The following is a 54,608-nucleotide window of genomic DNA, read 5'->3' on the forward strand; positions in this document are numbered from 1 at the left end:
GGTCTGGGCGGTTGCCGTATCGGTCGAGCCGGTGGTTACGGGCGCCGGAGCGGACTCGCCGGCCAACCTGGCGATGCTGCTCGGCTCGTTGCTGGCGTCGGTCGACGGCTTGGCATCGGCGGTCTCGGTCTTGGCCTTCGACTCGCTCTTAGCCTCTTGCGAATTCGACTTCGATTTCTTGCTGGTGACTTTCTTTTCCGAGCTGCTCTCGCGGCGAGAAGAGCGCTCCTTCTTGCGCTGGCGGTATTCACGTGCCTCGTAGCTGCCGCGGCCGCTGTTGGACATGGCGCCTATGGCTCCGAGGCCAACGCCGATTCCGATGCCGATTCCGACGCCGCGCATGCCCGCTTGCGCCGTCGACAGCGTGGTGGTGAAGGCGAGTAGGAGGGCGGCGGCAAGGGTGAGCAGCTTATTCATGACATTCTCCGTCGGTTTCAGCGTGGCGCCCGGTTGGGCTTCCATGACGCTGAGAGTGACGCAGACACCAATATGCCGCTGTTCCAGCCGGAACAGGACAGAAATTTTCACCTTCCGCGCCGCCGGTGAGACCGGCGGTCGGGCGTAGGTTTAGTAAACATCGACATATCATACGATTGCGCAGTTGAGATCAGATAGCGAATGAACTCCTCTTCTTGTGGGCGCGCGGGCAGGCGATCCGCCAACGCTCGGCTGACCCAATGCAGTCTTCCGACGGCATAGGGCCCTTTCGCGAGGGATGCTGTTCCGCCGGTGACAAGGCGCGCCATCCGTATCGGGGAGGCTCGCAAGGCCCTGCGATGTAAGCTTTTCTAATGCGAGGTGGCGAGCTTGCCTGTTAAGGTGCGTTCCGGGCACGGAGGGGGCAATTCTCCGGCTCGAGCGGCAAGGGGCGGTTGCCAAGCTTGCCCGATATGCCGTAACGCTGATTGACCCTCGCCAGAGATATCGGAATCGCATGCGCCTCAATAAATCCACGAGCCACGCTGTCCGCATCCTGATCGACTGTGCCAAAGCCGAGTCCCGGTTGGTCAAGGTGGCCGATATCGCCGAGCGGCTCGACATCACCCAGCAGAACGCTTTCAAGATCGTGCATCTGCTGTCCAAGGCCGGTTTCCTGACCTCGGTGCGCGGTCGCCACGGCGGCGTGCGTCTCGCCCGCCCGGCGGTGCAGATCCGCGTTGGCGACGTCGTCCGGTCGATCGAGACCCTTGGCCAGGAGGAGAAGCCGGCCGGCACTGGCGGCAACCTCCACCGCATCGTCGATGACGCCCTCGACGCCTTCATCAGCGTGCTGGACCAGCACACGCTGGAGGACATGGCGGGGGCATCCCAGTCTACCGGGACGCGAGAATCCGGCGGGCGCTCGGGCAAGTCGCGTTCGGGCGGGGGCTCCGGCCGCTCCCGGCGCGGGCCGCAGCAGTCCGCGCCGCGGACTCTTGGTTAACGCCGGCCAGCTAATCCTCGACACGAGCGCTCACGAGTAGATCGCCGAATTGTGCGGCGTAAGAGCGCTTGACACGAGCCTTCCGGCCTTCAAATGTGGAAACGTCATTTCCATATTTAAAGCACGCGCAGCCTTAGAGAAAATGCGCGCAGGGAAGCCCGGCGATGATCGTCTGTTCTTGTACTGAGATTTCTGATCGCGACATCGAAAGCGCGTTGCTCGAGATCCTGCGTGCACCCGATGCACCGATCCCGACGCCCGGCATCGTCTATCGTCATCTCGCCAAGCGCATGAACTGCTGCAGCTGCGCGCCGCTCGCCGTCGAGACGATCTACAACAAGGTCGATGCGCTGGAGAAGAAGGGCCTGATCTCTCCGACGCTCAGTGCGACGACGCGCTCGAAGCTGCTCGAGTTCACGTCACTCCGTTCGAGCCCTCGCATCTTGTCGCGCAATTCTGACCCCGAGACTCAGACTTCCGACGACAACGTCGTTCGCAAGATCGCCTGAACGACGGTCCATGAGTGCGCCGAAGCGCTCGCACTCCCCACATTCACGGCACTTCCTCGACAAGCGCACGAAGCAGCGGAATTCTGAGTCCGAGACTCAGGCTTCGCAGGAATGCGTTCGCAAAATCGCTTGAGCGAATTTTACACTAGAATCATTCTCATTAACGAACCAATATCGCACCGCGTCCTCCGATCGAGGATCGCGTTCCTGAGCGACGTCGCCGTGCGCGCCAACGTCAGACTCAGTACCCAAGCATATCGTTGAGGCACAGAGGGCGGCCATGAAAGGCAACAAGGAAGTTATCGACGCGCTGAACTTCGCGCTCAAGTTGGAGCTCGGCGCGGTCAATCAATATTGGCTGCATTATCGTCGGCTCGACGACTGGGGCTACACGAAGATCGCCAAGAAGGAGCGCGAGGAATCGATCGAGGAGATGCATCACGCCGACAAGCTGATCACGCGCATCATCTTCCTTGAGGGCTTCCCCAAGATGCAGGAGATCGCGCCGATGATGATCGGCGAGAACCTGAAAGAGGTGCTCGAGTGCGATCTGAAGGGCGAGTACATCGCGCAGGAGTTCTATTCCAAGGCGCGTGAGCTGTGCCGTCAGCACAAGGACTACGTGTCGATGGATCTCTTCGAGGAACTCCTGAAGGACGAAGAAGGCCACATCGACTTCATCGAGACGCAGCTCGACCTGTTGAAGAGCATCGGCATCCAGAACTACGGGCAGCTGCAGGCGGATTCGGCCGACAAGGTCGAAGGCCACGCTGACTGATCAGGCTACGTACGCTTCCCAGCGGCGGGTGTCCCAAGCGGATCGCCCGCCGCTGTGCGTTTAGCCGCCGTTGCGCTGGGTCTCGAGGGCGCGGAAGTGTCCGCGCCGCTGCAGCCACACCATCAGCATTAGCGCCGGCACCGCCGTCAGCGATGTGCCGACAAAGAACGCCGGCCAGCCGAGCGTCTCTGCCGCAAATCCTGCACCCGACGAGAACAGCGTGCGCCCCGTCGAGGCGAGCGCGGTCAACAGCGCGTACTGCGTAGCCGTGTGCAGCGGGTTGTTGCACAACGCCGACAGGTAGGCGACGAAGATCACCGTGCCGATGGCGCCGGCGAAATTCTCGACCACGATGGCGACGGTAAGCGCTTCGGCGCTCACCGGCTGATAGCCGAGCCACACGAACACCAGGTTGGAGAACATCTGCAGGAACGCGGCGATCCATAACGCCTTGTGCAGCGGCAGGGTTCGCGCCACTGCGCCACCGGCGAACCCGCCGACGAGCAGCGCGGCGAGACCCACGCCCTTGACGATTGCCGCGTACATTCCCTTCGTGTAACCGAGCGATAGGACGAACGGCGCCGTCATGGTGCCGGCGAGCGCATCGCACAGCTTGAAGAGAATGACGAACAGCAGAATGGCGATCGCCGCGTCGCGGACGAGAAACTCCGAAAAGGAATCCCTCGCCGTGGCGTAGAGCCGCTCCAGCGGACTGCCCTCCTGCGGGGCAAGGTCGCGGTCGGACTTCGGCTCGCGCGCGACGACCGCGGCAAAGAGGCCGACGAGCACGAGCAGTGCGGCGGCAGCGTAAGCAATCGGCCAGACGGCCTCCCTGCTCAGCCCCTCGGCTTCGAGCCAGGCGCTGAAGCCGATGACGCCGGCGCCCGACGCCAGCATGCCGATGCGATAAGCGGCGACGTAACCGGCCATGCCCGCGGCCTGCTCGTCGGTCGGCAGCGATTGGACGCGATATGCATCGACGACGATGTCCTGCGTCGCCGAGGCGAAGGCGACGATGAGCGCGCCGAGCCCGATCATCCACGGCGCATTGATCGGGTCGCGCGTGCCGAGAAAGACGATCGCCGCCATCAGCACGAGCTGCGAGGCGATGAGCCACGCGCGGCGGCGCCCGAACCGCCGCGACAGCCCCGGCACTTCCCAGGCGTCGACCACGGGCGCCCAGATGAATTTCAACGTGTAGGGCAATCCGGCGAGCGACAGCAGCCCGATGGTGCCGAGGTCGACGCCGCTGTCGGCCATCCACACGCGCAGGGTCTCGCCCGACAGCGCCAGCGGCAGACCGGAGGAAAACCCCAGAAGCATGATGACGAGCACGCTCGGCCGGAGATAGACGGTGAGCGCCTCGAGGTAGGACGACTTCTGCGGCTCGCTCTGCGTCGGGGCGCTCATTCGTATCAGCCTCCGGTGGGATTGGTGGGCAGGGCTTGCTACTAAGGCGCGGGCCGTCTGTCGATTGATGTCGGCGAATAGAGTGACCGCAGTGCGGCAATAAGAACTGGGGGAGGGCGGCATGGCACGCTACGTGCTGGCGATCGACCAGGGGACCACGTCGTCACGGGCGTTGCTGTTCGATAGGGAGGCGCGCGTCGCCGCTGTCGCGCAGCAGGAATTCACGCAGCACTTTCCACGCTCTGGCTGGGTGGAGCACGATCCGGAGGAGATCTGGACGGGCGCGGTGGCGACAGCCCGCGAGGCGATTGCGAAGGCGGGCGGTGCCGTCAACATCGTCGGCGTCGGCATTTCCAATCAGCGCGAGACCTCCGTCATCTGGGAGCGGGCCAGCGGCCGACCGATCCACAACGCCATCGTCTGGCAAGACCGGCGCACGGCGGAAGCGTGCGAGGCGCTGCGCGCGGCGGGACACGAGGCGACAGTGACGGCCAAGACCGGGTTGCTGCTCGATCCCTATTTCTCGGCGACCAAGATCGCCTGGATGCTCGATCAGGTGCCGGGTTCCCGGGCGCGGGCGGAGCGTGGCGAGCTCGCCTTCGGCACCATCGACTGTTTCCTGTTGTGGCGGCTGACCGGCGGGCGCGTACACGCCACCGACGTGACCAACGCCGCGCGCACCTGTCTGCTCGATATCCACACCGGGCAATGGGACTCGAAGCTGCTCGACATCTTCGGCGTTCCTCGCGCGCTGCTACCGGAGGTGCGCGACAACGCGGCGGAGTTCGGCGACACGGACGCTGACTTGTTTGGAGGTGCCATTCCCATCCGCGGCATGGCAGGCGACCAGCAGGCGGCGACGATCGGTCAGGCCTGCTTCGAAGCCGGCATGCTGAAATCCACGTACGGAACTGGTTGCTTCGCGGTGCTGAACACGGGCGCGGAGTGCATCGCTTCGAAGAACCGGCTGTTGACGACCATCGCCTATCAGCTCGGAGGCGAGCGAACGTACGCGCTCGAAGGCTCCATCTTCATCGCCGGGGCAGCGGTGCAGTGGCTGCGCGACGGGTTGAAGATCGTGCCGCACGCGTCGAAGACGGGCGCAATGGCGCGGGGCGCCGATCCTGAGCAGAACGTGGTGCTGGTGCCGGCGTTCGTCGGCCTTGGCGCGCCGTACTGGGACCCCGACTGCCGCGGCGCTCTCTATGGGCTCACCCGCAACACCGGCCCGGACGAGCTGGCGCGCGCGGCGTTGCAATCGGTCTGCTTCCAAACCTACGATCTTTTGCAGGCGATGCGCGGCGACTGGCCGGCGGCTGGGGAAAGCACGGTGCTGCGTGCCGACGGCGGCATGGCGGCTTGCGACTGGACCATGCAGCGCCTCGCCGACATCCTCGACGTGCCCGTCGACCGGCCGACAGTGGTGGAGACGACGGCGCTCGGGGCCGCTTATCTCGCGGGGCTACAGTCGGGGTTTTATCCCGAGCCCAAGCAGTTCGCCGAGCGGTGGGCGCTGGATCGGCGCTTCACGCCAAGTATGGGCGCGGAGGAGCGCTCGCGCTTGCTTTCCTCCTGGCACGATGCCGTCCGCCGCACGCTCACACCGCGCTGAAGCGATGAATTCGCCAGAGCGCCCCAAAAAATTTCTGATCTATCTCGATCAGAACTTTATCAGCGAAATGGCGAAGCTGGGAATAAACGACAGAGTGCGCCCGGACTTCCGTCGGCTTTTCGATCTCTTGCACACGGGCTTTCGAGCGGAAAAGCTTGTCGTGCTGCGATCAACAATACATGAGGTCGAGACGAGTCTTGCTGGGCACCTTCGCGATGCCATACGGGGACGTCAGTCTATGTTGGGCCATGTCCATCTGGAAACACCGTACGCGGTGAAACGCCGCCAGATAGGGCGCGCTCTTTGCCGCTATACAGCGGGTACGGGAAACATCCTGTGCCACGATGATGTACTAGAAGATGATCCCGATAAGCGGGTGGGGCAATTCGATATTGATGTGGATATGGACTGGCGCTTCGCGCAGGCCAAAGAACAGCGCGCCGAGCTGGCTGCGCGACTTGAGACCCTTCGTAAGCGCGTAGCTGAGAGCCGTATCTCTTATGAAGAACAGCGGCGGATAGAACTGGCCACGGAGCGGGAGGCGATGTTGACGAGAGCCAGCATTGCTGAATTTACGACCGTCTACGAGGTAACGGTAGAGACTTGGCGTCAGTTCGTTGCGTCGGCTGCATTCGCGAGCATACCCATAGTCGATCTCGAAGTGTCCCTTATTGCACGCGTGCTGACGGGCAACCCCAATCGAACTATCAAGCCGGGCGATTCAGCGGACCTTGATGCCGTGGCTGCATATCTGCCTTATAGCGACACGTACGCTACGGACGCTTTTGCCGCGACGTTGGTGCGATCGCTGGCTTATCACTCGAAATACAAGTGTCCTGTATTCGATGCCAAGTCGGCCGGCGTCAATAAATTGATCGAACACTTATGCAGCACTTTGGAGAGTATGAAACCCGTCAACTTGCCGGCTCTGACAATTTTTGTGGCGGCCGACGGTTCAGTGAAAGAGCAATCGTGGGAGCTCTACCGTCAGTTGGGATCGCAGGCCAGGGCCACTGGCGAGTGGATCGAAATCTACGGCTTCGATGACGGTTCGATGCCACGGTATCAGATGCGTCAAATGCCTCACATCCCGGCACCATTTTACGGGCTCCAGGAGGTAACAACACTTAGTTGTTCTGCTGACGCGTCAATCGATCGATTACTAGAAGAGTGTCGTCGCCAGTGCCGGTCTACACACTTTGTGTTCATAGACAGTGCAAAGCCGCTTTCGCCTCATTTCGTCGTGGGAGCCCTGATGGCTTGCGAAGTTGGGATGACGCAGATTGAGGGTTACGGTCTCCACCGCGCTGCCCTGACCGCTTGAAGCCGACCCTGCGAGCGAACTATGTGATGGCGATGACTATTTGCTCCTGGTTAGAACCGAACTTATTCCCACCACCTCCCGCACCCGCATACTGCCCGCGTCTTGCCCGATAGAGGGACGCGTCAAGCTTGAGCGTCTTACGTGGGGCAGGCCGGTGACCCGGACGAGGCCGCGTGAATGTTTCCGTTCGCACGCGTGTCGCGAGGACTAGCTCGTCCTCTCAAATCCGGGGTCGCGGACCGAGGCTGTGCAGGCGTGGCAACACTCTGCACGGACGCCCTCCGGCAGCGGCGCTCAGCATCCTAGAGCGCAGTCGCCTTACGATCCCGAACGCAACAGCCCGGCGTTGAACGCCACAGGGTGGGATCGGACGGTCGCTGACGATGTGCTTGCACCCTCGGCACGGCAGCACACCGACGCGGGCGCCGAAAGGCTGCCGGACTTGAAACCAGGATGGCGGTCGTTTGGCGCCCGCGCTCCCTCGTTTGTTGCGCCCACCGACTCGCACTCCGGCGAGCCGGCCGGTGGGCGCGTGGGCGATCGCCGGTTGGCGCGGGCGCCAGGGCGCATCTGCTCTTTGACATCATCGACGGTCGAGGCCGACGAGGCCGCATGTGGTTCGCAACTGGACTCTTGGCCGCGAAGCGGCAAGGCGCCAAGGGCGCCCGGCGCGAGCGCCGGCCATCAGCTCGCGTGACATATGCCGAACGCCAAGCTTTCTTCAGCTTGTGTCGCGCAACCTTACCTGATCACGGCGACGACGCGGGCCGGGGCCGCCGAGGCGCCGACGATCTTCAGCGGGAACACCATCACCTCGAAGCCCTTGGGCGGCAGCGCGCCGAGGTTGGTCAGCTGTTCCATGTGCCAGAAGGGGCGGCGCTGCCCGACGCGGTGTGCCTCCCAGAACAGCGTGTCGTCGTTGTCCGCCTTCGAGCGCGCGATCTGCGTGCGGAACGGCAGATCCCAGCCCCATTGGTCGATGCCCATGACGGTCGGACCGCGATCGAGGAGCCATTCGGTGGCGGCGGCGCTCATGCCGGTGCCGCGCGAAAAGAACTCCTTCGTGCCCATCAGCTTGTCGCGGCCGGTGCGAATGAGAACGATGGTCTTGGCGTCGAGGGTCGCGCCGGTCTTGGCGAGCGCCGCCTCGAGGTCGGCGGGTGTAATCGCGTCGTCGTCGTCCTTGTGCGTCAGGTCGAGGACGACGCCGGGGCCGATGCACTTTTCCAGCGGCATCTCGTCGATCGTTTGCGCACGCGTGCCGCCCGACGTCGGCCCGTAGTGCCAAGGCGCATCGATGTGCGTCGTCGCGTGGACCCCCATCTTGGTGATGGTGTCGTCGGCCCAGCCGGTGAAATCCTTCGGAAACAGCCGCGTCGGGAGTCCGAGCAGCCAGACGAGGGCCTTGGCGGCACGATGCCGTTTGTGGCGAATGCGCACCTGCATGAAGCGCGGGTCGCCTGGATTGAACTGAATTGGCTTCGACAGGTCGATGATCTGCATGCGCAGTCTCCTACACAATCCGGTTCGACAGCTCGCCGATGCCGTCGATGGCCAGCGCGATGGTGTCGCCCCGCGCCAGGAGGCGGCCGTGCTCGATGCCGCTGCCTCCGGGAAGCGTACCGGAGCCAAACAGCTCGCCTGGGTGGAGCTGCTCGCCCGCGCTGGCGTGCGCCAGGACCTCGCCCAGCGACCAGCGTGCATCGCGCGGCGCACACGTCGCCACCAGCCGGCCGTTTAACCGTACGCTGGCTTGAAGCTCGCGCCACTGCGGCAGGATGGCGTCGGCGCTGACGACGACGCCCGACATGGCGCTGCGAAAATGCTTGGCCTTCTGCGGGCCGAAGCCGGAACGCATCTCGGCGAGTTGCACATCGCGCGCCGAGAAGTCGTTGAGCACGACGAAGCCGCCGATCGCGCGCTCGGCTTCCGCGGGGGAGGCGTCGCGCAGCGCGTGTGCCAGTACGAAGCCCAGCTCCAGCTCATAGTCGAGCGCGCTGGTGTAAGCCGGCATGGCAATGTCGTCGCCGTCGGCGGCGAAGGTGAGATGGTTGCCCATGTAGTAGATCGGCTGGCGGTGCCACAACGCGTGCGGCCGCAAGCCGGGGAATGTCGCCCGCGTGATCGCCTCGTAGGCGCCGACGACGCGCGCCGCCCCCGGCATGAAGCGGCGCACGAAGCCGCGTGCGGCGTCGATCGCGTGTGCCTCATACAACATGAAGTCGCGAAACGAGCGCGGCTCGAAGGGAAGGATCGGGCGGGCTCCGTCGTCCACCGGCGGCACGTTGTCCGCGGCCACAACGAGGGCGCGCCGCGCCGCTTCCGGCAACGCGAGAAGGCCGATGATATCTTCGCCAACGCTTTGATCGCACGAGGGCAATTGCGCGAGCGCGGCTGCTGCCGGCACCCATCCCGTTGGTGCGAGGACCTCCGCGCGCACCTTGCCGCCGGCTGTCACGCGACGCAGCTGCATAGTCACCGCTTCGAATCTCCCGTTGATTGCGGCCGTCGCCTTTAGGGTTTCGGAACCGGGCGATTGGTAGGACGTTATACTCGGTTCGGCGTTTTTCCCTTTGAGGAGAGGAAACACCAATGGCAACCAACAAAACAATGTCGATGGGCGTGATTGCCGCGATGGCGCTGGCGCTCAGCACCGGCGCAGCGTTCGCCGATCATTTCGTCGGCACGTGGAAAGTGAAGGACTCGGGCGGCAAGGACTTCCAGATCGTCGTCGCCAAGGACGGATCCGCCACCGCCGACCGCAGCGGCGAAGGCTTGAAGGGCAACTGGGCCGAGGAAGGTGACGCCATCACCATCACCTGGGATACGGGATGGAAGACGACGATCGCCAAGGACGGCGCCGGCTACAAGAAGACCGCATATGAGGGCGACGCCGAGAAGAGCTCGTCGGCCGCCGAGAAGGTGAAGTAGGTCGAAACGAACGGGGCGCCCGACGGGCGTCCCGTTTTCGCGTTCGGGATGGAGAGCGGGCAATGGTTGTTACTTGGGCGCAGATCGTCGTGTGGCTCATCGTCGGACTGATCGGCGGGACCCTCGCCGGCGTCGTCGTGCGCTGGCAGCGCGAGGGCTTCGGCTGGTGGACCAATCTCGGCATCGGCCTCGTCGGAGCGCTGGTGGGCGGCCTCATCTTCCGGCTGTTCAACATTCTGCCGGGCTTGGACGCCATCTCGATATCGATGCGCGACTTGGCATCGGCCGTGATTGGATCGTTTCTGTTCCTGATCGCGCTGTGGGCCTGGCACAAGTACAGCGGCGGCGCGCTGTAACCGCTCAAGCCGTGCCTGCCTGTGGGCGGATGGTCATGGCGCCATTGGTGTCGATATAGACCATCAGCCGCTCCTCCCGCGCGGGAGCGTCCCGTGCCTCGGCAAAGACGCGCAGCATCCCTGATCCTGCCGGCAGGATCGAGAATGTCTGCGCTTCGCGTGCTTCTGCCGTCGCCGTCTCCGCGCCGTTCACGTCGACGCCGCACAGCTCGAAGGCTACACGGGCGCCGGGGTTGAGGTCGATCTGCTCGGCCTCCGAGTTGGCTATCTTCAGCCGCGCGCGGATGTCCACGGCGCGTCCGTCTCCGGCTTTCTGATAATCGACGAGCGTCACCGCAACATGTCGCGCCGTGCGGAAGCGCGAGGTGTTGACGACCTCGAGGTGGTAGAGCCGCAGCATGCGGTTGCCGAGGCCAACCAACGTGGCGTAGCGCTCGCCCGGGTCCAGCATGCGCAACTCGAGGCTCGGGCGGGAGACGACCTCCAAGATGATGACATGGCGCAAGAGGCGCCAATAGAGATAGGCGCCGGCGACGAGCACGGCGGGCATGGTGCCGTCGACGACGGGCCAACCGGCGATGCCACGCTGGCTCAGGTAGGCCTGGGCCTGCGGATGGAAGACCAAGGGCAAGAGCAGGATGAGGATGACGAGGAGCTCGCGCTTGAAGCCCAAGCTCGCGTGCATAATGCGGGCGCCGTTCCAGACCCACCCGAATAGTCGCATCGCCGCCGCCACCTACGCCTGACCACACCCGAGCGCGTCGCATCCCGGGTAGAGACTACAACCACTCGGGCGCCAATGCGGCGGCAAGCGCAAATTGGCGCGGCGAATGTTACTTGGATCGATATTCTCGTGACGGTGCAGCCATTTGGCCTCGGGGACCTGTCCGAGGGCTCAGCCATGCCGGTGCGTTAGCGAGCATTACCGGGCGCACTCGTCTGATGCATCACGGTCCGGACGATCTCCGACGCAAGCTCGTTCAGACCGCTCACGCCATCTGCATTGGTCAGGAGCGAAACGCTGATCCACGTGCCGTCAGGGGAGTGGCGCGCGATCATGTTCGAGGACGTAAATCCAGGGACGTAGCCCGAGTGGCTGTACCAGTCCCAGCCAGGGGAGTGCTCTATGAACCAGCCCATTCCGTAGTAGGTAGAAGCGCCCACTCGCGCCGCATCCGAGAACATGAGGTGGCGGCTCTGCGCGCTCAGCAGGTCGTTCCCCATCAGCGCCTTGTTCCAAGTGAACAGATCGAAGGCGCTGCTGGCCATATCGGCCGAGCCCTTTAGCCAGTCGGCCTGCACGAATGCCGGGCGCCGTCGGTAAGCCGGCGTTCTGCCCCACGAGGGCATCGCGGTGCGCATCGCGCTGTAGGAGCCGTAGTCGCCAACAAAGCTTGTGTCAGACAGGCCAAGTCTGGAAATGATGTTGCCTTTTACAAAGTCGGCAAAGCTGGATGTGCCCCGGCCATCGCCGGCGACGACTGTCTCCACAATCTCGGCCAACAAGAAATAGGCCGAGTTGTTATACACGAAGCCAGTCGACGTCCCGGGCACGGCGAGCTTCCGTAACTCTTCGAGCATGCGCGTGGAGGTGATGGTGCCCCACGGATCCGCTTGGGCAGGCGGGTGCGCGATGAGGCTCGGCAGCCCGGATGTCATGGTGAGTAACCCGCGCAGGGTGACGGGCCCGTGGCCGCTGCCTTCCCAGTTGTCGACGTCCGCAAAAAAGTCCCGTGCCGACGATGCGAGAGTCATGGCGTTGTTCGATCGGGGCGCCAATGCCCCGCGGTCCACCAAACCTAGGACTGCTGCCGCGGTGAATTGCTTTGAAAGAGATCCGATGTGATAGACGGTGTGTTCCGTTGCCGGAAGTCCCGGTCGCGCCTCGCCGTAGCCCCGCGCAAAGACCAGTTGCCCGTTGACCCCGACCGCCACGCTCAAGGCAGGAGCGCGGCGATAGCCGCCGCTGCTCAACCAGCGCTCGACGGCGGCATTGAGTTGCGTCGAGCCATAAGCGGTCAAGCCGACGGTGTCCGCCGATCCTGGTCGGCTAAGCGCGCAGGCGACGCCGAGCAACAGTCCCAGCCAGGTCATTCGTGGCACCCTCGCGTGCATGGCGGGCGCAACTTGCGCGCGGAAGGCATCCAGACATCCCAGTGATCGCCGATCGCGGTCCGCACCACATTCAACATGCTTTCGCGGTGCGTGTCGTTGGCCTCGGCCATCCACACGACATTCGAAAACGCGAATAGGACGTTACGGCGGTCCGGAACGGAACTGTTAGCAACATGCACCGGGAAATCTGCGTAAGCGGACGACTTTTCAATTTGAAACGTTGGTGGTGGACATCTCCCAAAGTGATCGGTATCGGCGGATCATGGTCGCCAACGACGCATATCCGCCAGAGCTCATTGAGCTAATGTCTGCGTCCTTCGACGGGCCTTCGACCAACTCGACGCCGAACCTAGCCAAGCGCTGCAGCTTCAATTGGCTACCCGCATCATGGCTGCGGTGAACGTAGGCGAACGCGACCTTGAACGGTCAATCGCCATCGCGCTGGGGAAGCTACACACCAGCTCGACGACGATCTCGATGCGCCGTCCGCTCCCCTTTCGGCCGAAACATCCTCAGCAGCCTGAAGTTCGAGAGAAAATCTCTTTGGCACTCTGAGCCAGCGCCATTGCCACGCTGTCTTTGCTAGTCTGCATTTACCCGCCCCAGGTGCGATGCTAACGGACCGACACACCGTCCTGTCCGTCCCCCAGACCTAGCGGGAGCGGGTCCCCCTCGGGCTCGTTGTGGTGTATAGGCGTCCTGATCATGCGTGATCACGACGCCTTTTTTTCTGGAACTTGAGCTACGCCGGGATGGCCGGTGATTGCCACGCGCGTCAGCTCTCCCAGCGAGCCGGCGCCGAGTTTGCGTTTCAAGCTGGAAACGATGTTGACGACGGTCTTGTAGCTCACGTGCAACTGCTCAGCGATGGCTTCATAGCGGCCCCCACTGCCGATCAGCTTGAGTGTGTCGAGCTCCCGCAGCGTCAAGTCGCCAAAGACGTCGAACTGATCGCGGTCGAATGCCATGCCTATCGCAAGTTCGGGGCTGACATAAATCTCCCCGGCTTTCACCTTTCGGATGGCTGTGAGCAAGTCGTCGCAATTGCCGTCCTTGCAAACGAAGGCGCTGGCACCTCCCTCGATCGCCCGACGGGCTATTCCCGGCTCGGTGTGCATCGTCAAGACGATGACAGCGGCAGTGCTGTCATGCACGCGGAGCCATTGCAGGAAATTGAGCCCGCTGAGGGTGTCAGAACCAAGCGACAGATCCAGAATGATCAAGTCGGGCTTGTGCCGACGATAGAGATTGACGCCCTCTGTCAAATCCGAGGCCAGGAAGACTGGGTCGACCGCCACGAGCCGGAGAAGGTCAAGGCATCCCTGAAGCACGACGGGATGGTCGTCGATTACGAGCGCTTTCATACAACTGCATGCAATTCGGAGGAGGGCCACGAGGGCCCGGGCCGCTCAATTCACGTAGGGACACTGCCGACCGATTTCATCGTCAATTGACGATTTGTAACTTCAGGCGTCGCGCTGCTGCTGAAGGCTCAGCCGCATCAGTCCTTGGTTCGCAACTTGCCGGTGCCCTTTCGCCAGCGTCGCGCGTCGGGTCGGGGATGGAGACGACATAGCCCACCCTCTTTGAAAGCATAGGCGACGCGGTGATCGGTGCAGACATCGCCGGTGGTCGCCGCGATGTTCAAGACGGTCCTTCGTGCTTGCCGGCGAAACGCTAGGTGTGCGGGGGCTGCGCGCGGCTGCCGAAGACGGGCGGCGGGTTGGGCTCCTCCGGGTCCGGCCACGCGGCCTGATCGACGAAGCGCACCCCCAAGGCCTCGGGCGACCGCCAGATGACCTTCGATTTGCGCTTTGTTCCCGAGAAGACGTCGACCAGATCGAAGCCCTGCGGTACCCAGCTGGAGCCCCAGATGTAAACGCGGGCGCCGCTCTTCGATAGGTTGAGTATGCGGCCCGAGATACCGTCGCTGCCGCCGAACAGCAGTTTGGCGGCGCGGTTGACCGATAGGCGAAAAGCTCTTGGTGTCATGACACAACCCCAATGGCGTTAAGCAGTATTGCCACTGGAGGTCTGCAAGCGAAGGGCCAAGTCGCCGTTCGGTTGTGCCGCTGCTGGATGATTGACCGCTGAAGGTAAATCCTGGCCCGCGCGGCGGAGATGGAAGATTGATGGTAGCGGGACCCGGACTTGAACCGGGGACCTACGGATTATGATTCCGCCGCTCTAACCAACTGAGCTATCCCGCCACTGGCCGCGTCTATAGGGACGCGCACGCGGCACTGTCAAGAATAGGGGCGCCTCCACGGCGTCCAGCGCAAGATTTATTCGGCGGCAACCTGGCGGCGGACGCCGTCGCTCTTGGCGAAGCGCAGCATCGTGAACAGGCCGAGCGGGCGTAGTGCCTTTCGCTCTACGAGCTCGAGGTCGTCGCATACCTGCACGCGCGAGATATCGAACACCGAGCGCCAGCCGATCTTGTCGGCGAAGGGCGCCATACGGCGCTCCACCCAGCCGCGCACGCCTTCACGCTGGCTGAAGTGATTGACGAGCATCACCTCGCCGCCCGGCTTGGTGACGCGCGACAGCTCGCGCATGACGACCTCCGGCTCGGGGACGACAGTCATCACGAACATGGCGACAACCGTATCGAACGAGCCGTCGGGAAACTTGAGGTCGCCCGCATCCATCTCGTGCAAGCCGGTAACGTGATCGAGACGCTCGCCGGCGACGCGCTCGCGCGCCTTCTCGAGCATCTCGGGCGACAGATCGATGCCGACGACTTCCAATTGCTTCTTGTAGTCGGGAAGCGAGAGACCCGTGCCGACACCGACCTCGAGGACGCGGCCGCGGCTCTGATTGATCACTTCGACGGAGTGGCGGCGGCCCTGGCGGGCGACAAGCCCGAATGTGTAGTCGTATACGGGTGCCCAGCGGCGGTAGGCGTCGAGCACAGCGCTCTCATCGATACGGCCGATGCCGACGATGCGGCCCTGGGCGCGCTCGAGAAGGGCAGGCTGACGGCGATAATCGGTCTGCGACATCATTTTCATTGGGGACGCTCCTCAACGTCGCGGCCCAAGCCTCTCCAATCCGCTCAACTGTTCAAGTCCGCGCGGCTCAGCTCCGTCGCCGGCGCCGCGCCGGCCTGCTTCGCGATCGTTCGGGCGATGAAACCGCCGCCCAAGAGGCGAGCGTCAAGATCGTCGCTGGCGTAAAACACGCAAGCCTGCCCCACCGCGACCCCATCCTCGCCGTCTTCTAGCACAACCGACGTCGTTCCGTCCGCCTCGGCAAAAAGTGTTGCCGCCTGCGGGGCTTGCGAGGAGCGAACTCGCGCGAAGATGCGCAACCCGTCTCCGGCCGCGCTCACAAGCGGCTCATCGCCCAGCCAATTAGTGTTTCTAAGGAGAAGCCCCTGGGTGCGCAAGCAGTCACGCGGTCCCACTACGACCTCGTTGCGTGCCGCATCGAGGCGGACCACGTAGAGTGGCTCCGGTCCGGGAATGCGCAACCCTTTGCGTTGCCCGATCGTGTAGTTGACGATGCCCTCGTGCCTTCCCAGGTGGCGGCCGTCCACATGCACGATGTCGCCGGGCTTCAAAGCGTCGGGCTTTAGCCGCTCGATGATGCCGGTATAGCGGCCCGTCGGAACGAAGCAGATGTCCTGGCTGTCGGCCTTCTCGGCGACGGGCAGAGCGAAGTCGCGGGCGAGCGCGCGCACTTGCGCCTTCGGCATGCCGCCGAGCGGAAACCACAGATAGCGGAGCTGCTCGGGCGTCGTGGCGAACAGGAAGTAGCTCTGGTCGCGGTCGGCATCGACAGCGCGGGAGAGCTGCGGGCCGCCCGGACCCTCGCGGCGCTGGATGTAGTGGCCCGTCGCCAGCACGTCGGCGCCGAGCTCCTTGGCGGTGTCGAGCAGGTCGCGGAACTTGATCTGCTGGTTGCAGGTGACGCACGGGATCGGCGTCTCGCCGGCCACGTAGCTTGCCGCGAAGCTGTCGATCACGGCGGCTGAGAAGCGGCTCTCGTAGTTCAGGACGTAGTGCGGAATGCCGAGCGCATCTGCAACCCGGCGCGCGTCATGGATGTCCTGCCCGGCACAGCAGCTTCCCTTCCGGCCGGAAGCGGCGCCGTGATCATAGAGCTGCAGGGTTATTCCGATAACGTCGTGTCCGGCCTGGTGCATCAGCGCGGCGACGACCGAGGAATCAACGCCCCCCGACATGGCAACGACCACGCGGCGCCGCCCCTCGGAAGCAGGATTGGAGGCGGAAGCGCTCGAGGCTCCGGGAGGCTCGTTTTCAAGCACGTGAGGGCACACCAACGTTGTGACGGTCAGGGGCTTTGCCAGCCAAAATGGGCGGAAATTCTGCCTTGTTGCAGCGCCACGGATGGCGGGACCTTAGGGCCGGAGCGGCCGGAAGTGCAAGCCGCCACGGTGCCTCGGCCGGGGTCCGTTCATTGCGTAAACCTTAACGACGCACAAGGGAACGCGGACCGATTGGTTTATGTTACGTTTACTCAAAGACTTAGGCCAGTCTTAATCGTGTTGGGTTACAACTGACGGCTGGTCAGCGAGTGTGTAATGAGTATCATGACCGAGCAACAGATGAGAGCGCGGGTGCGCTACGTTATCGGGCCCGATGGGAGTCCGCTGACGATTGCGGATCTACCTCCTCGAGATACGAAGCGCTGGGTGATCCGCCGCAAGGCGGAAGTGGTTGCCGCTGTTCGCGGTGGCCTGCTCAGCATCGAGGAGGCTTGCGACCGCTACAAGCTGACCGTCGACGAGTTTCTGTCCTGGCAGCGGTCGATCGACAAGCACGGGCTTCCGGGCCTGCGGGCAACGCGCGTCCAAGAGTATCGCGACTAGTCATCCTTGGGGGCTGAGCGGGTTCTGCCTGCTAGTCCTTTTTCGGAGGATGCTTCTTTGCGCCGGTGGCTTGGGCCGCGGGCGGAGCGGACTTGTTTTCCGACCAGCCGCCCGTTTCGACCTCGGCGCAGCCGAACGCCCCCGAGCCCCAGCGGCGCGCATCTCCTTCCATCGACTTGGCCGTCGCCTCCGGGAACTTGAAGTTCTCGAAGACGAGCGTCGTCGCGTCGTTCTCAGGCGTGATTGCGATGCGGTAGGCGCGCAGACCCTTGGGGTTGTCCGAGGTGCGGTCGCGCTCGTGGATGACGATTTCAGCTTTGCCGCCCTTGGCCGGCGGCTCGGCTTCCGCGTGGTAGACGTAGTCCTTCTTGAGGGGACCGTTCGCGCCGAACCAGCAGCCGAGCACGCCGCGCGCGACGCGCTCATACACCTCGGTGGGCGAGCCGACGATTGGCGCTTCGGTGATCGTGCCTGGTGCTTGGAGGCTCGGAAGCGAAGGCAAGTTCACGCCGGAGCATCCGCCGATTAGGACGGCCGGGAGGACGGCAAGGCTTATGAGCGCCGGTTTCAGCATGCGTCCGTGGCGTGCCCGGTCAGTGGTAATGGCATCTCACCCGGGCAGCGCGGCCGATCCGCAGCCCCTGCGCTCGTTCGCATGGGCTTGGATCGAAAACAAGGCTGCAATGACGGCCCCTTGCTGAGGGCCGCCGATCATCTTGCAGCGTAAGACTTAGCGCAGAACGGACGCCGGCGTGCGTTCGGCCCGGCGGCGGTTGCGCAGCTGATCGTGACCGGCCGGCGAATCGGCACGGGCGACCTGCTCCAGCGCATCGTCCCGCTCCTTCAGGGCCGCCTCGAGCTTGGCCTTGAGACCGTCGGCGGAGGCCCGCAGGTTGTCGCGACGCTGGCTCGCCGACTTGGCGAAGGTGGAATAGGAGAAATGCGCTGGATCGCGGACGCCGGTGCGCTCTTCCTCGGCCTTGATCTGCCGATCGAGGTCACTGGCCATACCGTCGAATTCGCGGATCATATGTTCCAGATCGGCGACTTTGCGTGCTTTCTCGTCGGCGGCGAAGCGCTTCAGTCTCAGCGCCGATTCACGTGCTTTCATCGTTCGATACCCCGGACTAACTCGAACTACACGGCACAAGGCTAACAAGAAGCGTGCCAGCACCGCCTTCTGACACCCGCACTCGCCGTCCGCCGACCTCGGAAAGGGCCGGATTCAGTGGCTACTCGCGGTCGCGCGCAATGTTCGCACCAAATCTGACACGCTGCCATTAAGTTGCGGTAAAGCAACGCGAAGATCAATCCCTTCGGTATTCGCCGCAATGGGGCCAAAAAATGGCGCCGGCGCTATAGGGGCGCTCTGCGAATTCTGTTACCTCTTGATTCGTAAGCGCATTGGGCTCGAACGGCGCCCCTTTGGCCAAGGGCATCCCACATCGGGAATTGGTCAGGGACGGCAGACGGGACTCGCGGGTTCAGCGGCATACCAGCACAAATTAGCGAGTAGGGACGCGGCCTTAGCGGCTGCGAACGGGCAGATTGCGCGGCTTTTTGCGTGTTCAGCACGGTCACGCGGCGGAGTCGTCGTAACCAAGTTCGTTAGAGTGTTGGGTCGGAGCGCAAGACTTAATTAGGGTTTGTTAACTTTCGGCGGGTAAATTCCTAACGATGGCTTAGCTTGAAGAGAAGCGGGCGCTCTCTTCGGCTTAATGGGGCAGCGGCGCGGACTAAGAGGAACGACCATGAGAGTCCTTTTGATCGAGGACGACAGTGCAACGGCGCAAAGCATCGAGCTGATGCTGCAGTCCGAAGGTTTCAACGTCTATACGACGGACCTCGGCGAAGAAGGCGTCGACCTCGGTAAACTCTACGACTACGACATCATCCTTCTCGATCTGAACCTTCCAGACATGAGCGGCTACGAGGTCCTGAAGACCCTTCGTGTCGCCAAGGTCGGGACACCGATCCTTATCCTTTCCGGCCTCGCCGGCATCGAGGACAAGGTTCGCGGCCTCGGCTTCGGTGCCGACGACTACATGACCAAGCCGTTCCACAAGGACGAGCTCGTCGCGCGCATCCACGCGATCGTGCGGCGCTCGAAGGGTCACGCGCAGTCCGTCATCGAGACGGGCGACCTGCGCGTCAACCTCGACACCAAGACCGTCGACGTCAACGGCGCGCGCGTGCATCTGACGGGCAAGGAATACCAGATGCTCGAGCTGCTCTCGCTCCGCAAGGGCACCACGCTCACCAAGGAGATGTTTCTCAATCATCTCTACGGCGGCATGGACGAGCCGGAGCTGAAGATCATCGACGTGTTCATCTGCAAGCTGCGCAAGAAGCTGCAGGCGGCCACCGGCGGTCAGCACTACATCGAAACCGTATGGGGACGCGGCTACGTGCTGCGCGACCCGAGCGACGACAACAGCGCAGTTACGGCCGCCTAAGGGCGATCGGATCCGTTGTTGCGTGGCAGCGTCTCGGGAGCCTTCGGGCTCCCGATTGCGTTTGGGCGGCCGTCGTTGGGCTTCTTGCCAATCCCCCTCACCCGCGCTTATCGCGTCTGCGCGATGGCGCGCGACCTCTCCCCGCCGGGGAGAGGTTAGTTTGGTCGGCGCAGCCCACACCACTTAGCCTCTCTCCGGTGGGGAGAGGCCGACGCGGCATGCACAAGCATGCGCGGCGGGTGAGGGGGCACTTGCGTTTGGGTGGCCGCCGTCAGTTGCTCAAGAGCAGCTTGCCCTCGATCTGCAGGATGCAGGCGTCGATGTTGTGCAAGACCTCATCGGTCATCTGCAACTCGCGCTCGATGGCGTCGAGGTCGTAGAGCGGCGTCTCCTTGCGAAACAGCGAGGTCACGCGTGACATGGTGGCGATGACCCCGCGCCGTTGCGCCCGCGCGGCACTCGCCCGCTCGCTGCGCACCTGCTCCTTCTGCGCCGCCTTCTGCTGCCGCTGCAGCGCGCGCCGGTGCAGGCCGACCTCCTTCTTGCGGTGCCGCAACTCCTTGATGGCGCGCTTGGCATCGGCGGACGAGGTCACCTGCACGGTGACATCGGTCCCCTCGATGGTGGTGAAGCGCATCGGTGTCAGCTTCATTGTCCCGTCCCTGTCGCCATGCCCGGCGCCCATGATCCCTGCGTTCGATTATACGCGGTGCGGCGGCGGCGTCAGCATGAGGCGGGATGGCGACTTGACCCAACGGCGGCGCCGGCCACCATTGGCGAGGTGCATAGGGAGGTAAGCATGGAAGGACACGATTCGATGGCGACGCTGATCGGCTTCACGGGGGTCGGTCTGCTGCTGCTCGCCTTTGTGCTCAACCTCGCCAAGCTGTTGAAGGCGGAGAGCGTCCCCTACCTGCTCTTGAACCTCGTCGGCGCCGGGCTGGCGTGCCTCTCATCCTGGATGATCGACTTCATGCCCTTCGTCATCCTCGAGGGCACCTGGGCGGCGGCGACGCTCGTGGCGTTGATCCGGACGTTGGCGGGCGGGCCGCGTCCGGAACCGGGCTGACGGGGTGGTATGGGCGCCGGGTAACCTACTGGCCAGGCTCTCGGGTTCCGCCGCCGCTCGACCTGTACTATAGCCGACGGACGATTGAGGCCGCTGGCGCTGCGGCCCGGGGGTTACGCGATGGCCATAGGTGCAAACGGCAACGCCGCTGGCGACCGGCAGGTGGCGTTCCTGACGCGCCACGGGTGGCCGTGGCAGCGGCAGATCGACGACGGGGCCCGCCATCACCAGGGTGTAACTTTCAACTTCGCCGCCGGTCCGGACGACGAGTGGCTGGTCGTCTACGACGACATCCGCGCCCCCGTCGCAACCCGCGTGCCCGCGAGCCGCCGCGTCCTCTTCGTCACCGAGCCGCCGGGGCAGAAGCGCTACGCGCCGCAATTCGCCAACCAGTTCGGCATCCTCGTCTCGCCGTATGCGCTCAAGGGCTATCGCGGCGAGTGGATCGCGCAGCAGCCGGCCATCAACTGGTTCTATGGTGTCGACTTCGATAGCGGAAAGCCCGTGAGCCGCATCGGTCTCGATGGCCTACGCAACCTGCCGGTGCCGCCCGACAAGCAGAAGCGCATCTCCGTCGTCTGCTCGTCGAAGTCGCATCTGCCCGGGCACCGCGCGCGCCTCGCGCTGCTGGAGCGGCTGCGCGCTTCGTTCGGTGCATCGATCGACGTCTACGGCCGCGGGTTCCGGCCGATCGGCGACAAGGCTGACGCGATTGCGCCCTACCGCTATCACCTCGTGCTCGAGAACAACTGCTGCCCGCACTTCTGGACCGAGAAGATCGCCGATCCTTACCTCGGCTACAGCCTGCCGATCTTCGCCGGCTGCGCCAACATCACCGACTATTTCCCCGAGCGCTCGCTGGTGCGCATTCCCGACGTGCACGATCTCGATGCCGCGGTGCGCGCGGTTGGCGACGTGCTTGCGCAGGATCCGTGGGCCGATCGGCTCGATGCCATTCGCGCTGCCCGCGGCGCGCTGATCGAGCGCCACAACCTCTTCTCGGTTCTGACCCGGCTGACGGCGGCGGATGCGCGGCCGAGGCGACTCGCGCAGGACGAGGTGATACTGCCCGGCTCGGATTGCGGTCCGCTGCGCAGTCTCCTCCGCCCGGTTCGCCGGCTCTTCGCCGGCGCGAGGTAGGGTCAGAGCGCTAATAGCTTGATTTTCCAAGAGTTGTGCGGTAAATATCTGAGACGCGAAATTACCGCACAACCTAATATATTCCAATGGCTTACTATGGATTTAGAGGAATTTACTAACGAGCAGCGCCGGCAGCTAGTCGATGTGCAGCAGGTCTTCAAAGGGTGGCACCATAACTCTACCGCCCTGCGGGACCTTGGCACCATGCGCTGGCAGACCTCGAAAGGACGACGCTACCTCTATGAGGTGCACGATGAGGTCCGAAAATCTCTAGGCCGAGAGACCCCAGAACTAGCGGCGCGCAAAGCCAAACACGACGATGAACGGCAGAAGCGCAAGACCCTGGTGAAAGGATTAGGTGCGCGCCTCGACAAGATGGCCCCGGTGAACCGCGCGCTAGGTCTTGGCCGCATACCGGCGATAGCAGCCAACATACTCCGCGAGCTTGATCGAGAAAAACTCCTAGGCACCCACATCATCGTGGCGGGGACCAACGCGCTCTATGCATATGAGGCGGCCACCGGAACCGTTCTGGAGAGCCAGCACGTCGCCACTACGGACGCCGACTTACTTTGGGATACTAGGCAGTCGCTTCTCCTCGCCGCCACCGGCGTCAAGCGACAAGGCATCATGGGTCTTCTTCGCCGCGTCGATTCTACTTTCGAGGCTGACTACGGCCTTAACGCCACCAACCGCGACGGCTACATCGTTGATCTCTTGTGTCCAGAGACCGATGACATCCAGACCATGAAACCGGCGGCTGACCTCGAAGCTGTTCAGATGGCCGGAGCGGAATGGCTTCTGGCCGCACCGCAGCTTACCGAGACTATTGTCGGTGCCGACGGCTGGCCACTTCGAATCGTGGTGCCGGAGCCGCGAACCTTTGCCTTGCATAAATTGTGGGTCTCGCGGCGCCCAGATAGGCAACCACTTAAGAGGCCCCGCGACGTAGCACACGCGAGACTCGTGGCCGACCTAGCCCGCACCTATCTGCAGCAGCCTATGACCGCGAAGGCTATGCCCTGGCTGCCGAAGGAGTTGAAGGCCTTGATGAAGGAACTCAAATGAGGATGGATCGATGCCCAAGCGCAATGAGCCCGAGCTAACGCCAGCACGCTGAAGAACAAGCTCGACGTTGGACGAACGCAAGGATTGCGGTCTTACGTGTCGCCTTCGGCCTTCTGCATGAGCGCCGCGGTCTGTCCGTCGGGCAGGCGATCGCGCACGGCAATGCAGAAGACGGCGAGCGAAAACGTGCTGACGATGATGAGGTCGCCGTACTTGGGCAATAGTCCGAGGCCGCCGCCGTAGTTGCCGACGAACGAGATGAGCCCGAGGCCGTCGATGAACAGCCAGAACCACAGCGATTGGCGCAGGTTGAGCCTGGCCGTGTCGTCGCCGCTCCAGTAGGTGAGGCCCATCAGCACGGCGCCCCCGGCGATGGCCAGCGCGAAGACCTTCCAGTTGGTGCTCCAGCCGGCCCAGTAGACGATGCAGCCGACGAGCATGAAGGCGATCGCCGAGACGACGATGCCGTTGTTCAGACGGAACGGGCGTGCGTGGCGCGGGAGCTGGTAGCGCAGCGCGGCGAGCGACACTGGACCGAAGGCGAGCGACAAGATGGCGGCCGAGGAGATGAAGCCGATGAGCGCCGACCAGCCGGGGAGCGGCAGCAGGAGCAGCAAGCCGACGGCGAAGTTGATGGCGATCGACCACACCGGCACCTGCGCCTGGTTGAGCTGCATGAAGATGCGCGGCAGCTGCCCGTTCTCGGCGAGCGCGTAGTTGATGCGCGCCGTGGCGCCCGTGTAGGCGATGCCGGTGCCGGTGGGGGAGACGATGGCGTCGACGTAAAGGGCTGCGGCCAGGCCTTGCAGGCCGAGGATGGTTGCGAAGGCGGCGAAGGGTCCGTCGGCGACGTTCTCGGCGAGCCGCGTCCAGCCGCCGGAGAGATGCGCCTCCGGCACGGCGCCGATGAAGGCGATCTGCAAGAGCACGTAGATGGCGAGGCTGATGACCACGGCGCCGATCATCGCCAGCGGCACGTTGCGTTGCGGGTTCGAGGCCTCGCCCGCCATGTCGATGACGGTGCGGAAGCCGAACAGCGAGAAGATCACGCCGCCGCCGGCGACCGCGGCGAAGATGCCGTCGACGCCCGTGGGCATGAAGCCGCCGTGATCGGTGAAGTTGGAGCTGTCGAACCCGAAGACGATGAGGCCCGCGGCGGCGAGCAGCGGAATGACGAGCTTCCAGGAGGTAATGGCGACGTTGGCGCGCGCCAGCCAGCGCACCCCAGCGAGGTTGATGACGACGAAGAGCAGCAGCAGCGCGGCGGCGACGAGGAGGCCGTGCGTGGTGAGCACGCGGCTGCCGTCGACGATGGTGGTGAGCCAAGGGAGGTAGTTGGAGGCGTACTGCAGCACCGCCGTCACCTCGATCGGTGCGGTGGCAACGTAGGCGATCCAGCACAGCCAGCCGGCCATGAAGCCGCTCATTGCCCCATGGGAAAAGTAGGGGATGCGGGCAATGGCGCCGGCGAGCGGAAGCATCCCGCCGACCTCGGCGTAGATCAGTGCCAGCAGGAGCGCCACGCCACCGCCGATAATCCAGGAGATGATCGCCGCCGGACCGGCGATCTGCGCGGCGTAAAGCGAGGCGAACAGCCAGCCCGAGCCGATGATTCCCGTGATGCCGGTGAACAGCAGCGCGACCGGGCCGATTTGCCGTTGTAAGGCGCCGTCGTGCGTTGGAGCCTTTTTGAGCATGAGCCCCTCAACCCGGCTTAGATTCAGTACCTGCCGCTATAGGCGATTCGCCGAGACAACAGGCTGACCGAGGGACTATTATTGCGCGAGCGAAGGTAGCGGCGACCGTGGATGTATTGCGTCTCTCCCGGCGATAATTGTGCGCTGTTCCCTAGGGAACAGCCGCATGACCTTCGGTGACACCAGGTATGAGATCGAATTTTCGATCCTTGGAGGCATTGATGACCAGGACGTTTCTCGCCATTGCCGCTGCATCCGCTGCGGCGATGAGCCTGTCCGCCCCGGCGGTAGCCTGCATCTCGTGCGAGTACGTGCCGGAGGTCGTGCGCAACCACACGACCTCGAGCCCGCCCAGCCATGCGCGCTCGCGTGCGTACGAGGCGGTGGAAGAGCGGCGCGCGCGCAAGAGCCGCGTGACCAAATCCGATGACGGCGGCTCGAAGGCGAAGAAGCACATCGAGCGCGCCGAGAAGACCGACAAGCCGAGCAAGTCCGAGAGCGCCGAGAAGTCTGAGCCGGCCAAGAAGGTGGATACGGCGAAGGCTACGCCCGCCGAGACCGAGAATTCGACATTCGCCGCGGCAGGCGGGTCCGACAATAAGCAGGCCGAGGCGACGACCACGACACCCGCCAAGAGCGGGCCGCAGACCGAGCATTCGACCATTTCGGGCGCATCGACGGACAAGCCGGCCGGCAGCAAGACGGCTGAGGCCAGCCCAGTGCCCGCGAAGGACGAGGAGAAGGTCAGCAACGTCGGCTGCAAGAAGTTCTTCCCGACGGTCGGCCTGACGCTAACGGTGCCCTGCGAATAAAAGCAGGCGTACGCGAAGATCCGAGTTTTCCGAGCTGGCCGCCGCGCATCCCGCGGCGGCTAGTTTCGTTTCAGCACCTAGCCGCGCGGCGGACGCCGGCGCTCGTTGAACCAGGCGCGGTACTCCGACATCTTGGTGCGCTGCGAGCCGGACGCGCGGCGCTTGCACGTCGCCGCCTCCTCGCTGTTGTCGGCCGCGCCCCACCTCAGCTCCACGCAGTCGTTGACGTTGTAGGCCATCTCGAGCGCGGCGGTGCGGTCGACGACGTCCTTGAGCGTCAACTCCCACGGCGTGCCGTCGGTGCGCGTGTAGGTGACTTTGCGCGCCGCGAGCTCGCTGGCGAGCGTGCGGTCGAGCTCGACCTTGACGTCGGCGGCGCTCTTGTCCTTCGGCATGGCGTAGCGTTCGGGCCGGCGCGCGACGCGCTCCGGGTAGCCGCGCACGACGTCGATGGCGATGAGCAGGCGCAGGTCGCGCGAGGGCGTGGCGAAGTCCTCCCAGGCGCCGGTGGTCTCGAAGATCGAGGCGCCGTCCGGCATGGCGACCTCGCCGCCGCCGCCGGTCTGGTACTTGCGCCCGTTCTCGACCGAGGTGACGCGCGTGCGCACCTGCTCGTCGAGCGAGACGATCGCCTCCTTCATCGCCGCCATCGGATCGAGCGGGGCGGGCGACAGCACGTCGTCCATGCGGTCGTAGAAGGCTTCGATGTCGAGCTTCGACTGGTCGAGCGAGAAGTCGGCATATTCGGGGTTCTTGGCGATCTCCTCGTTGCTCGCGCGGCGCAGCCCGCCCTTCGTCGCGACGACGGGACGGAAGCGCTTGAAGCCCGGGCCGCCGAGGGCGGGATCCTGCGCGAACAGGAAGTTGCCGCGCCAGAACCGCTTGCGGGCGACGGTGCCGTCCGGCTGTCCGTCGACGGCGAGCAGCACGCCGGCGTTGGCGCCCGACTGCGGCAGGCGCTTCACCAGCACCAGGATGTGGCCGTAGGGATCGGCGTAGATGGTGCCGGGCCGCAGCGTCTCCTGCTTCAGGGAGACGGGATAGTAGTCGGTGTCGTCGTCGTCGTTGGCGGTGCGGCCCGAGCCCGAGTGCACGCCGTTGGCGACCGTGTTGCGCAGGTAGAACCCGAAGCCCGGCACCAGGCCCGGCGGACGTTGCTGCACTCTGACGACCTGGCGCGCCGCCGCAGGAGGCGGGCCGCCGAAGATGCCGAAGAATCCGTCGGGCGGTCCGCCGCCGACGCTTTGCATGGGCGGTGCCGGCGGCGGCTCCTCTTTCTGGATGTTCCACCACGCCGGGCATTGCGGGGCCTTGCCGCCGCCGCCGCGATTGCACTTCGCGTAGCCGAACGGCAGTCCCATCTTGAAGGCGAAGTAGGCGCGCAGGAAATAGGGAAGGTCGGCGCAGTCGGGCTGGATGACGAGGCCCTTCTCGTCCTCGCGGGCGCTCAGATGATTGAACAGCGCGTTGCGCTGCTTGTCGCGCAGCACCTCGTGCAGCGCCTTCCACGACAGCTGCTCCTCGACGGGCGCGTCGAACAGCTTCTCGATCCAGGCGGAGTAGAGGTTCTCGGTGCCGCGGTTCCAGGTGTCGCGCACCGGCCAGACGCTCGCCTTCGACGAGCTCGGCGCCGCGCCGGGGGCGCGTCGCACCTCGATGGCGCGGATGACGGTGGCGCATTCGGGCGAGGCGCCGGCCCGCACGAGCTTTGCCTCCCACTTGCCGACGGCGGGGGCGGGAACTTCCGCGTACCAGAAATAAGGTGGCCCGCCGCGCTTGTCTTTCGCGGTGACGGCGACCTTGCCGTCGGGGGCGGTCAGCGTCAGCTCACCGTCGTGCGCGTCCTCGCTCGTCATGACGACGCGCAGCGGTGCGCCCTTCCACGGTGTGAGCGGCGAGGCGAGCATGGCGAGCCCGGCGTCGGCGCAAGCGCCGGCTGCGGCTTTCTCCTGCGCGTGTGCGGCGGATGGAATAAATGCGATGGCGCTCAGCAGCGATGCTGACGCGACGGCAATCTGGCGTGCTGAAATCACTCGAGCCCCCCGGGGGTCAGCCTCGACCACAGTCATGCAGTATCGCCATAGCTCGGACTGAATCAAAGCTCTGACGGAAAAATGGCAAAATTTGTCGTCTGACGATTGTGCGCCCGTGCCGGCAGGGCCGGATTTTCGCGGTTTTGCGGCCTGTTGCCGGGCAATCGCCCGGTGGGGGTCCGATTATCCCCGCAATATGCGCAGGACGCAGTCGGCGACGCCGTCCTGCCAGGAGGGCATGCGCATGCGGAAGGTCCGCTCGAGCTTGGAGCAGTCGAGCTGCGAGTTGGCGGGGCGCGCTGCGGGCGTCGGGTAGTCCTTGCTGGAGATCGGGTCGACCTCGGCCACCGGGCCGCCGAGCGCCGCCGACCGCTTGAACACCTCCTCGGCGAAGCCCCGCCACGTCGTCGTGCCGGAGTTGGCGGCGTGGTAGATGCCCCACGGCGCGACCGCATTGGGCTTCGACAGTCGCCGCGCGAGTTCGAGGATGACCGTGACGAGATGCGGGGCGTAGGTCGGGCTGCCGCGCTGATCGTCGACGACGCGCACGCGCGCACTCTCGGAAGCCTGCGCCAGCATCGTCTTCACGAAGTTGCGGCCGCCCGGGCTGAACACCCAGGAGGTGCGCAGGATGATGTGCCTGGGGTTGGCGGCGCGCACCGCCTCTTCGCCTTCGAGCTTCGAGCGGCCGAAGACGGTCGTGGGCGACGTCGCATCCTCCTCGACATAAGGATCGTACTTGCGCCCGTCGAACACGTAGTCGGACGAGATATGGATCATCGGGATGCCGCGCTTGGCGGCGGCCTCGGCAAGCAGGCGCGCGCCGTCGCGATTGAGGGCAAAGGCGCGCTCGACGTCGGTCTCGGCCTTGTCGACGGCGGTGTAGGCGGCCGAGTTGATCACGACGGTCGGAGAAATTCCGGCGAGGGCCCGCTCGATCGATTTGGCTTCGCAGATGTCGAGCGCCGCGCGGCCGACGGCGCAGGCCGTCACGTCAGGGCACCCCGGCGCCGCCTCGACGAGCGCGCGGGCGACCTGGCCTTGCCAGCCGGCGATCAGCAGACGCATGGTTCGCTCTCGACTACGCGGCAACAGCCGGCGAATTTCTCGATCATCACTCTAGTCCCGCTCGGTGGCGAGGGTCGTCTCGCCGGCGCCGCGACCGCGGCGATTGATCTGCCAGATGAGCGATCCGTCCTCAAGTGTGAGGGCGAACACGTGACCCATGCAGGCGGCGACAACCGTGTCGGCGACGAGGCGCACGGCGACCGGCTGGCCCTCGCACGGCGAGCCGGCGGGCAGGTCGGTGAGCGCCCGCTCCCACAAGATGCGCCCCGAGGCGACCTCGAGCAGCAATACCGATCCGGCATGTCCTACGGCGACGACCGCGCCCGATCGCTCCGAAGATGAGTGGCGCTCAGGCAAGCTCGTCGTCCTTCTGCGCGAGGAATAGGAGCACAAGCCCGATGCAGCCGATGAAGCGGAAGGCGGCCTCCTGCCCGTTCCAGGTTTGCGACTGCCACATCTGGAACCATTCGCCGCCGACGACCATGAAGCCGAAGAACCACAGCGCGAAGCCGAGGACGAGACCGGCGACGGCGACGTCCTTCGCCGCGTTGAACGCCGGCGCGGGGAGGGCGCGCACCTGCCACAAGCGCCAGGCGCCGAGCACGCAAAGGATGCCGGTCAGGAGCTCTGCCGCAATGATCGCGGCATACGCCGCGTGATGCAGTGCCGGACTGGTGATGGCGCGCCAGGTCAGCGTCGAGTTGGGGAATACCGTGTCCATCGACATGACATGCTGCACGAAGGCGTAGTTGGTGCCGTAGTCGACGATGTTGTCGCCGCCGACGAGCAGCGAGAACAGCCCGACCAGCAGCACGAGCAGGACCTTCGCAGCGCGCACGAGCATATCGGGTGCCCCCTCACGAATCGTCGCCTGGATTATGGGGCCCTGGCTAGCCGGCGCCAACTCCGCTACTCAAAGGCGCCAGAACACGACATTAACTGCGCGAGGATAGACCCGCGACATGGCGAATACAGAGAAATCCCCCGCGAAAGGCCTCAAGGCGGCCATCGTCCCGGTGACGCCCTTCCAGCAGAACTGCACGCTGCTGTGGGACCCGGAGACGAAGACGGGCGCCGTCGTCGACCCGGGCGGCGATCTCGACGCCATCGAGGCGGCCATCGCCGAGGTCGGCATGAAGCCGGAGAAGATCCTGCTGACGCACGGCCATATCGATCACGCCGGTGGCGCGGCGGAGCTGCGCGAGCGGCTCGGCGGTATCCCCATCGAAGGCCCGCACGAGCACGAGCGGCCGCTACTCGACAATCTCGACAAGCAGGGCGACGCCTACGGCATCCCGGCGCGCACCGTGTCGCCCGACCGCTGGCTTGCCGACGGCGACACGGTCACAGTCGCCGGACACACGTTCGACGTGCTCCACTGCCCCGGGCATTCGCCGGGTTCGGTGGTGCTGGTCAACCGTCCGCAGCGTTTCGCGCTGATGGGCGACGTGCTCTTCCAGGGATCGATCGGACGCACCGATCTGCCGATGGGCAATCACGAGGCGCTGATGAAGTCGATCCGCACCAAGGTGATGGCGCTGCCCGACGAGTTCGCATTCATTTGCGGGCACGGGCCGACGAGCACCATCGGCCAGGAGCGGCGCACCAACCCGTTCATTGTGGGCGACGCGGCCTAGGGTCGCCCACGATCAAAAAATCATCGCCACCGGTTGACGATCTGCAACGCGATCCACGACCCCAGCACCGAGAGGAGCGTCATGCCGGCCAACAAAACGTAAAGCAGGGGATGTCCCGAAGCCGCGAGCGTCCCTTTCACAGGGAAGAGCAGGAGTATCGGTTCAAAAATCAGGTTGCCGAGTTCGGCGGCCACGAAGGCGCCGACGAACGAGACGGCGATGTTGACGATCCAGCCGAGCACACCCCGCTTGTTCGACCATGCCTCGTGGATCGCAACGGCCAGCACGGCGGCGAAGAAAACAAGCGCGAGGGTCATTGGGCCGCCGACGCTCGACTGCGGAACCGCGCCGCTAAATTGAAGGAGTATGATGGCGATCACGGCAATCAGCGCGATGTACTTCATGGAGCGCGTCCCTACTGCTGTGCCTTCCAATTCCGCGACCCAGAATGGAAGCACACCCGAAATTCAGCAATGGGTGTCGTAGCGGACGTGCGCATCCCGTGGCATGTCCACGCACGTGCGGCAGGCGGCCAGCCTTTAGGCCGCCCCTTGGTTAAAAACGAGTGGCCCCGGGGGCACATCGGAGGCTCCCGCCCGCCCGCCATGCTGATGGCGCGATTTGTCCCTTGATTGGGGCGAGCCCGGACTGGCATCAACGGTCAGGGGGCATGGCATTGGCACGGGCAGATCGATTCTCAATGAAAAAATCAGTGGTTCGGCAGTTGGGCCTTCCGGTCATCGTGGCGGTTGCGGCGATCTCGGCAATGACGGCAACGACCGCCGCAGCGAGAGAGGGGGCCGCCTTCGAGGCGGCGCCGCGCGATGCCGGCGAGCCGATCATGGCGGTCGTGTCGATCAAGTCGCAGAACGTCACGTTCTACGACGCCGACGGCTGGATCCTGAAGGCGCCGGTGTCGACGGGCGTCAAGGGACGCGAAACGCCGGCCGGCGTGTTTGCCATTCTGCAGAAGAACATCGACCACCGCTCCAATCTCTATGACGACGCCCACATGCCGCACATGCAGCGCCTGACGTGGAACGGCATCGCCATGCATGGCGGTCCGCTGCCGGGGTATGCTGCTTCGCACGGCTGCGTGCGGTTGCCGTTCGGATTTGCGTCGGAGCTGTTCGACAAGACGCGCATAGGCATGCGGGTGATCATATCGCCGGAAGACGCGCCGCCCGCCGATTTTACGCATGCGTCGCTCCTGGTTCCGAACGCGGACGCCATCGCAGCTGCGCCGCAGCGTGCCGAGACGCTCGCGCGCGAAGCCGCCGATGCGGCCAAGGCGATCGACGAGACGAAGAAGGCGGCCAAGCTGGCGGCGCGCGAGGACGGGGCGGCAAAGGCGGCGCTGCGCAAGCTGGAGAGGGCGAACTCCTCGGCCGACGAGGATCTCGCGGACGCCGAGAAGGCGATCGCCTCCGCGAAGAACGGCGAGGCCAAGGCGCACGAGCAAAAGCTCAAGGCGGCTGACAAGGTCGGAAGCGCAGGTGCGACGGGCGCGGTCGAGATTGCGGCCGATGCCAAGCCGGCCGATGCCGCCAAGGCGGCCGCCAAAGCGGAGCGGCAGAAAGCCTCTGCCGAGGCCGATCTCGCTGCCGCCGAAAAGGCAATCGCCTCCGCACAGTCGAACGTGGCCAAGGCTGAGGAACGGCGGCTCAAGGCCGCTGCCAGGGTCGCTGAGGTAGGCCCCAAATTCGAGGCCGCCAAGGCCGACGCGGCAGCGAAGGCCGATGCCGCGGTGAAGGCCGCCGAGGCTGCCAAGGCGGCCGTAACCCGCAAGACGGAGACGGCAAAGGCGGCGGACGAAGCAAAGCTCGCGCTCGTTCCGGTTTCGATCTACATCAGCCGCGCGACGCAGAAACTCTACGTGCGGCGGAACACGCAAAAGCCGTGGTCGGATGGCGGCGAGGTCTTCGATTTCAGCATCGAGGTGCCGGTCACCATCCGCGACCCCGAGCGGCCGATCGGCACGCATATCTTCACGGCGATGGCGCCCGGCGACGGTGGATTGCGTTGGAGCGCGACCACGATCGACCACGGCGACGAAGCCAAGAACGCGCTCGACCGGGTCACCATTCCGAAAGAGGTGCTCGATCGCATCGCTCCGACCGCGCTGCCGAGGTCCTCGATCATCGTCTCCGACGAGCCGCTGAGCAAAGAGACCAATTATCGTACCGAGTTCGTGGCGGTGCTGAGCAATCAGCCGCAGGGCGGCTTCAAGACGCGCAAGCCCACGCCTCCACTCGATCCGTGGGGAATGTACCCGGCAAGCGGCAATCAGTGGCAGCCCGGCATCTTCAATTTCTGGGACCAGCCCAGTCAGAAGCGGCAACCCGCCTATAAGCAGAAGCGCGGCCCGCAGGGGAAACCATTTTTTTGGTAGCAAGCGGCGGCAGGCCCAGCCCGATCGCGTTCAGGCGGGTTCGTAGGCCAGATGAACCGTCTCGTCGTCCACCAACTCGCTCGATACCAGCCGAAGGGGCGGGCGAGCCCCGTGGAAAAACGGCTTACCCTGGCCGAGGACAAAGGGACGAAGGAGTAGGTGGTATTGATCGATCAGGCCGAACTTGGTCATAAGGCCTGCGAGTTCCGGGCCAGCGACACTGATCGTCCCTTCCGTGCGAGCCTTAAGCTCGCGAACTTGCGTCTCGATATCGCCGGCGATGAGCGTAGCGTTCGGGCCGACGGACTGGAGCGTGCGAGAAACGACCCACTTAGGGAGTTCACGCCAAACCATTCCAAACTCACGGCGCGGCTCATCCCATTCCGGGTGGTCGTCGTCCCAGTAACGCATGACCTCGTACATGCGCCGGCCATACACGGTGGCGGCAATGCCACGTACATTCTCGATCCAGTACCTAAACAGCTTGGGACCGGGCGGCCCCATTTCGAAATTGCCGGAGAGGCCGTCGACATAGCCGTCGAGGGAGATGTTCATCCCGAAGACAAGTTTGCCCATGACTATTCCCCTCGTGTCGCGTGACTTGGTTTCTTGCCTCAACATGGCGTGAAATATGCGGGCTCGCACGCAGATGTTACGAGACATCAAGCGCGCGTTTGGGATGATACAATGACCATCACCATCACCGCCTTTGAACGGTCACCCGATGGCGGCCAGGGACTGGCGCGTGATACGCGCGTTCGCTGGGCGCTGGAGGAAGTGGGCCAACCCTACGAGGTTCGTCTTGTTTCGTTCACGGCGATGAAGGAACCCGCGCATCTGGCGCTGCATCCTTTCGGGCAGATTCCGACCTTTGAGGAAGGCGATCTCGCGCTGTTCGAGACGGGGGCGATCGTGTTCCATATCGCGCAGCGCCATGCGGGTCTGCTGCCAGACGATGCGAATGCCCGGGCGCGCGCGATCACCTGGATGTTCGCCGCGCTCAGCACGGTGGAGCCGCCGATCCTTGAACTCGGAAGCGCCAGGTTTCTGGAGAGCGACAAGTCCTGGTCCGCGCAACGCATGCCTCTCGTCAAGGATCGCGTCCGCGACCGGCTGACACAACTTTCGGCTCGCCTTGGCGATGCCGACTGGCTCGATGGTCCGTTCAGCGCGGGCGACCTGATGATGGTGTCGGTGCTGCTCCGGCTGAAAGCGTCGGGGTTGCTGGACGAATATCCGAACCTCTCCGCCTATGTGGCCCGCGGCGAGGCGCGGCCCGCCTACAAGCGTGCCTTCGAGGCGCAATTGGCGGTCAACAAGCCACCGGCCGGCTGATTAAGGTGGGTCCTGACCCTAGCCCAAAAACAAATCATCCCGGCGCAGGACCGGGATGATGCAAATACCAGCGGTACCGTGAGCGCGGCTTAGAAGCCCCACTCCCAGTGCAGGCAGCCGGCGATGCCGCATTCCTGCTGCAGGGTGCCGACGCCCACCGGGTTGGCGTTGTCGACCTTCGCCCACACGTCGATGGTGTTGACGCGCAGCGTCTCCGAGCAGCTGGTCTTGCAGTAGACCCACGTGCCGTGCGGTAGGCGCACCTGGTAGCCGACGTTGGTGTTGCGATAGGGGGCGCGGATCGACCCGTTGCCGTCATGGCTGTAGGCCGTGACGGTGCCGAGGATCTTGCTGACCGCGCGGGGACCGGCGGTAGCGGGGAGGATCAGAGCGGCCATGGCAACGGCTGCGATGGCGAGAGGGGCGGAATGGGCGAGGCGCTTCATCGTGATCTCCGGCCTAAGGCGCTCGAACGGCAGCGAATCTTGCTGCGAAAACGTAGCACGATTGCGGCGCGCACCGGCCCAAGGCCGCCACTCGGCAGAAGCCTGTGGCACATGCGCACCGCTTGGCGCGCGGCTGACTTAGCCGTTGCGCGCGAAGTTGATGTTGACGCCCTTGAGCGCCGAGCCCTCCGTGGACAGGGAGACCGACTGCGTTTCCCCGCCGATGGACACGGACAGCGAGCCCTTGAGGCCGCCACCGCCGATGGTGAGCTTCATCTTCTGGTCGTCGGCGCTGCCGGTGATGGTGCCGGCCTGGTTGTAATTGCGCTCTTCCCAGGTGCCGGTGACCTTGCCGCCGGCATACTTCAGGACCGAGCGAAGCTCGACCTTGGTCGACGCGTTGGCGCAGATGATGTTGAGCTTGAGCTCAGTACCGCCGGAGCCCGAGTAGTAGCCCTTGCAGGTGAGCTTCTCGCTCTTGCCGCCCTCGAGTCGGGCGGTGCCCTTGCCGCTCCAGGTGCCAACGAGCGCCGAGAACGGGCTGCCCGCGACGGCCGGCACGCCGATCATCAACACAGCTACGGAACTTGCGGCCAGAACCTGGGCGCTCCCCCTCAACCAGCTCACCACACAACCTCCACCGCTCTGACCAACAACAGGCACTCCGCCGCGCCGCCCCGACAGCGACCGATTAGGCACGTGAGCACCGCCGAATTCCTGGTATCGGCATGTCCCAAATTAGCACAGTTGTCGTTAAATAAGTATCTCACCCGTGCATCGACAACCCGGCCTTGACGGAGGATGCACAGCAATTCTGCCCGCGAGATGCCCTGAAATGCCTGGATAGGGCGGTTGCGCGGCGGTCATCGGTAGCTATATTGCGCCGCCTGCGACGGAGGGGTGGCCGAGTGGTTGAAGGCGCACGCCTGGAACGCGTGTAGGCGGGCAACCGTCTCGTGGGTTCGAATCCCACCCCCTCCGCCAACTGAATAGTTCGCGACTGTTCCAGACGTTCGCGATGATATGAAAATATCTGCCTATTCAAACCTTTAGCGGTTGCCTGAAGCCACCAGTCGTTCATGCAAACCGCGTCTTCCGGTCGGGCTGATGTCGGGGCGGACAGGCACTCATGACGGCGTGCTCTGGGTCTGCCCGCGACCAGAGAATAAGGGGATCATCTCGGCGATGATCCGCTTAATGTCCCAAAAGGACTCTCGAAAACTCGGCCCTCGACGCGTTTTCAGTGCGGCATAGTTCAGGATCGTCCAGCCAATCATCCGTACTCATGGATTACCGGGTGGCGGCGACTGGGACGACCAGGAATATGGCTTCCCCATTGCGCACGATATTGAACAGCAGGTTCGGACGACCGACCTTCATCATGGAAAGCAACTGCTCCGGTGAAGTCACCGGTTCTTGGTCAAGCGAGCGTATGATATCGCCCTTGCGGAAGCCGGTATCCCAGGCATTGCTGTCCGTCTCCACCGACACCACCTCGGCGCCGGTCACGGGCACGAAATATTGCACGGGGCCAAACGCCGCTCCGGCCAGCTCGGGACTGATCGCGCCGCCCTCGAGGGGTTGTGGCGCCGGTGAAGCAAGCGTCGCATGGATCGTGAGGGCCTTGGCGTTGCGCAACAAGGTGATATGGGCGACCTCTCCGGGCTTCAGGAGGCCGAGCTTAGTGCGCGCCTCGGGCATTGTGCCGACGCTTTCTCGATCGACTGTCGTTATGACATCCCCCGCCACGATGCCGGCACGGTCCGCCGGCGAGCCTGCGCTGACCATGGTGATGAGCGCACCACTTTGCTGAGGCGCCAGCCCGAGCGACGGAGGCAATTTCGGAGTCAAGATCCCGCAGCGCAACGCCCAAGTGTCCGCGGCGCACCTCGCCGTGGGCGATAAGTTCGCCAGCGATCAGCCGCACCATGTTACCGGGCATGGCGAAGCCGATGCCCACGTTGCTGCCAGTGAGGCCGACAATGGCGGTGTCAAGGCCGACGAGTTCGCCGTTCAAGTTGACCAGAGCGCCGCCGGAATCGCCAGGGTTCATCGATGCGTCGGTCTGAATGAGATTATCATAGCCCTCGATCGGCATGTTCGAGCGGCGCAATGCGCTAACGACGCCAAATGAGATTGATTGGCCGATGCCGAACGGGTTGCCAACGGAGACGACGAAATCACCGACGTGAACCTTGCTGGAGTCAGCAAACCTGATCGACACTAGGTTGTCAGCAGCAACTTTCAGCACTGCAACGTCCGTCTCAATATCGCGAGCCAACTGCTCGGCGGTCAGTTCGCGCCCGTCGGACAATGTCACCTTAATCGCATCGGCGTCCGTGATCTGATGCGCGCAGGTTACGATGAGGCCGCGCTCGCCATCCAAGATCACGCCGGAGGCCGCGACCTGGACTTGGCTGTCCTCCGTGTCCGGTGCGCCCGAAAGGAGAACCTCATCAGGGGTGGCGCGCCGCTTGATGCTGAGGGAAACAACGCTTGGGGTTACTTGGCGGAGTATCGGCGCAGTGGGGCCAGCAAGCGAGCGGCTCTGGGCTCGGCTTGGCTATCGTCCGAGATCTCGTGCAGCTCTACGGCGGCAAGATCACGCTTGGCCAATCAGAGCTCGGCGGACTCAAGGCGCGGCTCACGCTGCCCGAATTTACCGCCTGGCCGACCTAGTGCTGATGCAGATCAAGGGTCGCCAGCCACTCGTACGCAAGAATGACGTTACGGAGGATCTGGCTATGTCTGAGTTCAAAGAATACGCCGCATGGGATGCCCCGACCCGTTGGTTCCATTGGCTCAATGTGTTGGCGGTCGTGGGTCTTATCGGCACGGGCCTCGTCGTTCTCTTCGATGACGCCCTTGGGCTGTCCGCATCTGGAAAGCTCACTCTCAAGAGCGTCCATGCATCCTTCGGGTACGTCATGGTCTTCAATCTGTTCTGGCGCTTTGCCTGGGCCTTCCTGGGGAATCGATACGCGAGGTGGCGCGCCATTGTGCCTGGCGGGCCGGGCTATTTTGTCGCTTTACGCGCCTACACGGACTCGTTCCTAACCGGGGAGCCACAGCAGTATGTGGGTCACAACCCGCTTGCGCGCATTGCCGTTGCGCTGCTCTTCTTGCTATTGCTCGTCCAGGCAGTGACCGGCCTCGTTCTCGTAGGAACCGACCTCTATTGGCCCCCGTTCGGGCATTGGTTCGCGGCGTGGGTTGCCGCGCCGGGTGTCGACCCATCCTTGGTGGTGCCGGGAGCAGCCCACCTCATCGACAACACCTCCTATGACGCGATGCGCGCGTTCCGCAGTCCGTTTGTCGAAGTGCACGAGCTTGGCTTTTATGCGCTTGCCGCTCTGATCGTGCTCCACGTGATCGCGGTAGTGGCGACGGAGGTTCACGAGGGCGGCAGCATCACGTCGGCAATGTTCACCGGACGCAAGATTCTGTCGCGTCCTCCGCCCGACGCTCCTTAGGGCGCGTCTCTACTGTGTCGCCGGCTTCGAGGAGCGTCATGATCAACGAACGCTTCGCCAGGCGCACACTCGCCGTTGCCGCACTGCTCGGCCTCGCATTTGGCGGCACGGCATTTCTTGCAGGCTATCCCGCGACGGCCGGGTGGATGTGGACGGCGGCTACGATTCCCGTCGTCATAGCTCTAGCCTTTTCCATCGTTCGCGACTTCGCGGCCGGACGTATGGGCGTCGACGCCATCGCCCTTCTGGCCATGGCAGCCGCCATTCTTCTCCAGCAGCCCCTGGCTGCCATCGTCGTCGCCATCATGTACACGGGCGGGACGGTGCTCGAGGACGACGCGGTCAGCCGCGCCGAACGCAACTTGAAGACGCTCGTCGATCGGGCACCGCGATTGGCGCATCGTCGCGTAGACGAGACCATTATGGACGTCGACATCGGCGACGTGAAGGTCGGCGATGCGATCCTCATTCGCGCTGGCGAGATCATCCCCGTCGACGGGCTGATTGCGTCTCCGCGGGCGGTCGTCGACGAAGCGGCGCTCACGGGCGAGCCGATCCCGATCGCCCGGCAAGCCGGCGAGAGCGCCCGCAGTGGGACACTCAACGCGGGCGATACTTTCGAGATCACGGCAACGGCGACGGCGGACGAGAGCACCTATGCGGGCATCGTGCGGCTTGTCACCGCGGCGCAGACCGCAAAGGCGCCCTTCATACGGCTTGCGGATCGATACGCGCTGTTGCTGCTGCCGGTGACGATCGTGATTGCCGGACTGGCGTGGGCGCTGTCGGGTGATCCAGTTCGCGGCCTCGCCGTTCTGGTGGTCGCCACACCATGCCCGCTCATACTTGCTGCCCCGGTCGCGTTCATCGCCGGCGTATCGCAGGCGGCACGTCGAGGCATCATCATCAAGGGCGGCGCGCCCCTCGATGCCTTGGCGCAAACGCATACCGTTCTATTCGACAAGACAGGCACCCTGACGGTAGGGGGAGCGCGCCTGATCGCCGTCGAAACTGCGCCCAACGAAGACGCCAGCGAGGTACTGCGCCTAGCGGGATCGCTGGAGCAGGCATCGCAGCATGTCGTGGCTGCCGCCATCGTGACGGCCGCCGCCGGCAAAGGTCTATCTCTGCAGATGCCCGAGCAGGTGCATGAGGTTATGGGCTCCGGCCTCGAGGGCGTAGTCGACGGGCGGATGGTCCGCGTCGGCTCACACCAGCTTAACTTCGGGCCACGCAAGCCGGACGAATGGGCTGGGCGTGCGCTGCGCCGCGCCTCCTGGCGATCGGCGCTCAGCGTGTTCGTATCGGTCGACGGCCGCGTCGTTGGCGCGTTGCTCCTTGCCGACGAGCTACGCAAAGAGACCCCCCGCGCGGTGCAATCGCTGCGCTCGGCCGGAATTTCCCGGATCGTGATGGTCACTGGCGATCACGCCGATGCGGCAGAGACGATTGCTGCGGCGCTGAATATCGATGCGGTGCTATCCGATCGCGTCCCTTCCGACAAGGTCGATGCCGTCGTCATGGAGAGCCGGCTACACCCGACGCTGATGGTGGGCGATGGCATCAACGATGCTCCGGCCCTTGCAGCAGCCGACGTGGGCGTCGCTTTGGGCGCCCGCGGCGCCAGCGCCTCGTCGGAAGCGGCCGACGTGGTTATCGTCGTGGACAGACTCGATCGGGTGTCGGAGGCCGTAATCATCTCCCGGCGTGCGCGGCGCATCGCCATCCAAAGCATCGTCGCCGGCATGGGGCTTTCCGGTGTCGCCATGGCCTTCGCCGCCTTCGGCTGGCTGACGCCCGTGGCGGGTGCCCTGACGCAGGAGGCCATCGATGTCGCGGTGATCCTCAACGCGCTGCGGGCTCTCACACCGGGGTGGCACCGACGCCGGGAAGGACTGCCGAGCAAGATGGCACGCGCCTTGAGCGAGGAGCACCGGTTGCTCGAGCAGGAACTGGACAAGCTGCGATCCATCTCGGACGCGCTCGACGATGCAAGCGGCCAGCGCGCCGTCGACCTTATCCTCAGCGCACACGCAATTGTCGAAGACAGTGTCGTGACGCACGAGCGTGAGGATGAAACGACACTCTACCCGCGCTTATCGAAGCTGCTCACCAACAGCCACGGTTTGTCCGCCATGAGCCGGGCACATCGCGAGATCCTTCATCAGGCGCGCCTCTTGGCTAGGCTCGCGCATGGCCTGCGGGCAGAGGACGCCGACAAGTACCTCGTTCGTGATGCCCAGCGGGTCATCGGATCCATCGAGGCGCTCGTGCGGATTCACAACGCGCAGGAGGAAGATATCTACGAGGAGACAGTTTCTGGATGACAGCCGACCAACTCCGATTGGCGTCCGTCGCAGCGAGTGCGTCCCAGACCGGAACAATCGAGCCGGCGCTGGCCGGATCGACGCCGCGGTACCTGAATTGGCTAGCGGCATCGCTTGCATCACGTGGTGCTCCAGGCGGACGTGGCCATTGATCTAAATCATAGGCCTGGGTTCCGCAGGGGTTAAGCTTCGGCGTCCACGGAGAAACAGCATGGCGTGCCTGCTCAGGCTTTTGACGGCGATGACGCTACTGGCTCCCGGCGTGCCCGCGGCGGCTGTTGAGCTAGGCAACGTAGCAGCGGGTCTCGAGTACGCGCAGAAGGTTTGCTCCGCCTGTCACGCCGTGGAGAAGGATACCGTGATGCGCCTCTCCCAGGTGCCGAGCTTCCAAGAGGTGGCCGACACCCCGGGCATGACGCCTCGGGCGCTGGTCGTATGGTTGAGGACCTCGCATCCGAATATGCCGGACCTCATCATCGCGCCGGACGACATGGACAATGTCGTCGCCTACATCATGAGCCTGCGAACCAAGAAGTAGAACGCGACCGCTGGAGAGCAGCGTTTGGTTTGCCAGATCCGATTTGCGAGCGGGCCTTCATCGGCAGATGAGTACTGGAACCGACGCACCGGTCAGCACGCGGGTAGCCTCGCTGCCTAGCAGGAGTTTGGATAGTCCGCGTCTTCCATGCGAGCCCATCACGATGAGATCGCATGGCGTCGCCTTCGCGTGCTCGATGATGCCTTCGGCGGCATAGCTATCGGGGATGTGCACTGTCTTGCATGTCAATCCGCAGCGGCGTGCGCGCTCTGCGGCAGCACTAAGAACACTTCCCGCATTTGCCGCAGCTAGCTCTTGGTACTCCTTGAGGGGCATCGCGAGGGCCCATTCTCCTGACACGGCCGTTGGCCACGGCTCGGTCACGTGCGCGAGCGTCACTTGCGAGCCAAGCGCTTTCGCTAGTGCAAATCCCTGCTCCTCGGCGCGGACAGAGACGTCCGAGCCGTCGACTGCAATCAGAATATGCTCGTACATGATCCGCTCCTATGCTTTGCGGACTATGCTTGCCGACACCGCGCGTGCCGTTGATCCGGGTCAACTTGCGGCCACCGTGAGCAGCTTAAGTTTGCCCAATGAGGACTCTCTGCGAGATAGTCGCCGTCGCCGCGATCGTTGGATTCGGTGCGGCCTCGGCGCTGGCGGGCGAAGCAGGCCCCGCCACGAGCGGCAAGATTATCCTTGCGGCCAACTGCGCCCGCTGTCATGCGATCGAGGGAAGCGGCAAGAGCCCGCACCACGAGGCCCTGCCATTCCGCGAAGTGGTCCTCCGCTATCCACCCGAGCAGCTTGCCGAGGCGCTGGCGGAGGGAATCATATCGGGACACCCGGACATGCCCGAGTTCACCTTCGAGCCGGCGGAGATTGAGGCCATAGTCGCCTATCTCACGACACTCAAGGCGGACTAGGCCTGATCGTCACGTGTGCCGTCCTGCTGTTCAGGCTTGGCCTTGTCGTATCCGGTCTCATCAAATGGCAAAGTTCCTCAACTTCCACGATGTCACCGGAAGCTGGGATGCAAGCCTGGCGCTGACTATGGCTGCTGCTATCGTGATAATGGTTTTGGCTACCAGCTCGCCATGGAAATCTCTCTCCCGTTCGGCAGCAGCTTGAGCCTTTGGCCCCGGCATGCCATCGCCGCTCTTGCGTAGGGTTGGTGTCGACCCTCGTTTCGTTGCCGCGATGCTCGCCAGAACGGCCTCGCAGATCTATCTCGCGCGAAGAAGCCGCTGCAATTCCACTGGAGGCACCTGATGACCAAAATTCCTCATTCCGTCGCTCTCAGCGTAAAGCCGGAGGTCACCCCGTTCTTCGACGAGCAGACCAATACGGTGAGCTACGTCGTCAAGGATCCGAACTCGAACGCTTGCGCCGTTATCGACAGTGTCATGGACATCGACTATGCGGCTGGCCGCATCAGTTATCAGTCGGCCGACGAGATTATCCGCTTCGTGCAAGAGCGAGGTCTTAAGGTCGAGTGGCTGATTGAAACGCACGCGCATGCCGATCACCTGTCGGCTGCCCCCTACATCCAGGGCAAGCTTGGGGGCAAGCTGGGCATCGGCGAAAACATCAAGGTGGTGCAGGAGGTGTTCGGCAAGATCTTCAACGAAGGGACTGAGTTCCAACGCGACGGCAGCCAGTTCGATCACCTGTTCAAGGACGGCGACGTCTACCAGATCGGCAGCATGACGGCTTTCGCTATGCTGACCCCGGGGCACACGCCGGCCTGCATGACACACGTCATCGGCAACGCCGCGTTCGTCGGTGATACGTTGTTCATGCCTGATGGCGGCACGGCGCGCGCCGACTTCCCGGGTGGGGATGCGCGCGTGCTCTATCGGTCGATCAAGCGCGTGCTCGAGCTGCCGCCGGAGATGCGGTTGTTCATGTGTCACGACTACGCGCCGGGTGGTCGCGAGGTGAAATGGGAGACGACCGCCGCCGAGGAGCGCGCGCAAAACATTCACGTGCGCGACGGCGTGACGGAGGACGAGTTCGTGCGCATGCGCGAGGCGCGCGACAAGACCCTTGAGCTGCCGAAGCTCATCATCCCGTCGATCCAGGTCAACATCCGCGGCGGCAACCTGCCTGAGCCCGATGAGAGCGGTAAGCGCCACCTTAAGGTACCGATCAACGAACTGTAGCCCACGGGCACGACACCGCACCGCTGAGAAAGGTCGCCGACTGAATGATCAAGAAGCTAACCGATCAGATCTCGGTTGCGCCGCAGATCAAGCCATCCGAGCTTGCCGAACTGGCGGCACAGGGTTTCCGCTCGATCATCTGCAATCGCCCCGACGGCGAGGGTGCGGATCAGCCGGTATCGATGCCGCAATGATTAGCCATAAGGGTGTCTCTGGTTCCTAGGCTTAAACTTGGTTGACTTCGGTCAATCTCCTGTCGCCTGACCACTCTAGAGTTGGGTTTCGCTGAGCGACCCTGGGAGGCCAGTTATGAGACGCATTCGTGCCGGCTATCTAGTGCTTATAGCCATCGTCATCGTCATGAACGGCCTGGCGTTGCTGCAGCACTTAGGAATGCTTCCGGAAATCTCCGGTTTCCTTGCGGCCACCCTGCTGGCGAACATGCTCGTGATTCCCGTCGTCATCTGGGGTGCGTTCGTCCTGGGCGAGGTCGTCGAGGGGCTCCCCGGAAGGAAAGTTCGCCGCGCGGCACGGTGAGCGTGTTCGAGCCCTTTTTTGGCCGCACGCATCGATTGGGCCCGCTCCCTTGTCACATCGGCGATCCTTAGGTCGACGAAAGGTACTGTGAGGTACCGTCGGTCCTGCGAAGGCGGTTACTCGGCCGTGACGATTAGAAATCTGGAAAAGCTCCTCGCGCCACGATCGGTGGCCCTCGTCGGAGCCAGCGACCGGCTTGGCAGCGTTGGCGCCATCGTCGCGCGCAATCTCCTGCGCGGCGGCTTCGCGGGGCCGATCTATTTCGTGAACCCGCGGCACCGGTCGATCGATGGCGCGCGCTGCTACGCAACTCTGTCAGATCTGCCGGAGGCGCCCGATCTCGTCGTGTTGGCAACGCCGCCGCAGACCGTGCCGGGCCTCATCGCGGAGGCCGGCGCGCGCGGCACACGGGCCGCCGTCATCATAACGGCTGGCTTCGACCGCCAGCTTCGGCAGGAGGTGCTCGATGCGGCGCGTCCCCATTGCCTGCGGATCCAGGGGCCGAACTGCGTCGGCTTGCTTGTCCCCCACATCGGGCTCGATGCGAGTTTCGCCCATCGTATGCCGATCCCCGGCGATCTCGCCTTCATCTCGCAGTCCGGGGCGCTGGTGACCGCAATCATCGACTGGACGGCGCATCGCGGCATCGGTCTGTCGCATGTCATCTCGCTCGGCGACATGGCCGATGCGGACTTCGGCGACTTCCTCGACTACCTGGCCGGCGATCGGCGCAGCCGCGCGATCCTGATCTACATGGAGCAGATGACGGCGGCTCCGAAGTTCGTTTCGGCGGCAAGACGGACCGCGCGCGCCAAACCCGTGATCATCTTGAAGGCCGGTCGCAACGCCACCGCCGCCAAGGCGGCGATGTCCCATACTGGAGCTCTTGCGGGCTCCGATAGCGCTTACAACGCCGCCTTTCGCCGTGCCGGCGTGCTGCGCGTGCGCGAACTGAGGCAGCTGTTCGATGCCGCCGAGATTCTTTCGGCGCCCCCGGTGCTTGCCGGAGATCGACTGACGATCCTCACCAATGGTGGCGGCGCGGGTGTGCTGGCGACCGACGCGCTTGCCGACCTGAATGGAACGCTGACCGAGCTCGATGCATCCACGCTAGCTAAGCTGAAACAAGCGCTGCCGGCGACGTGGTCCGGCACCAATCCTGTCGACATCATCGGAGATGCGGGCGCGCGCCGCTACGAGGATGCGATGCGCGCGCTGATGATGGACAAGTCCACCGACGCCATACTCGTCATGAACTGTCCGACCGCTCTGGCATCGAGCGAGGAGGCCGCTGCGGTTGTGGTCCGCGAGGCCGCCGCCGACAAGGATCGCCGCCCGCGCAAGGTGGTCCTGACAAGCTGGCTCGGCGATGGCGCCGCCGCCGCCAGTCGGCGCCTGTTCGTCGACGCTCGTATTCCGACGTTCGAGACGCCGGAAGCCGCGGTCGAGGGCTTCATGCAGCTGGTGCGCTACCGGCGTGCCCAAGACGAGCTGATGCAGGTACCGCCGTCGGCCGGCGGCGCGATGCGCTTCGATGCTTCGGCGGCGCGAGAAATCCTGCGCAGTGCGCTCGCTGCAGGCCGCAAGACACTTTCGGAAGTCGAGGCGAAGGCCCTTCTGGCGACCTACGGCATCCCCGTCGTGCCTACCTATACCGCCACCGATCCGACGGCGGTGGAGGAGAAAGCCCGCGAGATCCTGCGCGATCACAAGGCCTGCGTGGTCAAGGTGCTGTCCGACCAGATCACGCATAAGTCCGACGTGGGCGGTGTGCGCTTGGCACTCACTTCGCCGGCCGACGCGCGCGTCGCGGCCGAGGAGATACTCGCCAATGTGAGCAAGCTGCGCCCGGAAGCAGTGGTCCGCGGCTTTACCGTTCAGGCGATGATCGAACTCCACAATTCCTTTGAGCTGATCATCGGAGCTAGCGACGATGCAACCGTCGGACCCCTCATGATGTTCGGCTCGGGCGGGACCTCCGTCGAGGTGACGGCGGACACCGCCCACGCGCTTCCTCCGCTTGACCTCAAGCTGGCGCAGCAGATGATGGAGGAGACGCGCATCTACAAGCTTCTGCGCGGCTATCGCGATCGGCCGTCGGCGGCGATCGAGGAGATTGCGCGGTCGCTCGTCCGGCTCAGCTACCTCGTCGCCGAGCACGAAGAGATTCGTGAGATCGACATCAATCCGCTGCTTGCCAATGAGCTCGGTGTGCTGGCGCTCGATGCCCGCGTCAGCGTCGCCGATCCGAAGCTCGTGCCGCGCACGCCGCTAGCCGTCCGGCCTTATCCCGTGGAATGGGAGCGCGGTGACAGCGTCGAGGGTATCGGTAGCTTCCTGCTGCGGCCGATCCGCCCCGACGATGAGCCAATGTATGAGGCGTTCTTCTCGCGCATCACGTCCGCCGACCTGCAAATGCGCTTCTTCACTGCCGCGCCTGATCGATCCTTCCGTTTCTTCGCGCGCATGACGCAGATCGACTACGCACGCGAGATGGCCTTCGTGGCAGCGACTCCAACCGAGCTCTTGGGAGTTGCGCGTCTCGTGGCGGACCCTGACTACAGCAATGCAGAGTTCGCGGTCATTGTCCGCTCCGATCTCAAAGGCAAGGGGCTCGGCTATAAGCTGATGCAGCACTTGATTGGGTACGCTCGGGCAGAAGGGCTCGATGTCCTGCAAGGCGACGTGTTGGCGGCGAACACCAGCATGTTGCAACTCTGCCGCGAGCTGGGATTCAGCGCGGACAGCGCGGCGCCAGCCGATGTCGTGCGGGTAAAGCTGCCCTTAGGGTAAAAATGGAGAGATTGCGCAGCTGTTGACCTGCATCAATCCAAAACCGGCGGTACCGGCCGATAAAGGGGCCGGGTCGCGTGGCGCAGGATGAGCATGTTTATGACGGCGCAAGCCCGACATTCAATCGCTCCTGACCTCGACGACCACGAGGAAGCGAACGCTTCGGCGGTCGCCAGCCGCAGCGCCGTAGCGGCGCGCCCATCGCGGCAGGCATCGCAGGCGTCGCCCCCTGCCGCCGCTCCGGCTGAGGAAGCCGACCTGTCGCAGGACGCAGCCGACGCCATCGATCGATCGGTCAGGTTCGCCATCGCCCGGATCACCTCCGGATTGTCACCCGCGGCCCTGAGCGAGGCGTACTTCGATTGGCTCATCCACTTGCTGTCGTCCCCGGGCAAGCAAAGCCAGCTGTGGCAGAAGGGCGCCCGCAAGTGGCTGCGATGGGGCCGCTACTGCGCCATGGCCACTCGCGATTGCGAGTGCTGCATCCAACCTCTGCCGCAGGACCGTCGGTTCGACGCGGAGGCTTGGAAAAGCTGGCCGTTCAATCTGATCAGTCAAGCGTTCCTCTTGCAGCAACAGTGGTGGCACAACGCCACCGTCGGGATCCGCGGCGTCACGCGCCAGCACGAGCAGCAGGTCGAGTTCGCCGCGCGCCAATTGCTGGACATGGTCTCGCCGTCGAACTTCATCCTCACCAATCCAGAGGTTCTGGAGAAGACGCGCTCTGACTATGGGCAGAACCTCGTCCGTGGGTTCTGGAATTTCGTCGAGGACTGGGAGCGCGCCGCAAACGGGCGTCCGGCCGTCGGGCTAGAGGCGTTCAAAGTGGGCGAGAATCTCGCCACGACGGACGGCGAGGTCATCTATCGCAACGACCTGATCGAGTTGATCCAGTATACGCCGCGCGCGAGCCGCGTTCGGCGCGAGCCGGTGCTCATCGTGCCGGCGTGGATCATGAAGTACTATATCCTCGATCTGAGCCGCCAGAACTCGCTCGTCAGGTATCTTCTGGACGAAGGCTTCACGGTCTTCATCATCTCCTGGAAGAACCCAAAGTCGGATGATCGCGAGCTCGGGCTCGACGACTACCGGCGGCTCGGGGTCGAGGCGGCAATGGACATGATCGGCAGGGTGCTGCCGGGACGCAAGGTACACGGCGTTGGTTATTGCCTTGGGGGCACCTTGCTGGCGGCGAGCGCGGCTGCCTGGGCGCGTGAGCAGCGCGATAATCTGGCAACACTGACGCTGCTGGCCGCGCAGGTCGACTTCAAGGAAGCCGGTGAGCTGACGCTGTTCATCAACGAGGCGCAGGTCACGTTCCTCGAGGACATGATGTGGCAGCAAGGCTACCTCGATGCACGCCAGATGTCGGGGGCCTTCCAGCTTCTGCGCTCCAACGATCTCGTCTGGTCGCGCATGGTGCGTGACTATCTGTTGGGCGAGCGGCGACCGCTATTCGACCTTATGGCGTGGAACGCCGATTCGACGCGCATGCCGTATCGCATGCATTCCGAATACCTGCGCGAGTTCTTCCTTCGCAACGATCTTGCCGAGGGGCGGTACCGTGTCGACGGGCGACCCGTGGCCCTGACGGATATTGCCGTTCCCGTATTTGCCGTCGCCACGGAGACCGATCACGTGGCCCCCTGGCACTCGGTCTACAAGCTGCACCTGTTGCTTGATACGGACCTCACGTTCCTGCTGACCACAGGTGGGCACAACGCGGGTATCGTATCGCCGCCGAGCGGCTCGCCGCGGAGCTACAAGGTCCACACGAAGGTGGAGGACGATATCTATTTGGATCCGGATGCTTGGCAGAAGCATGTGCCGGCGCACACCGGGTCGTGGTGGCCCGAATGGGTAAGCTGGCTGAGCGAGCGTTCGACGGGCCTGGAAAGTGCTATCGTGCCGGGCGGCGGAAAGCTCGTCCCGCTCTGTAAGGCACCCGGAACGTACGTATTGCAGAACTGAAAGCGCCGACCATTTTCGGGGGCCATGACGGTTCACACGGCTGGCGCCACAGTCGAGCAGGAGCAGGCCATGATCACGCTGGAAGATTGCATCGCGTTTTGCGGATTGACGGAGGCCGAGGTGATGGCCATCGCCGAGCACGAGCACGTACCGGAAATCGCGGCCGCCGCGATGGCGGAATGCCTCCTCAAGCAACGCCGGGGCGTCGACAAGATCCATTGCATGATCGTCGACGACATCCGTGCGGCGCTGCGCCGAGGCGATAAGAAGCACGCCAGCGAATTGTTCGCGGCCTTGCGTCACTTCCTGTCGACGCATCCCGAGCACATGCACTGAGAGTGACTGTCGACCCGCAGCACGCGGACGCGCTCGCAGGCGAAGGAATCGGTAGCCTGGCCGCAATGCCCACCGGGCTAAGCGACGAGCGTGCGGCGGACCTGCTGCAGAAGTTCGGCCACAATGAGCTGCCGGCCGCTGCGCGCAAGGGTCTGCTCGCTCGCGCCGCTGCGCAGATTGCGAATCCGCTGATCTATGTATTGCTTTGCTCGGCGGCCATCAGCGCCCTGCTCGGTCACGCTGTCGACACAGCCATCATTCTCGCGGTCGTTAGCATCAATGCTGCGATCGGCATGGTGCAGGAGGGGCGCGCCGAGCAGGCACTTGCCGCCATCCGTAACTTGATAAGCGCGCGCGCCTCAGTCCGCCGTGACGGACGGCGCATCATCATTCCGGCAAGCGAAGTCGTCCCCGGCGACGTCCTGCTGCTCGAGGCCGGAGATCGCGTCGCGGCGGACGGACTGCTGATCCGAGCGCGCAATATGTCGATCGACGAATCCATCCTCACCGGCGAGTCGGTTCCGGTGAGCAAGGTGTCTTCCTCCGCGCACGAGGACACGTTTGCCGGCGAAGAGTCGCTGGTGTTCTCCGGCACGCTCGTGGCGGCGGGACAGGGGACCGTGCTGGTGAAGGCAACCGGCATCGGTACACGCCTCGGCCGCATAACCACCCTACTCGAGCGCGTCGAGGAGCTGGAGACCCCGCTCATTCGGCAGATGAATGTTTTCGCGCGCCGCGTAACGGGGGTGATCCTGGCGGTGTCGTCTCTCGCGCTCACGTATGCCTGGCTCATCGGCGGCTATCCACTCACCGAAGCCTTCATGATCGTCGTCAGTATGGCCGTCGCGGGGATCCCCGAAGCTCTTCCGGCAGTGACGACGATCACCATGGCGGTCGGCGTGCAGCGAATGGCGAAGCGTCACGCCATCCTGCGTCGCCTTCCGGCCATTGAAACACTCGGCTGCGTGTCGACGATCTGCTCGGACAAGACCGGGACCCTGACCAAGAACGAGATGACGGTTTCGCGTCTGGCGACCGCGGGTGTCTGCTTCCAAGTCGGCGGCGTGGGTTATGAACCGCGCGGCGGGTTCACGCTTGACGGCCTGGATGTCGATCCCGACGCCGATCCGACCCTGCTGCAGCTCCTTCGGGCGGCGGCGCTGTGCAACGACGCCGCCCTGCGCGAGACGGATCACGGATGGGTGGTCGACGGTGATCCGCTCGAGGGGGCGCTGCTGGTGGCGGCCATCAAGGCGGGCTTGAGCATCGACAACCTGCAGCGCAGCACGCCGCGGCTCGACGAGATTCCGTTCGATACCGCCCATCGGTACATGGCGAGCCTGCATCGCTGTCCCGACGGTGCGGCTTGCCTCTACGTGAAGGGTGCGCCGGAACGCATTCTCGATATGTGCTCCCGGCAAAGAACGGCTGACGGCCCCGCCGCTATCGACCGCGCCTATTGGCGAAAGGCGGTCGAGCAACTCGCCGCCACCGGGTTCCGGGTCATCGCCGTGGCTTCCAAGCCGACGCTTGAGAAGGGTCGGCTCGCGTTCGCCGATGTCGATGACCTAGTGGTCGAAGGCTTGATCGGGCTGATCGATCCGCCGCGCGAGGAGGCCATCGCCGCCATCGCTCAATGCCGCAGCGCCGGCATCGCCGTGAAGATGATCACCGGGGATCACGTCGGCACGGCGGCGGCAATCGCGCGCGAGTTGGGGCTCGATGTGAGGCAGCCCGCCGTCGCCGGCGAGCTGATCGACGCGCTCGATGATGACGCGTTGCGCCGCCTCGTGGCCGAGGCGAACGTCTTCGCCCGGGCGACACCGGAGCATAAGCTGCGCCTGGTCCAGGCGCTGCAAGCGCGCGGTGACGTCGTCGTGATGACGGGCGACGGCGTGAACGATGCGCCCGCGCTCAAGCGCGCCGACGTTGGCGTCGCCATGGGACGCAACGGCACCGAGGCCGCGAAGGAAGCGGCGGAAATGGTGCTTGTCGACGATAACTTTGCGTCCATCGTCGCCGCCGTACGCGAAGGCCGTGCCGTCTACGACAATCTGAAAAAGGTGATCGGCTGGACCATGCCCACCAACGGCGGCGAGGCGATGATCATCGTTCTGGCACTTGCGTTCGGCCTGACCTTGCCGATCACCCCCGTGCAGGTCCTGTGGATCAACACCGTCACGGCCGTCGGCCTCGGGCTGGTACTGGCTTTTGAGCCGGCCGAACCGGACATCATGCAGCGTGGACCGCGCGCCGGAAATGAGCAGCTCCTGTCAGGATTTCTGATATGGCGCGTTCTACTTGTGTCGGCGCTGTTCGCGATCGGAGCCTTCGGCGTCTTCGAATGGGCCCTGCATTGGGGCTACGGCCTCGATGCTGCGCGGACCATGGTCGTGAATGCGATCGTTATAATGGAGATCGCGTATCTGTTCTCGGTGCGTTATCTGAGTTCCACGTCCCTGACGCTGCGCGGCGCTTTGGGGACACCCGCCGTGTTGCTTGGCGTCGGCTGCGTTTCGGCATTGCAGGTCGCCTTCACCTACGTTCCGTTCATGAATGAGCTATTCGATACGCGCCCGGTGCCGCTGGGTCCCGGGTTGGCGATCTTGGCGGTCGGCGTCGCACTTTTCTTCATTCTGGAACTGGAGAAGCGGGTGCAGCGGCAGTACGGCGACTTCATCGAGCGGTGTCTGGCGATGGCTGAGCCGCCGCTGCGCGGTTGGCGCCGGTCCATACAACGATCTGCTGCAAGACTTCGCCGAAGGCTTGGTTGAGTCCCGCCACTGCGTTGACGGCGTCGAGTGCGCCGACCGGCACGGAGGCCTCGAACACGCGAGCAGCGATCACGCGTCCGTTGCCCATGAGCTTTGCAGAGACGGCGACGTGCGCATTCGGCGTCGGTGAGGTTTCCATGCGCAATGTTCGGAGCTCGGTGAGCAGCTGCTGATCGGCCTCGAAGCCATCGACGGGGCGGCTGACAGCTTCGAAATACCGCGAGTTCTCCAGCGCCTCGATCAACTTGGCCTGCACCAAAACCGGAATGCTATCGCTCCATTGAGCGTTGTCGATGGTGTCGCCATCGCTTCCGTTCTTGGCGACGAGGATCTTATCGGTACTGAGTGACATCAACGCGGCCGGTTCCGGCACAGCGAGCTGCCCCTGCGGCGGTTTCGTCGAGGGTGGCAGCGTTGTGAGCGCACTCAGCGAATAAGTCGGGATCTTGGGGTTACCCTTGGCGCCACCTGTCATGCGCTCCAATCCGGCGACGACGCCGTCTATCCGGTCGGAATTGCGAGCGAGGGCTTCGGAGAAGACTTTGAAGTTGGCAATGACGTCGTGCAGCGGTGCGGAGTTCTCCGCCAGCATGCCGTCGATCCGCTTCAGCGTCGTGCGCGCGGCCTGCGTCATGCTCTGACCGCTGTCGGCCTCGGCGACCAGCATGGGTCCCGCCGCTCCGTCCGCGGCACTCACCGGGCTGGCGGCAGGGCTCCCGCCCGTCAGCAGGATGACGGGAGCGCCGGTCAGGCCCTGGAAGTCCATGCTGACGCTCGTGTCGGCGCGCACGGGGGTAGCTGGATCGACTCCGATCGTTGCGATCACCTGTTTCGGCTGATGGGGGGATAGCCGAAGTTCGGTTACCTCACCGACACGAATGCCGTTGAACAGCACAGCCGAGCCCGTCAGCAGTCCGGATACGGGATTGTCGAAGCGGATATCATACACCGCGCGGTCGCGGAATCCGCCGCCGGTGTACAGCCAGTAGACGAACGCGAAGCCGGCCGTGATCACGGCAAGGGTGAAGGCTCCGACCCAAAGATAGCGCGCCTGAGTTTCCACGTTTCACCTCAGCTCATCGTTTGCGCGAAGCGGCGCTGCAGCACATCAGCGCGCCTGCCAGTGAAATATGCCTTCACCCACGGATGGTCCGATTGCAGCATGCTGGAGATCTGCCCGCAGGCCACGAGCTTGCCCTGCGCCAGCACGCCAATGCGGTCGCAAACGGTGTAGAGGCTCTCGAGATCGTGGGTGATCATAAAGACCGTTAGACCGAGCGTGCGCTGCAGGGTGCGGATGAGCTCGTCGAACTCGCCCGCGGAAATGGGATCGAGTCCCGATGTCGGCTCGTCCAGAAAGACGAGCTCCGGATCGAGCGCCAGCGCCCGCGCAAGCGCCACGCGCTTGGTCATGCCGCCGGACAGCTCGGAGGGAAACTTGTGCCAATCCGTTGGCCCCAGGCCGACCATGTCGAGCTTGGCCTTGGCTATCTCGTCCAGTAGTCGCTGCGATAGCTGCAGATGCTCGCGCATGGGGAACTGGACATTCTGCAGCACGGTCAGCGAGGACAGCAGCGCTCCCTGCTGAAACAGGATGCCCCAGCGTTTCTGGATGGCCTGCCGCGTGCTGTCGTCGGCGTGCACGAGGTCTGTGCCGAGCACTTCGATGCGCCCCTCGCGCGCGGGTATCAATCCGATCACGGTGCGCAACAGAACTGACTTTCCGCTTCCCGAGCCGCCCACTAGACCGAATATTTCGCCGCGCTCGACAGCGAGCGAGACGTGGTTCAGCACGGTCTGCGTGCCGAAGCCGACAACCAGGTCGCTAACGCGGATGACGGCTTCTGGCGGCATTGGTCACATGTCGATCGAAGCGAAGAACACGGCGAAAAGGCCGTCGAGGACGATCACCAGGAAGATCGACTTGACGACCGACGCCGTCGTCTGGCGGCCGAGCGATTCAGCGCTGCCTTTGACCGCGAAGCCCTCGGCGCAGGCGACGATGCCGATGACGAGCGCCATGAACGGGGCCTTGAGCATGCCGACCTTGAAGTGCGTCGTCGAGATCGCCTCGTGCAGTCTGGCGACGAAGATATCCGGGCTCATGCCGCCATACAGCCACGAGACGATGCAGCCGCCGTAGAGGGCGGCCATCGAACCGATGAAGGTGAGCATCGTTAGCCCGAGGATCAGCGCGACAATGCGCGGAAGCACCAGCACGGCGATCGGATCGAGACCCATCGTGCGCAGGGCATCGATCTCCTCGCGCATCTTCATCGAACCGAGCTCCGCCGTGTAGGAGCTCCCCGAACGGCCCGCCACCATGATCGAGACGATCAGCACGCCGATCTCGCGCAATATTAGGATGCCGAGCATGTCGACGACGTACAGCTCGGCGCCGAACTTGCGGAAATGGAAAAAGCCCTGCTGGGCGATGATGCCGCCGATCAGGAACGTGATCAGGATGATGATAGGCACGGCCTGCAAGCCGACCCGATCGAGTTGATGGACAGCCGACGTAAGGCGGAACGTACGCGGCTTGGCGATCGTCGCAATGACTGCGGTGCCAACCGAGCCGAGCATGGCAACGATGGTGAGGAGATCGGCACCGGCGCTCGCTACCACCTTGCCGGTTCTCTCAATGGCGACCGCAATCGGATTTTGCTGCAGGATGGCAGCGGGAATCGAGCGATTGGCATCGTGGACGGCTGTGAACAGGTCCTCATAGTGCGCCGGCAGAGCCGCCACCTGCGTAGGCGCTCCCATCGTGGCCCGCTGGCGCATGAAGCGCTCCAACAGCCACGCGCCGTATGTATCGAAGGCTTCGACGCCGCGCATGTCGATCGTCGCAGATCTACCGGCGACGCGAGACGCGAGCTCGTCGATCAGGCGCTCGAGTTTCGCGGCATGCGCCGCGGTCCAGCCGCCTGACGCTAGGCATGTGCCGCCGGCACTGGACTCCATGGCTATGGACGGCTCGCTGGTCACGCTGGGCTCGGGAGACGGGTGGGAAAATCGATCAATATCATAGGACCACCCCAGCGGGCCGTGGTTGATCGTCATCAATGTGGGACTCTCCTGCCACCATAAGCTGGCAGAAGGGAGCAGGAGGCTGCAATGCGATATGTGGGTGTCCTTTTCTGTGCCGGCATTGCTTGCGTAATTGCCGCGCACGGGACGGTATTGGCCGGCGAGCCGGGGGCAGACGAACTGTCGGGCGGCCGCGACCTTTACGTCGGCCACTGT

At 64.1% G+C, this 54,608-nt stretch carries 57 protein-coding genes and 2 tRNA genes (2 of these 59 only partly in view); 30 read left to right on the top strand and 29 right to left on the bottom strand.

Translation table 11 applies throughout. From position 1 onward, the window contains the following. A protein-coding gene (locus tag GIW81_RS15360) for a hypothetical protein (RefSeq protein ID WP_195930593.1) crosses the window boundary here: on the bottom strand, positions 1–528 show its 5' portion. The gene continues 177 nt to the left of window position 1, outside the view; only the first 528 of its 705 coding nucleotides appear in the window; its start codon is at positions 526–528; the stop codon falls past the left edge of the window. Between the two features lie 406 nt (positions 529–934). Here GIW81_RS15360 and GIW81_RS15365 point away from each other — a divergent pair, with 406 nt between their 5' ends. From GIW81_RS15365 to bfr, 3 genes are all read left to right on the top strand, one after another. Further along, positions 935–1,423 carry an RrF2 family transcriptional regulator gene (locus GIW81_RS15365; RefSeq protein ID WP_154740229.1) on the top strand — a complete coding sequence of 163 codons (489 nt, stop codon included), beginning with the start codon at positions 935–937 and terminating at the stop codon, positions 1,421–1,423. 164 nt (positions 1,424–1,587) lie between these two features. Then, positions 1,588–1,932, top strand: coding sequence for a (2Fe-2S)-binding protein (locus GIW81_RS15370; protein ID WP_154740230.1), 345 nt, complete (start codon positions 1,588–1,590; stop codon positions 1,930–1,932). 280 nt (positions 1,933–2,212) lie between these two features. Continuing rightward, positions 2,213–2,710, top strand: coding sequence for a bacterioferritin (bfr, locus tag GIW81_RS15375; RefSeq protein ID WP_154740231.1), 498 nt, complete (start codon positions 2,213–2,215; stop codon positions 2,708–2,710). A 60-nt stretch (positions 2,711–2,770) separates the two neighbouring features. On the opposite strand, the gene GIW81_RS15380 is transcribed toward bfr, so the two are convergent. Further along, on the bottom strand, positions 2,771–4,120 hold the full coding sequence (locus tag GIW81_RS15380) for an AmpG family muropeptide MFS transporter (protein WP_154740232.1): 1,350 nt from the start codon (positions 4,118–4,120) through the stop codon (positions 2,771–2,773). A 121-nt stretch (positions 4,121–4,241) separates the two neighbouring features. On the opposite strand from GIW81_RS15380, the gene glpK reads away from it, so the two are divergent. Together glpK and GIW81_RS15390 are read left to right on the top strand one after the other, a co-directional pair. After that, the gene (glpK, locus tag GIW81_RS15385; protein WP_154740233.1) at positions 4,242–5,732 is read left to right on the top strand and encodes a glycerol kinase GlpK; all 1,491 of its coding nucleotides are present in this window, start codon (positions 4,242–4,244) and stop codon (positions 5,730–5,732) included. Positions 5,733–5,736: 4 nt separating this feature from the next. Beyond that, entirely contained in the window at positions 5,737–7,056 is a 1,320-nt protein-coding gene (locus GIW81_RS15390) for a hypothetical protein (RefSeq protein WP_154740234.1), read from the top strand. 741 nt (positions 7,057–7,797) lie between these two features. Here GIW81_RS15390 and GIW81_RS15395 read toward each other — a convergent pair. Beyond that, the gene (locus GIW81_RS15395) at positions 7,798–8,559 is read right to left on the bottom strand and encodes a cyclase family protein (protein WP_154740235.1); all 762 of its coding nucleotides are present in this window, start codon (positions 8,557–8,559) and stop codon (positions 7,798–7,800) included. A 10-nt stretch (positions 8,560–8,569) separates the two neighbouring features. Next, entirely contained in the window at positions 8,570–9,529 is a 960-nt protein-coding gene (locus GIW81_RS15400) for a fumarylacetoacetate hydrolase family protein (protein ID WP_154740236.1), read from the bottom strand. A gap of 119 nt (positions 9,530–9,648) precedes the next feature. On the opposite strand from GIW81_RS15400, the gene GIW81_RS15405 reads away from it, so the two are divergent. Then, entirely contained in the window at positions 9,649–9,987 is a 339-nt protein-coding gene (locus GIW81_RS15405; RefSeq protein WP_154740237.1) for a hypothetical protein, read from the top strand. Between the two features lie 62 nt (positions 9,988–10,049). Then, a complete protein-coding gene (locus GIW81_RS15410) occupies positions 10,050–10,343 on the top strand; it encodes a GlsB/YeaQ/YmgE family stress response membrane protein (protein ID WP_154740238.1) in 294 nt (97 codons plus the stop codon). 4 nt (positions 10,344–10,347) lie between these two features. Here the strand turns inward: GIW81_RS15410 and GIW81_RS15415 are convergent, their stop codons facing one another. The 7 genes from GIW81_RS15415 to mnmA all read right to left on the bottom strand — a co-directional run bounded on the left by GIW81_RS15415 (position 10,348) and on the right by mnmA (position 16,731). After that, the gene (locus tag GIW81_RS15415) at positions 10,348–11,028 is read right to left on the bottom strand and encodes a hypothetical protein (RefSeq protein WP_195930594.1); all 681 of its coding nucleotides are present in this window, start codon (positions 11,026–11,028) and stop codon (positions 10,348–10,350) included. Between the two features lie 227 nt (positions 11,029–11,255). Then, entirely contained in the window at positions 11,256–12,437 is a 1,182-nt protein-coding gene (locus GIW81_RS15420) for a serine hydrolase domain-containing protein (RefSeq protein ID WP_195930595.1), read from the bottom strand. A 734-nt stretch (positions 12,438–13,171) separates the two neighbouring features. Then, the gene (locus GIW81_RS15425; protein WP_154740241.1) at positions 13,172–13,822 is read right to left on the bottom strand and encodes a response regulator transcription factor; all 651 of its coding nucleotides are present in this window, start codon (positions 13,820–13,822) and stop codon (positions 13,172–13,174) included. A 313-nt stretch (positions 13,823–14,135) separates the two neighbouring features. Next, the gene (locus GIW81_RS15430; protein WP_154740242.1) at positions 14,136–14,450 is read right to left on the bottom strand and encodes a PilZ domain-containing protein; all 315 of its coding nucleotides are present in this window, start codon (positions 14,448–14,450) and stop codon (positions 14,136–14,138) included. 141 nt (positions 14,451–14,591) lie between these two features. Then, a tRNA-Met gene (locus tag GIW81_RS15435) sits at positions 14,592–14,668 on the bottom strand. Positions 14,669–14,743: 75 nt separating this feature from the next. After that, positions 14,744–15,472, bottom strand: coding sequence for a class I SAM-dependent methyltransferase (locus GIW81_RS15440; RefSeq protein WP_154740243.1), 729 nt, complete (start codon positions 15,470–15,472; stop codon positions 14,744–14,746). Between the two features lie 44 nt (positions 15,473–15,516). Then, positions 15,517–16,731: a tRNA 2-thiouridine(34) synthase MnmA gene (gene mnmA, locus GIW81_RS15445; protein WP_324615063.1), complete on the bottom strand. Its 1,215-nt coding sequence runs from the start codon at positions 16,729–16,731 to the stop codon at positions 15,517–15,519. Positions 16,732–17,016: 285 nt separating this feature from the next. Here mnmA and sciP point away from each other — a divergent pair, with 285 nt between their 5' ends. After that, the gene (gene sciP / locus GIW81_RS15450; protein WP_154740801.1) at positions 17,017–17,295 is read left to right on the top strand and encodes a CtrA inhibitor SciP; all 279 of its coding nucleotides are present in this window, start codon (positions 17,017–17,019) and stop codon (positions 17,293–17,295) included. Between the two features lie 31 nt (positions 17,296–17,326). Here the strand turns inward: sciP and GIW81_RS15455 are convergent, their stop codons facing one another. After that, the gene (locus tag GIW81_RS15455) at positions 17,327–17,803 is read right to left on the bottom strand and encodes a hypothetical protein (protein WP_154740245.1); all 477 of its coding nucleotides are present in this window, start codon (positions 17,801–17,803) and stop codon (positions 17,327–17,329) included. 222 nt (positions 17,804–18,025) lie between these two features. Beyond that, entirely contained in the window at positions 18,026–18,406 is a 381-nt protein-coding gene (locus GIW81_RS15460; protein ID WP_154740246.1) for a flagellar export protein FliJ, read from the bottom strand. A gap of 640 nt (positions 18,407–19,046) precedes the next feature. Here GIW81_RS15460 and ctrA point away from each other — a divergent pair. Next, positions 19,047–19,751 (top strand): response regulator transcription factor CtrA, encoded by a 705-nt coding sequence (gene ctrA, locus GIW81_RS15465; RefSeq protein ID WP_154740247.1) that lies wholly within the window; start codon positions 19,047–19,049, stop codon positions 19,749–19,751. Between the two features lie 271 nt (positions 19,752–20,022). Here the strand turns inward: ctrA and GIW81_RS15470 are convergent, their stop codons facing one another. Continuing rightward, complete coding sequence (locus tag GIW81_RS15470) at positions 20,023–20,403, bottom strand: hypothetical protein (protein WP_154740248.1); 381 nt, start codon at positions 20,401–20,403, stop codon at positions 20,023–20,025. Positions 20,404–20,550: 147 nt separating this feature from the next. Between GIW81_RS15470 and GIW81_RS15475 the strand changes: the two genes are divergently transcribed. The 3 genes from GIW81_RS15475 (at position 20,551) to GIW81_RS15485 (ending at position 23,028) form a co-directional block, all read left to right on the top strand. After that, positions 20,551–20,820 (top strand): CBU_0592 family membrane protein, encoded by a 270-nt coding sequence (locus GIW81_RS15475; RefSeq protein WP_210251947.1) that lies wholly within the window; start codon positions 20,551–20,553, stop codon positions 20,818–20,820. A gap of 120 nt (positions 20,821–20,940) precedes the next feature. Next, positions 20,941–21,960 (top strand): glycosyltransferase family 10 domain-containing protein, encoded by a 1,020-nt coding sequence (locus GIW81_RS15480; protein WP_154740249.1) that lies wholly within the window; start codon positions 20,941–20,943, stop codon positions 21,958–21,960. A gap of 18 nt (positions 21,961–21,978) precedes the next feature. Continuing rightward, positions 21,979–23,028, top strand: coding sequence for a GSU2403 family nucleotidyltransferase fold protein (locus GIW81_RS15485; protein ID WP_154740250.1), 1,050 nt, complete (start codon positions 21,979–21,981; stop codon positions 23,026–23,028). 92 nt (positions 23,029–23,120) lie between these two features. On the opposite strand, the gene GIW81_RS15490 is transcribed toward GIW81_RS15485, so the two are convergent. Next, complete coding sequence (locus tag GIW81_RS15490; RefSeq protein WP_154740251.1) at positions 23,121–24,725, bottom strand: APC family permease; 1,605 nt, start codon at positions 24,723–24,725, stop codon at positions 23,121–23,123. Positions 24,726–24,946: 221 nt separating this feature from the next. On the opposite strand from GIW81_RS15490, the gene GIW81_RS15495 reads away from it, so the two are divergent. Further along, on the top strand, positions 24,947–25,537 hold the full coding sequence (locus GIW81_RS15495) for a hypothetical protein (RefSeq protein ID WP_154740252.1): 591 nt from the start codon (positions 24,947–24,949) through the stop codon (positions 25,535–25,537). 77 nt (positions 25,538–25,614) lie between these two features. Here the strand turns inward: GIW81_RS15495 and GIW81_RS15500 are convergent, their stop codons facing one another. From GIW81_RS15500 to GIW81_RS15515, 4 genes are all read right to left on the bottom strand, one after another. After that, the gene (locus tag GIW81_RS15500; RefSeq protein ID WP_407658199.1) at positions 25,615–27,570 is read right to left on the bottom strand and encodes a hypothetical protein; all 1,956 of its coding nucleotides are present in this window, start codon (positions 27,568–27,570) and stop codon (positions 25,615–25,617) included. A gap of 183 nt (positions 27,571–27,753) precedes the next feature. Further along, positions 27,754–28,638, bottom strand: coding sequence for a dTDP-4-dehydrorhamnose reductase (gene rfbD, locus GIW81_RS15505; RefSeq protein ID WP_154740254.1), 885 nt, complete (start codon positions 28,636–28,638; stop codon positions 27,754–27,756). A 51-nt stretch (positions 28,639–28,689) separates the two neighbouring features. Continuing rightward, entirely contained in the window at positions 28,690–28,995 is a 306-nt protein-coding gene (locus tag GIW81_RS15510; RefSeq protein WP_195930596.1) for an outer membrane protein assembly factor BamB family protein, read from the bottom strand. After that, positions 28,988–29,482: a DUF2165 family protein gene (locus GIW81_RS15515; protein ID WP_154740256.1), complete on the bottom strand. Its 495-nt coding sequence runs from the start codon at positions 29,480–29,482 to the stop codon at positions 28,988–28,990. The genes GIW81_RS15510 and GIW81_RS15515 overlap by 8 nt, the downstream gene beginning before the upstream one ends. 118 nt (positions 29,483–29,600) lie before the next feature. Here GIW81_RS15515 and GIW81_RS15520 point away from each other — a divergent pair, with 118 nt between their 5' ends. After that, positions 29,601–30,275, top strand: a complete 675-nt coding sequence (locus GIW81_RS15520) for an MBL fold metallo-hydrolase (RefSeq protein ID WP_154740257.1) — start codon at positions 29,601–29,603, stop codon at positions 30,273–30,275. Positions 30,276–30,295: 20 nt separating this feature from the next. On the opposite strand, the gene GIW81_RS15525 is transcribed toward GIW81_RS15520, so the two are convergent. Further along, a complete protein-coding gene (locus tag GIW81_RS15525) occupies positions 30,296–30,679 on the bottom strand; it encodes a hypothetical protein (protein ID WP_154740258.1) in 384 nt (127 codons plus the stop codon). Positions 30,680–30,975: 296 nt separating this feature from the next. On the opposite strand from GIW81_RS15525, the gene GIW81_RS15530 reads away from it, so the two are divergent. Then, a complete protein-coding gene (locus tag GIW81_RS15530) occupies positions 30,976–32,667 on the top strand; it encodes a L,D-transpeptidase (RefSeq protein ID WP_154740259.1) in 1,692 nt (563 codons plus the stop codon). 30 nt (positions 32,668–32,697) lie between these two features. Here the strand turns inward: GIW81_RS15530 and GIW81_RS15535 are convergent, their stop codons facing one another. Continuing rightward, positions 32,698–33,243 (bottom strand): dihydrofolate reductase family protein, encoded by a 546-nt coding sequence (locus GIW81_RS15535; RefSeq protein ID WP_154740260.1) that lies wholly within the window; start codon positions 33,241–33,243, stop codon positions 32,698–32,700. A gap of 111 nt (positions 33,244–33,354) precedes the next feature. On the opposite strand from GIW81_RS15535, the gene GIW81_RS15540 reads away from it, so the two are divergent. Beyond that, positions 33,355–34,002 (top strand): glutathione S-transferase family protein, encoded by a 648-nt coding sequence (locus GIW81_RS15540; protein ID WP_154740261.1) that lies wholly within the window; start codon positions 33,355–33,357, stop codon positions 34,000–34,002. Positions 34,003–34,091: 89 nt separating this feature from the next. Here GIW81_RS15540 and GIW81_RS15545 read toward each other — a convergent pair whose 3' ends face one another. Continuing rightward, a complete protein-coding gene (locus tag GIW81_RS15545; protein WP_154740262.1) occupies positions 34,092–34,448 on the bottom strand; it encodes a hypothetical protein in 357 nt (118 codons plus the stop codon). A gap of 138 nt (positions 34,449–34,586) precedes the next feature. Beyond that, positions 34,587–35,075 (bottom strand): hypothetical protein, encoded by a 489-nt coding sequence (locus GIW81_RS15550; RefSeq protein WP_324615064.1) that lies wholly within the window; start codon positions 35,073–35,075, stop codon positions 34,587–34,589. 267 nt (positions 35,076–35,342) lie between these two features. Here GIW81_RS15550 and GIW81_RS15555 point away from each other — a divergent pair. Beyond that, positions 35,343–35,432 (top strand) — tRNA-Ser (locus GIW81_RS15555). A 306-nt stretch (positions 35,433–35,738) separates the two neighbouring features. Here GIW81_RS15555 and GIW81_RS15560 read toward each other — a convergent pair. Both GIW81_RS15560 and GIW81_RS15565 read right to left on the bottom strand, forming a co-directional pair. Then, positions 35,739–36,236, bottom strand: a complete 498-nt coding sequence (locus GIW81_RS15560) for a PDZ domain-containing protein (protein WP_154740263.1) — start codon at positions 36,234–36,236, stop codon at positions 35,739–35,741. Next, entirely contained in the window at positions 36,130–36,966 is an 837-nt protein-coding gene (locus tag GIW81_RS15565; protein ID WP_324615108.1) for a S1C family serine protease, read from the bottom strand. The genes GIW81_RS15560 and GIW81_RS15565 overlap by 107 nt, the downstream gene beginning before the upstream one ends. Here GIW81_RS15565 and GIW81_RS15570 point away from each other — a divergent pair. The 4 genes from GIW81_RS15570 to GIW81_RS15585 all read left to right on the top strand — a co-directional run bounded on the left by GIW81_RS15570 (position 36,945) and on the right by GIW81_RS15585 (position 40,786). Then, positions 36,945–37,127: an ATP-binding protein gene (locus tag GIW81_RS15570; protein ID WP_154740265.1), complete on the top strand. Its 183-nt coding sequence runs from the start codon at positions 36,945–36,947 to the stop codon at positions 37,125–37,127. The two genes, GIW81_RS15565 and GIW81_RS15570, sit on opposite strands and share 22 nt — an antisense overlap. Positions 37,128–37,132: 5 nt before the next feature. Further along, positions 37,133–37,921, top strand: coding sequence for a cytochrome b/b6 domain-containing protein (locus GIW81_RS15575; RefSeq protein WP_229309433.1), 789 nt, complete (start codon positions 37,133–37,135; stop codon positions 37,919–37,921). 38 nt (positions 37,922–37,959) lie between these two features. Continuing rightward, the gene (locus tag GIW81_RS15580; RefSeq protein ID WP_154740266.1) at positions 37,960–40,248 is read left to right on the top strand and encodes a heavy metal translocating P-type ATPase; all 2,289 of its coding nucleotides are present in this window, start codon (positions 37,960–37,962) and stop codon (positions 40,246–40,248) included. A 211-nt stretch (positions 40,249–40,459) separates the two neighbouring features. Beyond that, positions 40,460–40,786, top strand: a complete 327-nt coding sequence (locus GIW81_RS15585; RefSeq protein WP_154740267.1) for a c-type cytochrome — start codon at positions 40,460–40,462, stop codon at positions 40,784–40,786. Between the two features lie 57 nt (positions 40,787–40,843). On the opposite strand, the gene GIW81_RS15590 is transcribed toward GIW81_RS15585, so the two are convergent. After that, entirely contained in the window at positions 40,844–41,281 is a 438-nt protein-coding gene (locus GIW81_RS15590; RefSeq protein WP_154740268.1) for a universal stress protein, read from the bottom strand. 98 nt (positions 41,282–41,379) lie between these two features. Here GIW81_RS15590 and GIW81_RS15595 point away from each other — a divergent pair, with 98 nt between their 5' ends. The 8 genes from GIW81_RS15595 to GIW81_RS15630 all read left to right on the top strand — a co-directional run bounded on the left by GIW81_RS15595 (position 41,380) and on the right by GIW81_RS15630 (position 51,362). Continuing rightward, entirely contained in the window at positions 41,380–41,712 is a 333-nt protein-coding gene (locus tag GIW81_RS15595) for a c-type cytochrome (protein ID WP_154740269.1), read from the top strand. Between the two features lie 345 nt (positions 41,713–42,057). Then, a complete protein-coding gene (locus GIW81_RS15600; protein WP_154740270.1) occupies positions 42,058–42,951 on the top strand; it encodes an MBL fold metallo-hydrolase in 894 nt (297 codons plus the stop codon). Between the two features lie 44 nt (positions 42,952–42,995). Next, entirely contained in the window at positions 42,996–43,145 is a 150-nt protein-coding gene (locus tag GIW81_RS15605) for a beta-lactamase hydrolase domain-containing protein (protein WP_154740271.1), read from the top strand. A 115-nt stretch (positions 43,146–43,260) separates the two neighbouring features. After that, complete coding sequence (locus tag GIW81_RS15610; protein ID WP_154740272.1) at positions 43,261–43,488, top strand: hypothetical protein; 228 nt, start codon at positions 43,261–43,263, stop codon at positions 43,486–43,488. A gap of 126 nt (positions 43,489–43,614) precedes the next feature. Next, the gene (locus tag GIW81_RS15615) at positions 43,615–46,281 is read left to right on the top strand and encodes a bifunctional acetate--CoA ligase family protein/GNAT family N-acetyltransferase (RefSeq protein WP_324615065.1); all 2,667 of its coding nucleotides are present in this window, start codon (positions 43,615–43,617) and stop codon (positions 46,279–46,281) included. A gap of 99 nt (positions 46,282–46,380) precedes the next feature. Beyond that, a complete protein-coding gene (locus GIW81_RS15620; protein WP_154740273.1) occupies positions 46,381–48,252 on the top strand; it encodes a PHA/PHB synthase family protein in 1,872 nt (623 codons plus the stop codon). 24 nt (positions 48,253–48,276) lie between these two features. Further along, a complete protein-coding gene (locus tag GIW81_RS15625; RefSeq protein WP_229309339.1) occupies positions 48,277–48,588 on the top strand; it encodes a hypothetical protein in 312 nt (103 codons plus the stop codon). 65 nt (positions 48,589–48,653) lie between these two features. Further along, complete coding sequence (locus GIW81_RS15630; protein WP_154740274.1) at positions 48,654–51,362, top strand: HAD-IC family P-type ATPase; 2,709 nt, start codon at positions 48,654–48,656, stop codon at positions 51,360–51,362. Here the strand turns inward: GIW81_RS15630 and GIW81_RS15635 are convergent. The 3 genes from GIW81_RS15635 to GIW81_RS15645 are packed head-to-tail and all read right to left on the bottom strand — an operon-like array spanning position 51,265 to position 54,350. Then, the gene (locus tag GIW81_RS15635; RefSeq protein ID WP_324615066.1) at positions 51,265–52,425 is read right to left on the bottom strand and encodes an ABC-type transport auxiliary lipoprotein family protein; all 1,161 of its coding nucleotides are present in this window, start codon (positions 52,423–52,425) and stop codon (positions 51,265–51,267) included. The two genes, GIW81_RS15630 and GIW81_RS15635, sit on opposite strands and share 98 nt — an antisense overlap. Positions 52,426–52,433: 8 nt before the next feature. Next, positions 52,434–53,216: an ABC transporter ATP-binding protein gene (locus tag GIW81_RS15640; RefSeq protein WP_154740275.1), complete on the bottom strand. Its 783-nt coding sequence runs from the start codon at positions 53,214–53,216 to the stop codon at positions 52,434–52,436. 3 nt (positions 53,217–53,219) lie between these two features. Beyond that, entirely contained in the window at positions 53,220–54,350 is a 1,131-nt protein-coding gene (locus GIW81_RS15645; RefSeq protein WP_407658200.1) for an ABC transporter permease, read from the bottom strand. A 195-nt stretch (positions 54,351–54,545) separates the two neighbouring features. Between GIW81_RS15645 and GIW81_RS15650 the strand changes: the two genes are divergently transcribed. Continuing rightward, on the top strand, positions 54,546–54,608 hold the beginning of the coding sequence (locus GIW81_RS15650; RefSeq protein ID WP_195930597.1) for a c-type cytochrome. The gene runs 294 nt beyond the window's last position; only the first 63 of its 357 coding nucleotides appear in the window; its start codon is at positions 54,546–54,548; its stop codon lies beyond the right edge, outside the window.

The organism is Hyphomicrobium album, assembly GCF_009708035.1.
In the GTDB taxonomy this organism is placed as follows: Bacteria; Pseudomonadota; Alphaproteobacteria; order Rhizobiales; family Hyphomicrobiaceae; genus Hyphomicrobium_A; species Hyphomicrobium_A album.

Excerpts from the sequence above, each read along its gene's own strand:
- GIW81_RS15585 (WP_154740267.1), top strand. The coding sequence starts at position 40,460 with ATGGCGTGCCTGCTCAGGCTTTTGACGGCGATGACGCTACTGGCTCCC.
- GIW81_RS15520 (WP_154740257.1), top strand. The coding sequence starts at position 29,601 with ATGGCGAATACAGAGAAATCCCCCGCGAAAGGCCTCAAGGCGGCCATC.
- GIW81_RS15495 (WP_154740252.1), top strand. The coding sequence starts at position 24,947 with ATGACCAGGACGTTTCTCGCCATTGCCGCTGCATCCGCTGCGGCGATG.
- GIW81_RS15475 (WP_210251947.1), top strand. The coding sequence starts at position 20,551 with ATGGAAGGACACGATTCGATGGCGACGCTGATCGGCTTCACGGGGGTC.
- GIW81_RS15590 (WP_154740268.1), bottom strand. The coding sequence starts at position 41,281 with ATGTACGAGCATATTCTGATTGCAGTCGACGGCTCGGACGTCTCTGTC.
- GIW81_RS15630 (WP_154740274.1), top strand. The coding sequence starts at position 48,654 with ATGCCCACCGGGCTAAGCGACGAGCGTGCGGCGGACCTGCTGCAGAAG.
- GIW81_RS15420 (WP_195930595.1), bottom strand. The coding sequence starts at position 12,437 with ATGACCTGGCTGGGACTGTTGCTCGGCGTCGCCTGCGCGCTTAGCCGA.
- GIW81_RS15440 (WP_154740243.1), bottom strand. The coding sequence starts at position 15,472 with ATGAAAATGATGTCGCAGACCGATTATCGCCGTCAGCCTGCCCTTCTC.
- GIW81_RS15400 (WP_154740236.1), bottom strand. The coding sequence starts at position 9,529 with ATGCAGCTGCGTCGCGTGACAGCCGGCGGCAAGGTGCGCGCGGAGGTC.
- GIW81_RS15540 (WP_154740261.1), top strand. The coding sequence starts at position 33,355 with ATGACCATCACCATCACCGCCTTTGAACGGTCACCCGATGGCGGCCAG.
- GIW81_RS15370 (WP_154740230.1), top strand. The coding sequence starts at position 1,588 with ATGATCGTCTGTTCTTGTACTGAGATTTCTGATCGCGACATCGAAAGC.
- glpK (WP_154740233.1), top strand. The coding sequence starts at position 4,242 with ATGGCACGCTACGTGCTGGCGATCGACCAGGGGACCACGTCGTCACGG.
- GIW81_RS15595 (WP_154740269.1), top strand. The coding sequence starts at position 41,380 with ATGAGGACTCTCTGCGAGATAGTCGCCGTCGCCGCGATCGTTGGATTC.
- GIW81_RS15415 (WP_195930594.1), bottom strand. The coding sequence starts at position 11,028 with ATGCACGCGAGCTTGGGCTTCAAGCGCGAGCTCCTCGTCATCCTCATC.
- GIW81_RS15525 (WP_154740258.1), bottom strand. The coding sequence starts at position 30,679 with ATGAAGTACATCGCGCTGATTGCCGTGATCGCCATCATACTCCTTCAA.
- GIW81_RS15430 (WP_154740242.1), bottom strand. The coding sequence starts at position 14,450 with ATGACACCAAGAGCTTTTCGCCTATCGGTCAACCGCGCCGCCAAACTG.
- GIW81_RS15470 (WP_154740248.1), bottom strand. The coding sequence starts at position 20,403 with ATGAAGCTGACACCGATGCGCTTCACCACCATCGAGGGGACCGATGTC.
- GIW81_RS15425 (WP_154740241.1), bottom strand. The coding sequence starts at position 13,822 with ATGAAAGCGCTCGTAATCGACGACCATCCCGTCGTGCTTCAGGGATGC.
- GIW81_RS15560 (WP_154740263.1), bottom strand. The coding sequence starts at position 36,236 with ATGGTCAGCGCAGGCTCGCCGGCGGACCGTGCCGGCATCGTGGCGGGG.
- GIW81_RS15410 (WP_154740238.1), top strand. The coding sequence starts at position 10,050 with ATGGTTGTTACTTGGGCGCAGATCGTCGTGTGGCTCATCGTCGGACTG.
- GIW81_RS15365 (WP_154740229.1), top strand. The coding sequence starts at position 935 with ATGCGCCTCAATAAATCCACGAGCCACGCTGTCCGCATCCTGATCGAC.
- GIW81_RS15530 (WP_154740259.1), top strand. The coding sequence starts at position 30,976 with ATGAAAAAATCAGTGGTTCGGCAGTTGGGCCTTCCGGTCATCGTGGCG.
- GIW81_RS15395 (WP_154740235.1), bottom strand. The coding sequence starts at position 8,559 with ATGCAGATCATCGACCTGTCGAAGCCAATTCAGTTCAATCCAGGCGAC.
- GIW81_RS15480 (WP_154740249.1), top strand. The coding sequence starts at position 20,941 with ATGGCCATAGGTGCAAACGGCAACGCCGCTGGCGACCGGCAGGTGGCG.
- GIW81_RS15575 (WP_229309433.1), top strand. The coding sequence starts at position 37,133 with ATGCAGATCAAGGGTCGCCAGCCACTCGTACGCAAGAATGACGTTACG.
- GIW81_RS15625 (WP_229309339.1), top strand. The coding sequence starts at position 48,277 with ATGACGGTTCACACGGCTGGCGCCACAGTCGAGCAGGAGCAGGCCATG.
- sciP (WP_154740801.1), top strand. The coding sequence starts at position 17,017 with ATGACCGAGCAACAGATGAGAGCGCGGGTGCGCTACGTTATCGGGCCC.
- GIW81_RS15390 (WP_154740234.1), top strand. The coding sequence starts at position 5,737 with ATGAATTCGCCAGAGCGCCCCAAAAAATTTCTGATCTATCTCGATCAG.
- GIW81_RS15610 (WP_154740272.1), top strand. The coding sequence starts at position 43,261 with ATGAGACGCATTCGTGCCGGCTATCTAGTGCTTATAGCCATCGTCATC.
- GIW81_RS15515 (WP_154740256.1), bottom strand. The coding sequence starts at position 29,482 with ATGCTCGTGCGCGCTGCGAAGGTCCTGCTCGTGCTGCTGGTCGGGCTG.
- GIW81_RS15605 (WP_154740271.1), top strand. The coding sequence starts at position 42,996 with ATGATCAAGAAGCTAACCGATCAGATCTCGGTTGCGCCGCAGATCAAG.
- GIW81_RS15545 (WP_154740262.1), bottom strand. The coding sequence starts at position 34,448 with ATGAAGCGCCTCGCCCATTCCGCCCCTCTCGCCATCGCAGCCGTTGCC.
- rfbD (WP_154740254.1), bottom strand. The coding sequence starts at position 28,638 with ATGCGTCTGCTGATCGCCGGCTGGCAAGGCCAGGTCGCCCGCGCGCTC.
- GIW81_RS15490 (WP_154740251.1), bottom strand. The coding sequence starts at position 24,725 with ATGCTCAAAAAGGCTCCAACGCACGACGGCGCCTTACAACGGCAAATC.
- bfr (WP_154740231.1), top strand. The coding sequence starts at position 2,213 with ATGAAAGGCAACAAGGAAGTTATCGACGCGCTGAACTTCGCGCTCAAG.
- GIW81_RS15640 (WP_154740275.1), bottom strand. The coding sequence starts at position 53,216 with ATGCCGCCAGAAGCCGTCATCCGCGTTAGCGACCTGGTTGTCGGCTTC.
- GIW81_RS15380 (WP_154740232.1), bottom strand. The coding sequence starts at position 4,120 with ATGAGCGCCCCGACGCAGAGCGAGCCGCAGAAGTCGTCCTACCTCGAG.
- ctrA (WP_154740247.1), top strand. The coding sequence starts at position 19,047 with ATGAGAGTCCTTTTGATCGAGGACGACAGTGCAACGGCGCAAAGCATC.
- GIW81_RS15405 (WP_154740237.1), top strand. The coding sequence starts at position 9,649 with ATGGCAACCAACAAAACAATGTCGATGGGCGTGATTGCCGCGATGGCG.
- GIW81_RS15620 (WP_154740273.1), top strand. The coding sequence starts at position 46,381 with ATGACGGCGCAAGCCCGACATTCAATCGCTCCTGACCTCGACGACCAC.
- GIW81_RS15535 (WP_154740260.1), bottom strand. The coding sequence starts at position 33,243 with ATGGGCAAACTTGTCTTCGGGATGAACATCTCCCTCGACGGCTATGTC.
- GIW81_RS15460 (WP_154740246.1), bottom strand. The coding sequence starts at position 18,406 with ATGAAAGCACGTGAATCGGCGCTGAGACTGAAGCGCTTCGCCGCCGAC.
- GIW81_RS15580 (WP_154740266.1), top strand. The coding sequence starts at position 37,960 with ATGATCAACGAACGCTTCGCCAGGCGCACACTCGCCGTTGCCGCACTG.
- GIW81_RS15600 (WP_154740270.1), top strand. The coding sequence starts at position 42,058 with ATGACCAAAATTCCTCATTCCGTCGCTCTCAGCGTAAAGCCGGAGGTC.